Source organism: Leisingera sp. S232, assembly GCF_049800895.1.
GTDB lineage: Bacteria > Pseudomonadota > Alphaproteobacteria > Rhodobacterales > Rhodobacteraceae > Leisingera.
Genome location: NZ_JBNAFX010000004.1, coordinates 136,083 through 189,926, shown reverse-complemented (window position 1 = coordinate 189,926; position 53,844 = coordinate 136,083). Strand labels below are relative to the sequence as shown.

Here is a 53,844-nt window from a genome sequence, read left to right as displayed (position 1 = left end):
GCTGACCTTGCCGTCGCCATCCGCATCGACACCATGCTCCAGAATGTCGCCGGGCAGCATCTGCACCATACCGATTTCACCCGCCCAGGCACCGGTGGTGCGTTTGGGGTCGAAATTGCCCTGTTTGAACAACTCCAATGCCGAGAACACTTGCGGCCGGAACAGGTCGGGGCGGCGACAGTCATGGGCCAGCGTGACCAGCGCATCGCGGGTATTGAAATCGCCCTGATAGCCGCCGTAGTCAGTCTCAAACGCCCAGAATGCCAGCAGCACGCCGCGGTTGATGCCATAAGTGCTTTCGATGCGCTGGAAGGTGGCATCGTGTTTCTGTGCCATCTGGCGGCCGTGCTTCAGACGGTTCTGCGAGATCAAGTGGCGGGAAAAATCGATGAAGGGTTTTTGAAACACACCCTGGCCACGGTCGGCTTTGAGCACCCGGTCATCCTGTCGGGCACCGGCAAAGAAGGCGTTGACCGTAGCAGTGTCATAGCCGGCCTGGACCGCCTCGTCTTTCATCTGATTCACAAAATTCTGAAATCCGCCGCCGCATTGGGCACGTGCCGCCGCGGGCAGCAGGGCCGCTACGAGGACAAAGGGCAATAGGCGCATAGTTCTGGCGTTCCTTGGTCTTACCGCTCCCATAGGGGCTTATGTGCTAGATAATTACAGCAATAGCAACCGTCAGGGCCAGTGCAAGCCCCCAGGCCTGCCAAAGAACCGTAACGGAACGGGTGATGGTTCCGGCGCTAGCGCTTTTGCTGCCGGTGTCATGAACCCAAGGGAAGTCGCGCATCTGCCCGTCATAAGAACGCGGCCCCGCAAGCGATGTGTCCAGCGCCCGCGCCATTGCAGCTTCGGGCCAGCCTGCATTGGGAGAGCGGTGCTTGCGGGCATCTTTGACAATGGCGCGCCAGCGGGGCAGCTGGCCACTGGCAAGGGCGATCAGCAGCCCGGTCAGCCGGGCGGGGATCAGGTTCAGCAGGTCATCCAGCCGGGCGGCGGCCCAGCCGAAGTCCTGATAGCGCTCATTACGGTAGCCGATCATGCTGTCCGCCGTGTTGACCATCTTGTAAACGATCAGCCCAGGCAGCCCGGCAACCAAGAACCAGAAGGCCGGTGCAATGACGCCGTCGGACAGGTTTTCAGAGCCGCTCTCGATGGCGGAGCGGGCGGCCTGAGGGGCTGTCATACCGGCGGTGTCACGGCTGACGATCATTGCCACTGCCTTGCGGCCGTCTTCCAGGCCGCTGCACAGGCCATGGGCAACGGCGGCGACATGGTCTGTCAGCGACCGCTGGGCGATCAGAATGGCAGCAACCAGAATTTCAAACAAAGTGCCTGGCGCGGCCAGCAGTTTGCCTGCAATGATGCCGCACAGAACCAGAGCTGCGGCGGCCAGCGCCCCCTTGATGCGCCGTCCAGAGCCGGAGTTGAGCTTGCGGTCCAGAAAATCAACGACCTTGCCCATCACCACGGCGGGATGCGTCAAGCGCGACCACAGCCAGTCCGGTTCTCCAAAAACAGCATCCAGAAGCAGCGCAACTGTCAGCATTGCGGCAGTGGTCACAGGGCGGCCTCCAGCCGGTCCCAACCATCAGCGGGCGGCAGGCCCAGACGCAAAAAGGTGCGGGAATAGGGGAAGATGCGGCTCCAGATATGGCTACGGGCCAGATTTCGCTGCCAGGTGGCGGCATCGTCCACTTCGTAAAGCCGGAACAGACCGGTGCCGCCCGCCAGCTCGGCACCTTTTGCAAGCATCAGCTTGTCCAGGCGGGTGGCATCCTGATGCAGACGGTTGCGGGAGGCTTCTGCCCAGGTGTGATCCTGCAAAGCCCGCGCGCCGGTGCGCAGAGCCGGGCCGGACACCGCCCAAGGACCTTGCCAGGTGGACAGCTGGGCGATCAGGTTGGGGTCGCCAATGGCAAAACCCAGCCGCAGGCCGGCCAGCCCCCAGAATTTTCCAAAACTTTTCAGCATCACGACACCGGGGCGGGCCGCCATGTGGATCAGGCTTTGGTCCGGGCAGATGTCGCAAAAGCTTTCGTCGATGATGGTCAGGGGCGCAGAGAGCTTACCCTCTTCCCACAGGCGGCCATCCGGATTGTTCGGGTGCACCGCAACCTTGGCTTCGGCGGGGCCGTGCACCCTGACGATCCAGCCGCGGGCTTCGAAGGCGGCGGCGTGTTCGTTGTAGGTTGGCTTTGAGATCTGTACCCAGCGGGGTTCTGCCAGTGCAGGAATAGCGGCAATCAGGGCGGAGGCGCCGGGCGCGGCCAGAACGGCGGCCTCCTCTGGTATTTTCCAAAAGGCGCGTGCGGCCCGTTCCAGATCTTCCAGCGCGTCCGCATCCGGCAGGGCACCCCAGTCACTGGCGTCAAAGTCCGGTAACGGATAGGGCTGGGGGTTGATGCCGGTGGACAGGTCGATCCAGCCGCTGCGGGTGCCGCCGAACTCGGCCATGGCTGCGCTCAGGTTGCCGCCATGATCGCGGGGCTGGGGTGCAGGGTCGTGAGAGAGGTCATGCATCGCGGTCACCACCGGTGAAAGTTCGCTCCGGACTGCGCCGGACGCCATCTGAGGCAAGGCGCGTATTACCCTATGCTGAGCGGTGCGTGAACTCCCTATTTTTGGGGGGATGCCATTAGCCTCGCCGGTGCGGTTCCCGCCAGTTGATATCCGGATTGATGGGGGTGATCCGGTGCGGGTTGATGGTGACATGACTGTAGTAATAGTGGCGTACGATGTGCTGCATACCCACGGTTTCCGCCACGCCCGGCCATTGGTAAAGCTCGCGCACATAAGCCCAGAGGTTCGGGTATTCTACCAGCCGTTTCCGGTTGCACTTGAAATGCACATGATAGACCGGATCAAAACGCAACAGCGTGGTGAACAGCCGCCAGTCGGCCTCAGTGATGCGTGCTCCCAACAGGTAGCGGTGCTGCGACAGCAGATCCTCCAGCCAGTCCAGGCTTGCAAACAGCGGCTCTACTGCTGCGTCATAGGCCTCTTGCGTGGTGGCAAAGCCGCATTTGTAAACGCCATTGTTAACAGTGCTGTAGATGCGGGCATTCACGGCCTCGATCGGCTCGCGCAATTCTTCGGGCCAGTAGTCGTCCGTATTGCCGGTGATCCCGTCAAAGGCCGAATTGAACATGCGGATGATCTCGGAACTTTCGTTGGAAACGATGGTGTTCTGCTGTGTGTCCCACAGCACCGGTACCGTCACCCTGCCAGTATAACTGGCATCGGCGCGGGTATAGATCTGATGCATGCGGCTACTGCCGAACAGCGCATCCCCAGTAGCGCCGTGATCATCTGTCTCGAAGGTCCAGCCTTCCTCCATCATGTCCGGGTGTACCGTGGAGACGGAGATATGCGGCTCCAGCCCCTTCAGCTTGTGGAAGATCAGGGTGCGGTGGGCCCAGGGGCAGGCCCGCGAGACATATAGGTGATAACGCCCGCTTTCAGCCGCGAAACTGCCAGAGCCGCCGGGGCCGGTACTGCCATCGGCGGTGATCCAGTTTCGGAACTGCGATTCGCTGCGTTTGAAGGCGCCGCCAGTGGATTTGGTATCATACCACTTGTCGTGCCACTTGCCGTCGATCAAAAGGCCCATTGCCGGTGCTCCCGCTGCTGTGTTGAAATAAGCATAAGCAGGCCACCCCTCCGCGCCTATGCACTGATGCGCGCAGGGCTTCTGCGCCATTGCACAGCAGTAACAAAATTGCGCGCCCGTCAAATTTCCAAAAATGTTCACTTGATTTTATCCATTTGTGACGCACCGTTGAAAGAAGGACTGAGAAACGTCACGCATTTGGAAGGCCGCTGATATGAATACTTATGTACCCAAAGCCGTGCAGGAAGCGCTTGATACTGCCCGCCTGCAGGGGATGCGGCGCAAAAGCCGTTTGCGGGTGATGGCGGACAATGAGCTGTATCCGGTGCTGCGCCTGTGGAAGACCGGGTTCTCGGTCGAAACGGACACTGCGCCGATGCTGCGCGGGCTGGTCGATATCTATGATGGCGCCCGCCATGTCTCGCAATGCCTGATCGTCGCCGGTGAGGAAGAGGGCGGCGAGATGTGCTATGAATTCAAACGCGCGACGCCTGCTGCCGACAGGGCGCCGCTGGATTTCTACAAGTCCCCGGATTCACCTGCTGGGCTGATCCCCTTTGATCAGTCGCAGGGCAAGATCTGAAGCAGGGTCAGACAGGCTTAGGGGCGGATTTCCACTTCTGTCCCGAGCTGCGTCAGACGCCAGAGCGTTTCCATCTGTTCATTGCTGACAGCGATGCAGCCGGCGGTCCAATTGCCTGGCAGGGTGATCAAATTGCCCACTGAATTCGGCTGGCCATGAATGAAGATATCACCACCGGGACTGACACCTGCAGCCCGGGCCTGCGCCATGTCTGCAGGCTGTGGATAGTTGATGCCCAGCGACAGATGATAAGCGCTGTTCGGATTGCGCCGGTCGATCTGAAAGACCCCTTCTGGCGTTTTGCCGTCCCCTTCCTGAAACTTGTCCCCGCTGGGGTCAAACCCCAGTGCTATAGGAAATTCCAGCACGGTTTCGCCGCCGCGGCTGGCCGTCAGCCGCCTTGCGGATTTCTCGATCAGAATACGGTCGATCTGCTCCACTGCAGCGGCCTGTGGCGGCGGCAACGGGTGTGGGGCAAAGGCCTGCCATGCCATCCAGACGGCACCGGTCAGAATAACCAGCCCCAAAAGGCGCAGCAGGCGCTTCATTTTATTGCAGGTCCGAGAAAGCTGCCGTCAGGCGGCGACAGGCTTCTTCCACGCGCGACCGCTGGGTTGCCAGATTGAAGCGTTCCATAAACACGCCGCCAGCGCCGAAACCGTCGCCGGGCGAGGTCGCGATCTTGGCCTCTTCGCGCAGGCGCTTGACGAATTCTTCGCGGCTCATGCCGGTGCCAGAGAAATCTACCCAAGCCAGGTAGGTAGAGGCCAGCGGCAATGACTTCAGGCCGGGCAGTGCGTTTACGGTCTCATCAAACAGTTTTCTGTTGCCTTCCAGATGCGCAATCTGTGCATCTACCCATTCCGCGCCTTCGGGCGAATAGGCTGCAGTGATCATCGCCACGCCAAGAGAACTCGGGTCATAGTCCAGCGTGTTGAGACGGTTGCGCATCTTTGCCCGCAAGTCCGGGTCGGCGATGATCATGTTGCCAGTGCGCTGGCCTGCGATGTTGAAGGTTTTGGAGGCGGCGGTCAGGGTGATGGTCCAGGCACGCGCGTCAGGGGCAGCCACGTCCATCGGGACAAAGGTGTGGCCCGGGTAGACCAGATCGTGGTGGATTTCGTCTGATACCAGGATCAGCCCGTTGCGCTTGGCAAAATCGGCCACCGCGCGCAGTTCTTCCGGCGTCCAGACCCGGCCCGAAGGGTTCTGGGGCGAGCACCACAGCAGCAGTTTCTCAGACCCGTCCAGCCGCGACTGGGCGTCATCCAGATCGACGATATAGTCATCGCCGTCTCGCACCAGCGGGCATTCCACCACCTTGCGACCGGCCTTGTTCACCTTGTAGGCGAACTCATGGTACACAGGCGAGAAGATAACCGCGCCATCGCCGGGGGCGCTCAACACATCAAGGCAAAGCGCAATCGCGTTGCCCAGGCCCTGGGTGGTCAGGATCCAGTCGGTCTCGATCTCCCAGTTATGCCGGGTCTTCATCCACCACTGCACCGCCTGCAGGTATTCCGGGTGCTGCCAGGAGTAGCCAAAGACGCCATGTTCTGCGGCCTTTTTGACGGCTTCGATGACACAAGGCGCGGTTTCATAGTCCGAATCTGCTGTCCACATCGCCAGGCCGTCGTCGGAGGAGACGCCGAACAGCTGCTCCATCTTGTCCCATTTAGAGCTGTGGGTGCCGCAGCGGTCTGTGGGTTTGTCAAAATTCATGTGGTGAACTCCCATATGGTCGCAAGCGAAGCTAATCGCTGCAGCGCGGGGCGCAAGGGGGGCGTTGCGATACCTCTGCTGATCGCATAAATGAAAGCCATGAAAAGACCGATCCTGATCCATCCCGACCCCCGCCTGAAAAAGGTCTGCGTGCCTGTGCCGGACCTGAGCGATGATTTGCGCGTGCTGGCGGATGACATGCTGGAAACCATGTATGGCGCTCCCGGTATCGGCCTGGCAGCGCCGCAAATCGGTATCTTGCAGCGGCTGATCGTGCTGGATTGCGTCAAGGAAGACGACGATGAACCGCGTCCGCTGGTGATGTTCAATCCTGAGATCATTTCCTCTTCGGGTGAAACCAATGTCTATGAGGAAGGCTGCCTGTCGATCCCGGACCAATATGCAGAAGTGACCCGGCCCAAGGTGGTTGAGGTCGAATGGATGGACCGTGACGGCAAAGCACAGCGCGAAACCTTTGATGGGCTGTGGGCGACTTGCGTGCAGCATGAGATCGACCATTTGAACGGCAAGCTGTTCATTGATCATCTGAAGCCGCTGAAGCGCCAGATGATCACCCGCAAAATGCAGAAGCTAAAGCGCGAACGCGCCCGCGCCTGAGGGAATACCAGACATGACTGTCCGCACCTGCCTGCCCTGGCCTGACAAGCGCCTGCGTTCCAAGGCCGAAGAAGTGACTGAAATCACAGACGAGATCCGCGAAATCTGGAAGGACATGGTAGATACCATGGATGCGATGCCGGGTGTCGGCCTGGCGGGCAACCAGATCGGCGTGATGCTGCGACTGGCGGTGGTGGATGGCTCCTCTGAACGCGGCAGGGCGGTGAAGCTGGCGAATCCTGAAATCCTGCATTCCTCGATTGAACTGCGTGAACACGACGAGGCCAGCCCAAACCTGCCCGGGGTGTCTGCCAAAATCAAACGCCCGCGTGCAGTGACTGTCCGTTTCCTGAACGAGCAGGGCATGGTGGATCGCAAGGACTTTGTCGGGATAGAGGCGACCTCGGTGCAGCATCAGATCGATCATCTGAACGGCAAACTGTACTTTGATCACCTCAGCAAGGTGAAGCGCGACATGCTGATCCGCAAGGCAAAAAAACTGAACGGCTGATCCCCATTTCCGGATCACCTGCGATCCGGTTCGCGTCCACCCCCGCCCCCAGGGCGCGCGCGAACCTGTGCTGACACAGACAAACACCGCCAATCTTGCGGTATGGCAATGGGGCTGGGACGGGGAACTGCGATGCGCATTATCTTTATGGGAACGCCAGACTTCTCAGTGCCGGTGCTGGACGCGCTGGTCGAGGCCGGGCACGAGATTGCCGCCGTTTACAGCCAGCCTCCCCGGCCTGCAGGCCGCGGCAAGAAGGACCGCCCGACACCCGTCCACGCTCGCGCCGCGGCCTTGGGGCTGGAGGTGCGCCATCCGGTCTCGCTGAAAGGCGACGCCGAGCAGCAGGACTTTGCCGCGCTCAATGCGGATGTTGCCGTGGTTGTTGCCTATGGGCTGATCCTGCCGCAACCGGTGCTGGATGCGCCCGCGCAGGGCTGTCTGAACATTCACGCCAGCCTCCTGCCGCGCTGGCGTGGCGCGGCGCCGATTCACCGGGCAGTCATGGCAGGGGATGCAAAGACCGGCATCTGCATCATGCAGATGGAGGCGGGGCTGGACACGGGCCCGGTACTGCTGCGTGATGCCACTGCTATAGGAGCGGAAGAAACCACCGCGCAGCTGCATGACCGTCTGTCAGAAATGGGCGCGGGCCTGATCGTCGAAGCACTGACCCATCTGCCGGATCTGGTGCCAGAGGTTCAGCCGAACGAAGGCGTCATCTATGCCGAAAAAATCGACAAGGCAGAGGCGCAGATTGATTGGACCCGGCCCGCCGCAGACGTGGACCGAAAAATCCGCGGCCTGTCCCCTTTCCCGGGCGCCTGGTGCGAAATTGAGGGCCAGCGGGTGAAATTGCTGTTGTCGAAACTCGCTGAGGGCCAGGGCACACCCGGAGAAGTTCTGGATGATGCTTTGACCGTGGCTTGCGGTGCGGGCGCGGTGCAGCTGTTGCGCTTGCAACGGGCGGGCAAAAGCGCGCAGGATCCGGATGTATTCCTGCGTGGCTTCCCGGTTCAGAAGGGCAGCCGCCTGTAACTGGAGGGCCTGATGCCAATCCTAGCTCTGATCGTCATCGGTGCCGCCGCCGGTTTCCTGGCAACCCGGTTGATGAAGCTGGAAACCGATATCATCACCACGGTCTGCATCGGCATGGCCGGGGCGCTGGTGGGCGGCCTGGTGCTACGGGCACTGCTGGCAGTGATGGGGTTGATGGCGGGTTTCATTGGCGCAGTGCTGGGCGCCCTTGCACTGATATGGCTTTGGCAACGCTATGGCAGAAGGTGACTCCCGCTGAGGCATTCATGTCACAGCCTTAAGGGGAGCCGGAAATTCCTGATGCACCATTTTGTATTATCGTTAACATTTTATTAACCACGCCAAAAATGGCGGATACCGAGGCAGAGAGCGCTATTTAAGATGACACAGAACAGCGGCTGGGCAGGTTCGCCGAACGTGGTGGTCGTGACCTCCATGAAGGACGAGGGCCCTTACATTCTCGACTGGATTAGCCACTATAAATCCATTGGCGTCAGTGATTTCGTTGTTTTTACGAACGATTGCTCGGATCCGACCGACCACATCCTGCGCTGCCTGCACCGCATGGGGGTGATTGAGCACCGTTTCAGCCGTGTGATGCGCCGGGGGCCGCAAAAAAGCGCGCTGATGTGGGCAGAGTCCGAGCCCAAGGTCGCTGCAGCCGATTGGGTCATGGTGGTGGATGTCGATGAGTACCTGCTTGTCAACTCGGGCGATGGTTCGCTCACCGGACTGCTGGCAGAGCGGGCCGACGCGGAGGTGGACGCGGTTTCCTTTGTCTGGCGCATTTTTGGCAATGCCAACATTGGGCAGGCCGACCATCCGCCGGTTCCCCAGACTTTTGTCCGGGCTGAACCTGAAGAAGGGCGCCCGGATGAACACAGGTTTTTCAAGACTGCCTACCGCAACAACGGAAAGTTTAACCGAATTGGCGTACACCGTCCCTTTCTTGCTGCCGGGCCCGAGGGGATAAACTGGCAGTTGGCCGATGGCACCCCACTGAAGGAGGCTGACATTGAAGGGGCGTTATACGTCCGGGACAGCTATGGTTATTCTGCAGCGCAGCTCAACCATTATGCGCTGCGCTCGCGCGACGGTTTCCTGAACAAGAAGGCACGGGGAAGGGCCAACCATTTTCGGTCAACGATGGAGGCCGACTATTGGCAGAAATTCAACAAAAACGAGGTAGAAGATCGTCGGCTGGCGGATAATTTCACCGCAGCACTGCAAATCAAAGAGGAGCTGCTGCAGGACAGCAAGCTGCGCGAATACCATGAGGCTGCCCAGATTTGGCATCGCCGCCGTGGGCGCAAGGCCAGGCTGAGCGAGGAAGGCCGGGCGTTTCTTCAAACCGTGAAAGGCAACCGCATACCCGGATGAAACCCGACTTAGCTGCGCGGCGGGCGGCTTTTGTAGACCGGAAGGTGCCAGCCGAACAGGATCGACCCCGCGCGCAGGCTCCAGCAGACGCCGGCGCAGGCTATCAGCGAAAGCCCTAGTTCCAGCCCCAGCCAGATGCCCAGAACTGCTGTCATTGCGCCTGCCATCGCGCAGGAGATGTAAAGTTCGCCCTGTTTCAGGACCAACGGCACTTCGTTGCAGACCACATCACGCATCAGCCCGCCCATGGTGCCAGTGGCCATGCCCATCAGCACGGTGATCACTGGCGGGCTGTCCAGTGCGACAGCGGTGCCGGTGCCTGCAGAAACTGCGATGGCCAGCGCGAAACTGTCGAGCCAGACAACCCAGCGCAGGCGGCTTTCCAGCAGATGTGCAGTAAAAAATACTGCCACCGAAGCCAGGGCAGCCAACAGGATGTAGTTGGAATTGGCAATCCAGAACACCGGATTGCGGTCCAAAAGCAAGTCGCGCAGGGTGCCACCGCCGAGCGCAGTCAGGCAGGCGACAAAGGCAAAGCCGACGATGTCCAGCTGCGCCCGGCTGGCCACCAGCGCGCCGGAAAGGGAAAAGACCAGCACCGAAGCATAGTCCAGCAGTGCCAGAAAGGTCATCTGCACCCCTCGTGCATCAAGCGCTTTTCTTTTTCTTGAAAGGCGCCATGCCAGCCCGGGCCAGCTCATCCGCGCGTTCGTTTTCCGGGTGGCCTGCGTGTCCCTTGACCCATTCCCAGGTCACCTTGTGGCGGGCCTGCGCTGCGTCCAGTTGCTGCCACAGCTCAACGTTCTTCACCGGTTTCTTGCTGGAGGTTTTCCAACCGTTCCTCTTCCACCCGAAGATCCAGCCAGTGACGCCGTTTTTCACATAGGCAGAATCGGTGACTACGGTTATCGTCGATGGCCGCGCCAGGCTTTCCAGCGCGTTGATTGCCGCCAGGAGCTCCATTCGGTTGTTGGTGGTCTCCGCTTCGCCTCCCTGCAGTTCTTTTTCTTTGACGATGGTGTCACCGTCCATGGCGCGCAGCAGTACGCCCCAGCCGCCGGGGCCGGGGTTTCCAGAACAGGCGCCGTCGGTATAAGCAAATAAATCAGGCATGCGCCGTCAGTACTACGAAGTCTTCGCCGGTGCCAGCCAGTCCTTTGACATGGCCGTGGCGGCAGCCAAGAATTGTAAAACCAGCGGCTTTGAGTTTTCCCAGCAGCTCTTCTTCGCTGTAGTAGGCGTAGAACCGCCCCAGATCATCACGGCCTTCGCCCTGGCCCAGTTTCATCGACAGGCAGAAAGCTCCGCCGGGCTGCAGGGCCCGGTGCACAGAGGACAAGTGGATAGCAAGCTCCGCCCGCGGAACATGCAGCAGGCTGAAATAGGCCCAGATGCCGTCGAACACCGCCTCTGCATCCAAGGCCTCGAATCCGGCGGTAATGACTTCAATCCCGTAAGCCGCCCGGGCAGCTTCAGCCATTTCCGGCGAAGCATCAAGCGCGGCCACGCGAAAGCCTGCATCCCGGAGCCGCGCGGCCCAGTGACCAGGACCGCAGCCAAGGTCTAGAACGGTGCCATCTTTCGGAAGGCGGAACGTGAAGGCGTGGAAATCTGCTTCCTCTCCACTGTCCTTGCTGCTGGTGACCAGCTCAGCGTAGTCTGCCGCACGGTCATTGTAGACGCTGATGGTTCTGTCGTCACTCATCTGGCGACCTCCGGATAATTTGGTCAGGCGCGCTCCATTGCTAGCCGGGCGGCGAGGCCAGCAAAGACGGCAGCAAATCCGCGGTTCAGCCACGTCAGTACACGCTCACTGCTCAGAAGATAGCTGCGGGCCTGGGCGGCGAACAGCCCATAGAGCACAAAGATGGCAAAGGTCAGAGCCATGAAAACCAGCCCCAGTACTGACATTTCCAGTGTGGAACTGGATGGGTTGCCGCTCAAAAAAGGCGGCAGAAGCGCCAGGAAAAAGACGGACAGTTTGGGATTCAGGATATTGATCAGGGCGCCGCGCCAGGCGATTTTCCAGACGGGCTGGGTGGTGCGTTTGGACGTCACCGCCAGCGCGCCGCCGCTGCGCAGCGCCTGCCAGGCAAGGTAAAGAAGGTAGGCAACACCCGCGGCCTTGACGACCTGAAACAGCAGCGCCGAGCTGTGCAGCACAGCAGCCAACCCGAGCGTTGCGGCAGCAAGGTGCGGCACGATACCGATTGTACAGCCAAGGGCCGCCCATATTGAGGCCCGCCTGCCTTGGCCAAGACCCAGCGCGAGAGTGTAGATAACCCCCGTGCCAGGCGCGAGGACGACGATAAAAGCAGTGATCAAAAATTGAAATGTGATCATGGTAACGGCTCCAGAAAATCACCCGGGACCGACGCCTAGGCGCTAGTCCCGGCATCCGATGGATAGGGTCAGGATGAAACGATCTGGCTCTGATGTCCAGTTTCTGCAGATGTATCCGTAGGGGGGCAGTCCGATGGCTGTCGTCAAGCGACAAGCAAGCCTGTAGGCGTCCAGAAAGTCCGCGACGTGTATTCGAAGCTGCGCGTGGCTTGTGTAGCAAGACCGTTTGGCCGTGGCGTCCTTGATCGTGCAGTTCATCCTTTTAACCCGACCGTTGGCCCATGGGTGGTTCGGTATGGTCGGGGGATGTTCAATCCTATTGCCGTGACGGATCAGGTTGAACCGCATCAGCTGAGAAAAGATTGTGTTCCGGTTGCGCGGCTGCTCTGCGAACTGGATGGCGTAATCCGTCAGGATCTAGCTAGGCACGGCCTCAGGGAGGTCGTCAAGAAACTCCCAGGTGGTCTTGCGATTGGCTTTCTCTACCAGCTGGGCAACGGCTAACTTTCTGGTACGCTCGATAGCCACAAAGAGATGCTGTTTCCTCTCTTCAGTCCTGACCTCGACAATGTCGAAGGGATAAGACGCCAATCGAGGAGCACTTGAACTGCTGCCGTTTCGGCTTCCTCTTCTTTGCTGAAAATGGTTGAGCACGACTTCCGAGGCTCGGCTTTGCGATCTCTGTATTGTGGCTCTGACGGCGAGCCTGGTCGTGGTGGTGCCGTGACGAATTTTCCCAGAATGCTTCTTTCCATTCCAACAAATGGATCACACCATCAAACCATGGGATCAAACAGCAAGCTTTGACGATCCGTGTAGCCTGGTCCGATTGCGGCAAAGCTGACGTACATACTCGCCGCAGCATTCTGCAATTTGGGCTCAAAGCGCCCACTTCCTAACAAAAAACCCGGCCACTCGGACCGGGTTCTTTTAACTTGTCTGTGTCAGCCAATGCTTAGTGCAGCTTGGCGTCCACATCCGCGATGGCGGCGTCGATCAGCTTGTTGGCCTCAGCGGCGGTCATCTGCTTGGCGATCACCTGATCCGCAGCTGCAACAGCGATGGAGATCGCCTGGTCGCGAACTTCCTTCACAGCCGAAGCTTCTGCCGAAGCGATCTGCTCCTCAGCAGCCGCCAGACGGCGGGCGATGGAGGTTTGCAGATCAGCCTTGGCCTGTTCAGCTGCACGGGCAGCCTCGTCACGGGCAGCAGCCACGATCTGATCAGCCTGAGCCTGAACTTCCTGCTGCTTGCGCTCGTAGGACGCCAGAACGGTCTGGGCCTCTTCACGCAGAGCACGGGCTTCGTCCAGTTCCTTCTGGATGCCGTCGGCACGGTTGTCGAGCTGGCCAGCCAGCAGCGACGGCACCTTGGCGAACAAAAGAATGCCGATGAACAGAATGAACGCCAGCGCAACAACCAGATTGGTGTTGGACAGGTCCATGCCACCGCCGGCTGCGAATGCAGGTGAAGCCGCGCCAAGTGTCAGGGCAAGAGCGAGAATATTGCGCATGTCCTTATCCTTTCGTCCGCTCGGCAACTGCCGAAGCAATTGCGTCTGCATCTGCGGTTCCGCCCAGTGCAGTCACCAGCGCATCTGCGGTATCGGTGGCCACAGCCTTCACGCTTTCCAGCGCGCCGGCTTTGATCTCGGCGATTGCTTTTTCGGATTCAGCCGCCTTGGCAGAGATCTGTTCGTCTGCTTTGGCAATTGCCTCATCCAGCCCGGCCTGAATTTCTGCACGGGTCTCGGCAGCGATCCGCTGCGCTTCCGCACGGGCATCCGCCAGAGCTTTGTTATATGCGTTTTCGGCCTCGACAGCCTTGGCTTTCAAGTCTTCAGCCGCTGCCAGGTCGTTGGTGATGGTCCCCTGACGCTCGGCCAGCACGCTCGCAATGCGAGGCAGCGCGATGCGCGACAGGATGAGGTAGATCACAACCAGCGCGACCACGAGCCAGAAGATCTGGTTCCCGAAGGTCGAGAAGTCCAGCTGCGGCATTGCGGAACCGCCGCCGTGTGCTGCCTCTTGCGTATTTGATGCCATGTCGTCCTCCCAGGAACTTGCCGTTACACCGGGCAGCACAGGTTCTGCACTGCCCGGCCGTAAGGAAATAGGTTCCTAAGGTCTTAGACGGCGAACATCAGCAGCAGAGCGACCAGGAACGAGAAGATGCCCAGTGCTTCTGCAAACGCGATGCCGATGAACAGGGTTGCGGTCTGGCCGGCAGCTGCCGACGGGTTGCGCAGAGCGCCTGCCAGGAAGTTGCCAGCCACGTGGCCCACACCGATTGCGGCTGCGCCGGAACCGATTGCTGCCAGACCTGCGCCGACGAACTGACCGAGTTGTGCGATATCGCCTTCCATGATTTCTCTCCTTACGATGGAATGTGGTGATTTCTAGTTTGGGCAGGGCCTTGTGGGCGCCGCCCGGTAAGCTTTCAGATCCTGGCCTTAGTGGCTCGGGTGCAGTGCGTCCTTCAGGTACACGCAGGTCAGGATGGTGAAGACGTAGGCCTGGATGAAGGCCACCAGAACTTCGAGTGCGTAAACCGCGGTGATGGCAAAGATCGGCAGGAAGCTGAACATGCCCAGCGCTGCGGCAAAGCCTGCGAACACTTTCAGAACCGCGTGGCCAGCCATCACGTTGCCAGCCAGACGAATGCTGTGGCTGACCGGGCGCACGAAGTAGGAAATCAATTCGATGATGGCCAGGATCGGGCGGAGCGCCAACGGCGCGCTCGACACCCAGAACAGACCCAGGAAGCCAACGCCGTTCTTTACGAAACCAACGATGGTCACAGTGAAGAAGACCAGCGCCGCCAGAACCGCAGTCACAGCGATATGCGAGGTGGTGGTGAAGGAGCCGGGGATCAGGCCCAGGAAGTTGGCCATCACGATGAACATGAACAGGGTCATGATATAGGGGAAGAACTTGACGCCGTCCTTGCCGGCAACGTCTTCAACCATCTTGTAGATGAAGCCATAAGCCAGTTCCGCAACCGATTGGGCGCGGCCCGGCACGATGGCGCGGCGCGAAGACCCCAGAACCAGCAGCGCAAACACAGCAGCAACCGCCAGGGCCATCCACAGGGTCACATTGGTCGGAGTGTACCAGGAGATGTGATCGCCGAACAGCGCGCTCACCTGGAACTGGTCCATCGGGTGGATCGCCAGCTTTGCTTCCGCCGGAGCGAAAATCAGACCCGACACAACTACCAGTGCCAGAGCTGCGTAAAAGAAAATTTTGCCCATCGGTCCGCTTCTCCTGTCGCCAGAGCCTGATCCCGTCGGATCAGCCCCGGTCTTGCGTATTTTTTTCGGCCTCTTCGGCCAGTTTCTGTTCCTGGATCTCTTGCGCGGTGCGAAGCATCGTCTTCACTCCAGCCGCCAGGCCCAGCATTACAAACAGCACCATGAAGATAGGCAGGGTTCCAAACAGATGGTCCAGCCCGTATCCGATGCCAAAGCCGATCCCGAGACCAGCCACCAATTCAATCACCATCCGCCAGGCCTGATTGGCCAGGGAATAATGCTCATCCACGCGCGGCTTGGGCTCTTGGGCCTTACGCGCCGCTGCCAATTTCTCCTCCAGCTGCGCCATGCGCTGCTTTTGGTCGTCATCGGTCACGGGCGCCATCCTCACGCGAATTTCTATGCAGGGTGCTAAGGCCAAGGGGCTTAGGAGTCAATTACAAGGATTGAAGATTTAAATGCGACCTAAGACACTGTTATTCAATATAATAAAATCCAGCCCGGAGAGCCGCGCCGCTCTGCCGCAGCCGCTGTCGACGCAAAACGGGTCCGGAATCCATATTCAACCAAAAGGTTGATTTTGTCCGGAGGGCGTTTTTACCACCGCCAACGGACGATCCGCCCGTCGATCAGCAAAAGCCCCAGAAGGATCGCAGCCATGCCCCACAGATGCTCGCTTAGCAGCGGCTCTTTCAGCACATAGGTTCCCAGCAACAACGCTGAGACCGGCGCAATCAGGGTCGGCATAGTGATATTGGTCGGCCCCACTTTGGGCAGCACCCAGAAAAAGGCGATGAAAGCAGCAGAGGTTAGCACAAAGCCGATCACGAACAGGGACGCCCAGGTCTCCATCCGCGTGACATGCGGCAGCCCCTCGCTCCAGATGGCCAGCGGGGCAATCGCAACTGTAGCGCCGGTCAGTGCAATGGCCACCAGCACCACCGGATCCATATCCCGAAAGCTGCGCGCGAAATTGACCGAAAACGCATAGCACAGCGGCGCACAAAGGGTAATCAGCACAGCCCAGACTTCCGAGGATTGGCCACCCTGCAGCAGCGGCAGCGACAAGAGAACAATGCCCAGGAAGCCACAGATCACTCCCAGAGATTTCAGAGCCGAGGCCCGCTCACCGCTGGGCCAGAAATGCGAAACCACCACTGCCAGAGCCGGCGTGGTTGCGTTGACAATCCCCGCCACGCCACTGGCGATATGCTGCTGACCCAGCGCATAAAAGGCAAACGGCCCTGCATAGCTGAGCACCCCGAAGCCAAACAGCGCCAGCCAGCGTCCGGGCCGGCCAGGCACCTTTTTGCGCGCCGCCAGCACATAGACCCAGCAGCCCAGCGCACCGAAACCGACCCGCCCCATGGACACCGACAACGGCCCCAGCTCACGCAGCAGGATGGCGTTGAACATGAACGACATGCCCCAGCCGATGCCGAGAACGAAAATCACCGCCCAATAGCGCAAAGCCATATCCACCGCCCTCCAGCATGCCGCACGCTGATCCATCGCATGTTTTGCAGGATTGTCGACCCGGTTCTTGCCCTTTAGGACTGTCAGGCATGAGCGATCCACTCGACACCGTCTTTGCAGCGCTGGCTGACCCGACTCGCCGGGCAATCCTCACCATGCTCCTGGAGGATGACATGGCAGTCACAGATGTGGCGGAGCCTTTCGAGATGTCGCTCGCCGCCATCTCCAAACATCTGACCATCCTGACCCGCGCCGGACTAATCGCGCAGGAAAAACGCGGCCGGGTGAAATGGTGCAAGCTGCAGCCCGACGCAATGCAGGCTGCCTCTGTTTGGATGCAAGGGTTCGGTCAGTTCGAACCGGTCAATCTTGATGCCTTCGAGCGCTTTCTGGAAGCGGAGCTGGCAGACCGGGACGGCGGCTAGCAAGGGGCTTAGCGCACCACAAAAACCGACGCTTTCGAATGTCTCACGAGATACCCGGCATGTGACGAGAAGATATGATCCATCAGCCGTGGCGCGTGGCTTCCCGCCACCACAAGATCAGCGCCGATTTCCTCGACAGTTCGGGCAAGAATGGAATCCACTTCTGCCGCCACGTCGTTTGAACGCACTGAAATCCCCTCGACTTTCACCCCCTCCGAACGCTCGGCAATCTTCTCCTCAACCTGCCGTGCCAGCATGACAACTGCTTCCGCTGCGGTCTCGCCGTCCAGCGTTTCGCCGGTATGGCCGCCCGTCACATTGACCAGCGTCAACCGTGCGCCCTCTATACCGGCCAATTCCATTGCCACATTCATCGCCTTTGGCACTGGGTCCGGCAGGCGCAGATCAATCGGCACCACAATATGCTTGAACATTTCACGCTCCTAACTACCTGGGGCGCATTCCCTGCCCTGCACGGTAGCAGCCCAATACCAGTCTGCCTTGATGTCCATCAAGGCGAACGATCAGGCTCCGGCCCGCTGCGCCTTGGCAGCCCCTTCCAGCAGCATCACCAAGGCGATCACCGACATCGCCACACCGATCAGCACGAGACCCGGTGGCGCGGTGTGGCCCAGCGCAATCTCCCACAGGATCACCCAGCTTGGCGTCAGATAGGTATAGGCCATCACCTTGGCAGAAGGCAGCCGCAGGGTTGCGTACTGCAGCAGCACAAAAGTTGCGGAACTGGCGCAGACGGCAAGGTAGAACAGGCCGGTCCACACGATCCAAGGCAACGAAAGCCAGCTGGTCGCCATGATGTCACCCCAGCCAAAAACCAGCAAAACAGCCGCACCGGCAATCAGCATGCCAAAGGTGAACGGCAGCGCTGGTTCTCCCCGGTTCAGCCTGCGCACCAGCGGCGTGTAGACGGCGTGCAGAACACACCCCCAGAAATAGATGATTTCGCCTTTGCCGATCTCAAAGGTCATCAGAACATCGAAATCACCGCGCACGATCACCCAAACCGCACCGGCCGCACCGATGGACAGGGCCAGCGCCATCCATCCTGACGTGATCTGCCGCAGCAAAAGCCAGCCAAAGACAGCACTCATCACCGGAACCAGGGTAAAAACCGCTGCCGCGCTAACCGGTGCAGCAGACTGCAGCCCGTAAAACATCAAAACAAAGTAAGCCGCGAACAAACCGCCCAGAACGGCAAAACGCCAGGGCGCCTTGTAATCCTCGCGGCGAATGCCCCGTGTGGCCAGCACCGCCAAGCCGATGATGGCCGCGGCAATCAGGAACCGCGCAGCATTCAGGGCAGCCGGAGCGATTTCATTCGCCACCATCCCCCCCAGCGAGAACGAGCCGGCAACCAGAGCCGAAAAGGCCAGCATTGCCAGATGCCCGCGCAGCGCCTCGCTCACAGCTGCCATACCTTGGCCTGTTCCTTCAGGAACTTCAGGAAGGTCTGCACCTTGGTGGTGCGGTGCAGGTCTACATGGGTCACCAGCCACAGCGTGCCTTCCCAGTCTTCCTTTGGCGCCATCATTTCCACCAGGTTCGGATTCTGCCGCGCCTCCCAGGCCGCCATAAAGCCGATACCAGCGCCGCTGTGCACCGCATTCTGCATGGTGAACCCGTTGGAGCAACGGAACGAGATCGCCTCTGTCGGCGCATTGGCCCGCAGCCAGCGCGAAAACGGGGCGCGGCTGTTTTCATCGTCATTGCCAATGAAGCGGTGGTTCGCCATATCCTCCACGCCCTGCAGCACACCGTATTTTTCGGCATAGGCCTTGGAGGCATAAAGCCCCACCTGCTGCTTGATGAAGGGCTGCACCACATTGTCCGGCTGATCCGGCGCATTACCGGCCCGCACGGCCACATGCGCTTCGCCGTATTCCAGCCGGAACAGCCGATCGCCGGTCAGGTAGCGGATGATCAGCCCGGGATGCATGTCCTGAAATTCTTTCAACGCCGGCACCAGCATTGGCGCAAAAGAGGCAAGCGAGGTAATCACCAGTTCCCCGGAAACGTCTTCGCCCTGCCCCTTCAACCGCCCCACGAGCTGGCTGAACTGATCATCAGTCGCCTGCGCCACCCGCAACAGATCCTGGCCGGCTTCCGTCGGCGTATAACCGCGTGCGTGGCGCTGAAACAGCTTCACTCCAAGACGCGCCTCGATCGCATCGATATGCCGGATAACCGTTGCATGGTGCACGCCAAGCACCTCGGCGGCTCCGCTGACCGTGCCCATACGGGCCACCTGATAGGCGGTGCGCACCTCGTCCCAATTCTCCATGACTGCCTCCTTGACTCGCATGCCGCATCTGCGCGATTTCGCACATCATCCACCAAAATGGCAGTGTTGCGTTCAAAAATGCAATAGCCCAGATCTCTGTCAGCAACAAGGACAGGACCGTCGCCAAGGCACATACCATCCATCCTCCACATCACCTCTTTCGCCCGCCGCCTTTGGCCCGGCGACCCGCGGCCTCTCTGCACAGGTCATATCCCGTCTTGAGACAGCACAGGTGATCCGCCATGATCTCGCCGCCCTACTGACTCTTCAGGACAAGGTCAGGATTGGCGGCAATTTCACCCTAGCCGATCAGCGCATTGACAGGCAAAACCAGCGACCCGCACGCAGCAGCATGCTGCGGCACAGGCAGCAAAGAACGGCCAACAGCTTTCTGTTTGCAACCCCCGCCGCCGTTTAGGCGGCTGCGGTAGGGACATTAGAGGGGAAAGAGAGTGGCTAAACCCAGTGCACTTCAACGCCGATCTTCTCAAAAAACGCCATGACGTCTGCGCGCGTCATCGAGACCGTGCGGTCATTGACCAGCGGATGCATAAAGATCACATCCGCGTCCTGCGCGGCAGCATCCATATAGAATGTCACGCCTTTCTCTGCGCCAGTGATCATCGCCAGCGGGCTGACCGCACCGGGGCGAATGCCAAGGTTCTCCAGCAGCCGATCCGCTGAGCCGAAAGACAGGTTGCCGATGCCCAGCTCAGCACCCAGGCCCTTGAGGTCGATCTCCCGGTCCTGCTCCAGCGTGACCAGATAGTTCCGCTTCTTCTTGTCCCGCAGGTACAGGTTTTTCAGCCGCAGCGCGTTTTCGCCCGGCACCATGAACTGACCCTCGACATTTTTGGCGTCCTCAACGGTGCGCAGCGGCACATGGGTATGTAGGACATAGGGAATACCCCAGTCGTCCAACTGCGCCAACAGCGCGTCAGAGGAGACAGGCAGGCTGTCCTGATAAGCAGAAGAGGCGTCCATGATCTTGCTCCGCAAACCGTTGTCTGAATTGCCAAGCAGATCGCGCGGAACCGCAGGGAAATGCAAGGGGTCCAGCGCCCCTTGCAGGTTGTTTTGCGCCACACCGGGCCTCAGGCCTCAGCGAAATCAGCGCGGCGGGCTTCTTCATAATGGTCAAAACCGGTGCTGAACCAGCCAGTGCCGCGGGTATGGCTGGCCAGCGTGTTGCACAGCTCATCCTGCGCCGCCATCGGCAACAGGGTCTCGAACACATCCCAGCCCGCGACACCGTCTTCGGCTTCAAACCCCAGGATCTGCCCTTTCATGCCGCTGACCACCGGCACCAGCCCACCAGTGAACACCGAGGGCACATGGATCTGCACCCGCATGATCGGCTGCAGCAGCGTGGCGCCGGCCTCTGCCATGGCCTCCTTCACCGCGTTCTTGCCGGCTGTGCGAAATGCATAGTCGGAACTGTCGACTGAATGGTGCTTGCCATCCTTCAGCGTCACGCAGACATCCACCACCGGATGGCCGTTCAAGCCCTGCGCCAGCGCCTCGCGCGCGCCCGCCTCGACCGATGGGATATAGTTCTTCGGCACCGCGCCGCCCTTCACAGTTTCCTCAAACACAAAGCCACTGCCGCGCGGCAAGGGTTTCACCTCAACCACCACATCCGCAAACTGCCCGGCGCCGCCGGACTGCTTGCGGTGGCGGTGATGGATCTGCACCGGCTTGTTGATGGTCTCGCGCAAGGCGGGCGGCACCATCTCCTCTGCGACCTCAACCCCGAACTCTGCTTTCAGTGTGTGCTTGATGCGGCGCATATGCAGCGGCCCTTGCAGGCTCAGCAGCGCATGGCCGCTGGCCTCATCCTGGCCAACTTCCAACGCCGGGTCGATTTCCGCCAGCCGCTCCAAAGCGCCCGACAGCCGCGCGTCGTCACGCTCATGCATTGGGGTGATCACCCGCCGAAAGGTTGAGGGCCGCGGCTGCGCCCAGTCTGGCAAGGGCGCCGCACCGTCCGTCCCATAGGAAAATCCCAGGTTCAGATGGTCGGACTTGACGGCCTGCCCCATGTCCCCTGCCCCAAATGCGCCCTGCGCTGCCGCACCAATTGCCGTGAACGACCCCAGCGACGCGCCGCCAACCGCTGCGCCGTTGCCGACACCCGTGTCCATGGCCCGCACCATGATGGTCTTGCCCAGATGCTTGACCAGATCCGCCATGCAGCCGACCGCAATCACCTTGCCATCCTGCGACAGGCGCTCCAATGCAACTCCCACATCCGGCGCCTCATGGCGCAGCGATTTCATCAACCGCAGGATGCCGTTCTTGTGCTCTGCAGATCCCATCAACGCCGGTATCAGGTCATTGTGCTGCAAGACCTTGGTGGCCACCTCATAGACCTCCTCGGCCATCACCTTCTGATCCTCGATCAGCTCCTCCAGCAATGCATCGTCAAAATCTGCCAATGCCTCCAGCAACTCGGTGCGCGCCTCCTGTTCACGGGTATACATAGCCACCGGCAGCTCTATCAGCGCCGAAGGCTTGCCCTCCTGATACTGCCAGGCACGCTCCGAAATCAGATCCACAGCACCCACAACCTGACCCTTCTCGCGGATCGGCACCTGCCGCAGAATGATGTTGTGGTTGCAATAGGCCTGAAGTGCCGCGACGATTTCCGCCACCCGGTCGGCTGCCTGGTCCATACGGTTGACAAAAATAAAGGCGGGGATGCCCGCCTCTTCCAGTTTGCGCAAATATGGCGCACTAAGCACCGCAGCCTCGGCATCAGCTGGGACGCATAGCACTGCCGCATCGCTGGCTGCCAATGCAGGGCCCGCCTGCGAAAGATTGTCGGCCCCGCCTGCAATGTCGACTGCGGCCCAGTCCTCGCCCATGAATGAAAAAGGCTGTAAAGCGGCGACACCTGCAACCTCCTGCCGTTTGCCTGCGGCATCGTCCAGATTGGCCAGCGCCGAAGCCAGCGTTGATTTGCCGGACTGCGACGGCCCCAGAATAGTGAAAACGCGCATGTTCTCAGATCCTCCCTTAGCTGATGCGAATGCCCGCCAAGGACCGCAGCCGCCAAGGGCGTGCAGCTTGCCTGCGCCAAAGATCTGCCTCGATGCTTTTCTGAGCGCCCCGTACCCTTGAGTGCAGTACGAGGCCATTTTTAATGTTGGCCAAGCGCCCCGCCCCGTGTCAAGCGCACAGAGGACGTAGCGGCGGTGCCCCACACATATTATTTGACGCAAAGCCCGCCATTTTCCCCTGAACGAACACCTTCCCTAAGGTAAGCTTGCATCATGAAAATCACCCGCAACACGCCCGAGCAATTGATCCTGTCCGACACGCCCTGGCTGTTTGGAATCATGCTGGTTCTCTTCATCCTCGCCTTTGTGGGCGCCGGTTTCGGCCTTGCCAGCGCCGGCGGCGAAAACATTTTCTTCGGCCTCTTCTTTGCCCTCATGGGCGGTGGAATGGGCTTTGCCGGCTTATGCATTTTCGTGCGCCGGGTACAGGTGATCCTGGACCGGCCCGGCGGCAGCATTGTAATCCGCCGCCAGTCCATATTCGGCTACAGCAAAGTGGAACACCGCCTGGCCGACCTGTCCCACGCCGAAGTGGAAAGCACCACCAGCCGCAGCTCAGGCCGCACACGCATGCTTTACCGCCCCGTCCTGATCCTGGACGGCGGTATGAGCGCCGGCCGCCACCCGGTGGTCGAGGCCTATACCAACGGCCGCGGCCCGCAGCGGCTGAGTGATGCGATCAACGCATGGCTCCCGGCCGAAAGCCCGGCAAAGGTTGACTCGGGCGGTCATTCCGCGTAACGCCTGCCTGAACATCCGGAAGCACTGAGTCTTCCGGTCCCTGCCCGTGCCAGGGATCGCCCCCCACCAGCGTGTTACGCCCGTGGGGGCAAACTCGTTTGGTTTGCCCCCACGACTGACACCGGATCTCGGGGACATTTGCGCATGGACCGCATGTTCCCTACATACGGGGGCGCCATATAACGTAACCGGCATCAGGAGGCCGCAGGCATGTTTGAAAATCTATCCGAACGCCTTTCCGGCGTCTTTGACCGGCTTACCAAGCAAGGCGCCCTGAACGAGGAAGACGTCAAATCCGCCCTGCGCGAAGTCCGTGTTGCGCTTCTGGAAGCCGACGTCTCGCTGCCGGTTGCCCGCGACTTCGTCAAGAAAGTGCAGGAACAAGCCACCGGCCAGGCCGTCACCAAATCGGTGACCCCGGGTCAGCAGGTGGTGAAAATCGTTCATGACGCATTGGTCGACGTGCTGCGTGGCGATGAGGACCCCGGCAAGCTCAAGGTCGACAACCCGCCCGCACCCGTGCTGATGGTCGGCCTGCAAGGCTCCGGCAAGACCACCACCACCGGCAAGCTGGCGAAACGGCTGAAAGAGAAAGAGGGCAAGAAGGTCCTGATGGCCTCGCTCGACATCTACCGCCCGGCGGCAATGGACCAGCTGGCCGTCCTTGGCACCCAGATCGGCGTCGACACCCTGCCCATCGTGCCCGGCCAGAAACCGGTCGACATCGCCAAACGCGCCAAGCAGCAAGCAACGCTCGGCGGTTATGACGTCTATATGCTGGATACCGCCGGCCGCCTGCACATCGACGAGACCCTCATGCAGGAGGTCGAGGACGTCCGCAATGTGGTCTCCCCGCGCGAGACCCTGCTTGTGGTCGATGGCCTGACCGGCCAGGTCGCCGTCGAGGTGGCCGAGGAATTCGACGCCAAGATCGGCATCTCCGGCGTGGTGCTCACTCGGATGGACGGCGACGGCCGTGGCGGTGCTGCTCTGTCGATGCGCGCTGTCACCGGCAAGCCGATCCGCTTTGTCGGCCTGGGCGAGAAAATGGACGCCCTAGAAACCTTCGAGGCCGACCGGATCGCCGGTCGCATTCTGGGCATGGGCGACATCGTGGCGCTGGTCGAAAAGGCCCAGGAAACCATCGAGGCCGAACAGGCCGAGAAGATGATGAAGCGCATGATGAAAGGTCAGTTCAACATGAACGACCTGAAGATGCAGCTTGAACAGATGCTCCAGATGGGCGGCATGGAGGGCATGATGCAGATGATGCCCGGCATGGGCAAAATGGCCAAGCAGGTGCAGGACGCCGGCATGGACGACAAGGTGTTGAAACGCCAGATTGCCATGATCCAGTCGATGACCAAGAAAGAGCGCGCCAACCCCGCCCTGCTGCAGGCCTCCCGTAAAAAACGCATCGCAGCCGGTTCCGGTATGGAAGTCAGCGACCTCAACAAGCTTCTGAAGATGCATCGGCAGATGGCCGATATGATGAAGAAAATGGGCAAGATGGGCAAAGGCAAGATGCTGAAACAGGCCATGAAGGGCATGTTCGGCAAGGGCGGCGGCATGCCCGGCATGGAGGGCATGGACCCCAGCCAGATGGACCCCAAGGCGCTGGAAGCCGCGGCCAAAGCCATGGGCGGCAAAGGCGGCCTGCCCGGCGGACTTCCGGGTCTCGGCGGCGGCATGGGCCTGCCCGCAGGTCTCAGCGGTTTCGGCAAGAAGAAGTAATCAATGCAGCTCCCCGCCATCCCTCAGTTTGAAACCGAACGCCTGGTCCTGCGCGGACCGGAGGCGACGGATTTTGGGCCCGTGGCAGCATTCTTCGCAGACGAAGCACGCTCCTGGGGGTTTGGCGGCCCGCTGGACCGCAACGAAGCCTGGCGCTGGTTCACCATGTCGATAGGCCATTGGGCGATGCGCGGCTTCGGCTTCTGGACCATTACCTGCAAGACCAGCGGCGAAGTGCTTGGCATCACTGGCATCTGGCAGCCTGAGGGCTGGACAGAGCCAGAACTGGGCTGGGTTGCCTTCCCGGCCGGCGAAGGCCGCGGTGCCATGGCAGAGGCCGCACTGGCTGTGCGCACCTATGCCTGTCAGGTCATGGGCCTACCAGCGCTCAGCTCCAATATCTTCCCTGGCAATACCCGCTCGGTCGCTCTTGCCGAACGGCTGGGCGCCGTATTCGAAACAGAGATCGACAACCCCAAACATGGGCGTGAGCTGGTTTACCGCCATCCCGCCCCTGCCGCGCCCAGCGATGGCGGGATGGAGGCTTACGCATGAGCTTTCATCAAATTGACCCGATATTGGCCGTTCCGGCGGCTGCAGACGCGCTCCGTTTAACCGAAAATTACACCCTCCGCCCAATACTCCATCATTGGATGGGTGAAATTCATGCCGGGCGGTGCGCCGCCCGAGCAAAGGGGTGTAACATGAACAACGAGCGAAAGCCGTATCCACGGCTTGTTTCTGAAAGACTCTTGCTGGTGTCTCCGGCTGATCCGGAGTTTGACGCCAATGCGGCTTTTCTGAATCCGGGCGCGCCGCGTTTCATCGACGCGGCGGAAGATCCTGATTCTCTGTGGTGGTCGATTGCCACCATCATCGGCCATTGGCATCTGCACGGTTACGGTCTCTTTGCCGTGGTTGAACGCGGTACTGGCACGGCTGTTGGCCTTGTCGGCCCCTGGTTCCCTAAAGGCTGGCCGGAGCCGGAACTGTCCTGGCACCTGATGGAACCGGGACGCGGCAAGGGCTATGCCAGCGAAGCTGCGCAATGCGTGCTGGACTGGCTGTTCTCCGATGCAGGCTGGGAAACGATCGTTTCCTATGTTCCCGAAGAAAACGACGCCTCCATCGCTCTGGCCCGCCGGGTCGGCGCGCGACCGGAACGCCCCGTCTCCTTCCGCCTGCAGCCAGCGCCCAATATCCGTGCCTGGCGCCACATGCCGCCACCGCGCGTCTCCGGACCGCAGGCTGCACAGGGGTTCCTGCACTGATGTGCCGTCGCGGGATCATATCCCGGCCAAGTCGCGCCCTTCTGCCGGAAGGAGCGCGCTGATGCCGTTTGACATCCCGGTGACGGAAACCTCCCGCATGGCCGACGGCCAGCAGCCCGCAGCCTGGCCCGAACAAAGGATCGCCTGGATCATCCGGCCCTGCACCGCAGGCAGGGGGAATGCCCTGGAGGCTTCGCGCGCCGCACGCGGACATTTTTATTCAAATCCGGGCTGGACGGCTGCTCGCAACTATATCGACCTCAAGAAACTTGATGCGTTTCGCCCTGGTGCCGAAAAAGATCACGAGGCAGCCGCAATCGACGGCAATGATGCGGTCTCCTGCCCCCCGTCGCCTGACCTGCGCCCCACACCCGCTACGCTGCGCGGCGGCGCTGCACAGATGGTGCACGCGCGCTGCACGCATGACACCCCCTTGATGACACCCCGGCCTGCTGCATTGCGGAGAACCCGATGACAACAGATACACATGACCCCGTTGCCCGCGCAGCCGAACTGCTCAAGGGCCACCGCGAAAGCATCGACCGCCTGGATGCGATCCTCGTCTACACATTGGGCGAGCGTTTCAAGCACACCCAGGCCGTCGGCCAGCTCAAGGCCGAACACGACCTTCCCCCGTCCGATCCGACCCGCGAAGCGGCACAGATTGCACGGCTTGAAGACCTGGCGGATCAGGCCGATCTGGATCCTGAATTCGCCAAGGCATTTTTGAACTTCATCATCGGTGAAGTCATCCGCCACCACAAAAAACACCAAGAATAACAACGACAACAGGAACAACCGGGGCATACCCCGGAAAACGCCATCAAAGGAGATGTACCCATGGCAATGAAAATTCGTTTGGCCCGCGGCGGCTCGAAAAAACGTCCCTTCTACCGCATCGTGGCTGCTGACAGCCGCATGCCGCGCGACGGCCGCTTCATCGAGAAGCTGGGCACCTACAACCCGCTGCTGCCGAAAGATTCGGAAGAGCGCGTGAAAATGGACATGGAGCGCGTGCAGCACTGGCTGGACCAGGGCGCGCAGCCGACCGACCGTATCGCCCGTATGCTGGAAGCCGCAGGCGTCCGTGCCAAGGCCGAGCGCAGCAACCCGAAAAAAGGCACCCCGGGCAAGAAAGCCCAGGAACGCGCAGAAGAGAAAGCTGCAAAGGCTGCTGAAGCCGCCGAAGCAGCTGCAGACGCGGAATAATTCCGTGGAGCTGCGGGGTGCTTTTCCCGAAGAGTTCCGCAGCCAGCTTAATCTGCTGATGCGGCTCCGGCGCGACGTGCGCCGGTTCCGCAGCGATCCGGTGGAAGAGGCAGTGCTGATGCGCTGCCTCTCTGCCTTTCACTTCGCCCCTTCCGTGGGCCTGAGCGAACCCTGGCGCGTTCTGCGGGTGCAAAGCGACACCGCCCGGGCCGCCGCCCTGAAGAATTTCGAAGCTGCCAATGCGGAAGCGCTTGCTGGATACTCTGGCGATCGCGCCGAAATGTATGCCGGGCTCAAGCTTTCCGGCATGCGCGACGCCCCGGTGCAGCTGGCAGTCTACTGTGACGACGAGACTGCACAGGGCCATGGCCTTGGCGCCGCAACCATGCCGGAGATGCGCCGCTATTCGGTGGTCACCGCCATCACCCTATTCTGGCTTGCTTTGCGGGCCGAAGGGCTGGGCCTGGGCTGGGTTTCGGTGCTGGACCCGGAGCAGCTGAATCGCGACCTGAACGCGCCTGAAGGCTGGCAGCTGATCGGTTACTTTTGCATCGGCTATCCGGAACGGCTGTCGGAGATCCCCGAACTGGAACAAACCGGCTGGGAAAGCCGGATGGCGGATCTGCCGCTTGAAACCCGCTGAGACCGCCAATGGGACGGTTGATAAGGCTTGTGTTTTTTGTTGCAGTGGCCTTTACCGCAGGCATCCTCTTTGAACGAAACCACCAAGGCGAACTCTGCGAACAATCCGGCGGCCAATGGCTGCGCGCGGGGTTCTGTGCAAAGGACTGACACCATGAGCAATCTGATCTGCGTAGGCGCTATTGCCGGGTCCTTTGGGGTGCGCGGCGAAGTGCGGCTCAAGAGTTTCTGCGCCGTTCCGGAAGAGATTGAGGACTACTCGCCGCTCAGCAATGAGGACGGCAGCCAGAGCTATTCCCTGACCATTACCCGTTCGATCAAGAACGGCTTTGCGGCGCTGCTGGGTGGCGTCGAAACCAAGGAAGACGCCGATGCCCTTAAGGGCCTGCGCCTGTTTGCCCGCCGCGACCAGCTGCCGCAGCTGCCGGACGACGAGTACTACCACACGGACCTGATGGAGCTGGAGGTCTACGACACCGGTGGTACGCTGCTGGGCACGGTAAAGTCGGTGCAGAACCACGGCGCCTCTGACTTGCTGGAAATCCACGGCCCTGGGTTGCAATCCACAGTGCTGCTGCCGTTTACCCTGGAGGCAGTGCCGACCGTGGACCTGAGCCAGGGCCGCATCATCGCCGACCCGCCCGACGGGCTATTCTAGCAGGGTAAACACGTCTCAGTCAGGCTCTTGCTCCAAAAACTGGTTGAGCACCTGCACGAGAAGCTCGCGCTGCCTTTGGCCTTTGTCTCCTTCGGCAAGGCCAGACGCCGAGTATCTGATCCAAGACTCCCAAAGCCGCAGGGCAAAGCAGAATTGAAACAACGGTTCACGGGTAAGCTGCCGTCCATACCCTGCTTCGAACGCATCCCAATCCGCCTTCGAAACCCCGCCAAACCCGGCATATCTACTCGAAGCTGCCAAATGGTCCAGGCCATTTGCGAGCCACAGATTGGCGATATCGTGTTCGGCAATTGGGAAACGCTGACTGGAGAAATCAACGAAGGAAACCAGTTCTTCTGATATCAGGATATTCCGGAAATGAAGATCACCGTGAACAAAGCCAGGCTGAAACCTAACACCTCTAGCACGCCTTCCGGCACGATGGAGGTAAGCACAAAGTCCCAGAAACCGCTTCGGTTTCAAAATTGTCAATTCTCCGCCCCGAACTGAACTAGCGATCCTTGATACTTTTTCCAGCTGCCGCTTCGGCCAGAAGTCCTGTTCTTCCGCGGTAGAGCAACAGTGCAATGCAGCAATGGCAGCTCCGATCCGCGTCAACAGCTGACTGCGGTTGCCAAGCCCAAACCCAGCCAGATTCAAAGCCTGAAAAGCTGTCTCACCAGGAGCGAGTTCCATTAGCATGAATTTGCGCTGGGAATCATGCCAAAGGACTTGTGGAACTGAAGCACCTGCTGTTCGTTTCAGGGTCTCAGCTGCAATTTGATGACGTTTTAAATTTACCTGATACTGACCAAGATAGCTCTCCGAAAAGTCGGCGCGCAAAACGAACTCCCTGCCGTCCAGCAAGGAAACCCGCAAGACACAGCTTTGCCCCTCTCTTTTGCGGTTAACTTGCATCCTTCTAAATTTTGCACCAGCAGCCGGGAAACCAAGGTCCGAAGCAATGCCGGGCCACAAGGCTTCAGTCCGGCGCTGCGCAACCTCAAACCCGCTCTGTTGCTCATTGTGATCAGACAGAAATGTGCGGTTCGACTTCATCCAAACACCAAAGCTTTCTATTGCGTGAAATTCTGACTGATCTAAACAGCATCATTATGACAGCACCAAGCAAATCTCATGGCCGCAAGGCTATCCGACCGTCTCTGAAGCCGCGCGAGCTGATGACCCCGACGCCGGATCTGACCGGTGTGTGGAAGGCCAAGATCATCACGCTGTTCCCCGATGCCTTCCCGGGTGTGCTGGGTGAAAGCCTGACTGGCAAGGCGCTGCAGGAGGGATTGTGGCAGCTGGAAACAACAGATCTGCGCGCGTTCGGTGTTGGCAAGCACCGGAATGTCGATGACACGCCCGCCGGCGGCGGGGCCGGCATGGTGCTGCGCGCCGATGTGCTTGGCGATGCGATTGAGCACACAATGGCGGGCATCCGCGGCAACTGGCCCCTGATCTACCTGTCCCCTCGCGGCCGCCGGATGGATCAGCAGATGATGCAGGGGCTTGCGCAATGCGACGGCATCACCCTGCTGTGCGGTCGCTTCGAGGGCGTCGACGAACGGGTGTTGGAACACTATGGCATTCAAGAGGTCTCGCTCGGGGATTTCGTGATGACCGGCGGTGAGCTGGCAGCACAGGCCTTGATCGATGCCACAGTGCGGCTGATCCCCGGCGTGCTGGGCAATCAGGCCTCAACCGAAGAGGAAAGCTTTTCCTCGGGCCTATTAGAGCATCCACAGTACACCCGCCCGGCCGAATGGAACGGACGGGAAATCCCCAAGGTGCTGATGTCGGGCCACCACGGCAAAATAGCTGAGTGGCGGCAACAGGTGAGCGAAGATATCACGAAGGCCCGTCGCCCCGATCTGTGGGACGCCTACAGCTGCGCCAAAGAGCGCAAGTAACCCTCTTTTCCGGGGTAAGTGATGCGCCAGCACCGCATTTCCCCTTCGAGAAGCCGTTGCCGCATTGGCAAAGCCGTGTTTAACTCCTCCTGCATAAATTAACTGACAGGAGTGAACAGGGTGGCTGGGAAATTTGAACTCTATGAGGATAAAGCGGGTGAATTCCGCTTCCGCCTAAAAGCGGGCAATGGCGAGAATATCCTTGCCAGCGAAGGCTACAAGCAGAAGGCCAGCGCAGAAAACGGCATCGCGTCTGTCAAGAAAAACGCAGAGGATGACGGCCGGTATGAGCGCAAGGAAACCTCGGCCGGCAAGCATATGTTCAACCTGAAAGCCGCCAATGGCCAAGTCATCGGCACCTCGCAGAGCTATGCCAGCGCTTCGGGCCGCGACAATGGCATTGAATCCGTCAAGAAGAACGCGCCCGACGCTGCAGTGGACGATCAAACGTCTTGAACCGCGTTCACAAGGCAAGGCCGGTTCAGGCGGCCTTGCCTGAACCGGCGCTTGTATCTGTCGGCAAATGTGCGGCCACGATCAGGGGATCTTGTTGTTCTTCCGCACAGTCAAATCCGCGCCTTTCTTGAATGTCACATCACCGACACTCTGGTTGCGCTCGGTTTCCCAGCCCATATCGCTGTCTTTGAGCCTGTCGTCCGGGAAATGGGTTTTGAGCTTCCAATCGCCGCTGGTTGAAGACCGGGTTAGCACCACCCGGTAGTGCGTTACCATCTTGACGCCGTCGCCGCCCGCCTTCTCGATCATCTTTACATTCAGGGCTTTGAACGTCTGATCCAGAGTCTTCGTGCCATTCTCGAACTCGCTAAGCGCCTTTTTGATGTCGACAAGATCCACCGCGTCCCCGTCGCGCTTGAATGCATAGCCCCACCCCGGCGCCGAGGCCGGTTTGCCCAGTTTTAGTGTCAGGTCTTTGAATTCCTGATCCACATTGCTGGCATCGGATTCATTGCCACCCGTCCAATGCGTGAAATCCTTGAATTTGGCCGCGATCTGCATTGCCCTGTCAAAGGCCTCTTTTTCAAGCACCGGGGTCGCCCACATAGACGTGTTGCCGCCGCTGAATTGCTTTCGGCTGAACACGTTCTTCACCTTTTCCAGCGTTTCATTCTTGCTGTCGATGACCCGCTTTCCGTCTTCTTCGGTATAGGTGATTTGGACCTTGTTCCATTCCTCGGTGACTTTGGCCGTGCCGGCCACATTGCCTGGCTGGTCTGGTGTCACACCTTTCTTGGAGGAGGCCCGCATTGCCTGCCGTTCCATGCCAGTCTGCGCCCCATGGCGGCCGGTGCCATGACCTTCGCCGCCCTCTTCCTTCTGCAGCCGTTCTTCCTGCCACTGCTGTGCCTCAGCCTGCTTGCCTATCAGTTCCGCGATCTGGCTGCGGGCCTGATCCACCGGCACACTGTCCAGCATTTCGTCCAATGCGGTAATGCGGGATTTGATATTGCCCAGTGCGGTGACAAATGCCTTTTCCTTTTCCAGCTTTTCAGCCTTCATCTCCTCAACATTCCTCAGCAACTGCCCCCGCGACTGATCCAGAACCTGCTTGGCCTTCTCCAGCCGGTCGGCGCTGGCATCGACCTGCTGCTTCTTCTTGTCTATGTCTTTGGCTTTGGTCAGCCCTGACAATGTGTCTTGCAAGCCCTTCAGCACCTCGGCTTCGCGGGTCACCGCCGCCTCCAGTTTGCCCAGCCGCGCAGTCTCTTCCTTGATCCGGCTGGCCAGCACTTTTGCCGCGTTGCCTGAGTCTGACTTTGCAAATTCCTGACTGCGCTTTTCCGCGTCCTGCTCGTCCGACGCCAATGCCGCCTTCACATACCCGATCATTTCCTTGTCGAGCACTTCCATCCGGGCATAGGCCTGCGTCCATTCACCTTTCTCGAAATGTTCTGCCACGGCGCCGAAATGCTGGCGCAATGCCTTGCGCTCATCATCCATGATCTTGCCCTTGACCTTATCGAACCGGGCGGTCGTGGCCTTCAGCCGGGTCTTGGCATTGGTTTCCTCCTTAGAGGCTTCCTTGCCGCCGCCGATCAGCTTGATCAATTCCTCCATCCGGGTATTGAGGGCGATCAGGGTCTTTGCTGCGGCTGCCTGATCGGTGTCTTTCTGCTCTTCAATCCGCCCAAACAGGATGCGCAGTTCCTTACGCTCATCATCAGTGATCCGGCCCTTGATCTTGTCAAACCGGCCTTCGACGGCCTGAAGCCGTTTCAAAAAGCGCTTGTCCGGATCTTTCTCGCCGCCAGCGTCAAGGTCTATGGCCACTAGATCGTAATCGAACTGGGTGCCTTTCATCAGCGGCTTCAGCTTCTTTTCGGGCATCCTGCCCTTCACCAGGCTGAGCTTCAGAGTACCATCCTTGACAGAACACTGGCCCACTGCCTGCTGCTTGGCCTTGGTCTTCAGCTCCTTCAGCAAAGGCGCCGTCACTTCGCCGACGATCAGGATGGACTGGGCTGCGCCGTTCAGCGTGACTTCGTCGTAGAAGTAAAAATCGCTTGGGGTGTCATCCAGCTTCTTGAGCTCTTTCTTCAGCTCGGCCTTGTAGCTCTGCTCACTGTTGAAAACATCGATCTTCTTAAATGGCATTCTGGCTCCCTCCCCGTTCTGAGGCACACGAAATTGACTGCCTGTCTTTTCACGAGGTAAATTTCTGAAATCTAACGGTAGCCGCAGATGCGCGGCCAATCAAAACAAAAGACCGGCGGCAATACGCCAGGCCAGCAGAATTCCCTTGAAACATTGATGCAACAGGCCTAAAAGCCGCTCGTCTGGCGCCGGGAATCGGCTCCGGGCCGCTGGTTGTTGGATCATGCACCTGAAACCTTCTTCGGTTCACTCAAGGGATCCATCCTCCGGCAACAAGGAACAGACGGTGTGATCTCTGGCGGGCGCAGACGCGGACCCGGTGAAGACCAGGAGCTCTCATGACGGCACAAACCTCTGTGGAAAAACCACAGGCAAATTAGGAGAGTTGCGATGGACCTGATCGCACAGCTGGAGGCGGAACAGATCGCCGCCCTGGGGAAAGAGATCCCCGACTTCAAAGCCGGTGACACCATCCGTGTCGGCTACAAGGTGACCGAAGGTTCGCGTTCGCGCGTCCAGAACTACGAAGGCGTCTGCATCAGCCGTAAAAACGGTTCGGGCATTGCCGGTTCGTTCACCGTCCGCAAGATTTCGTTCGGCGAAGGCGTGGAGCGTGTGTTCCCGCTGTTCTCGACAAACATCGACAGCATCACCGTTGTGCGCCGCGGCCGCGTCCGCCGCGCCAAGCTGTACTACCTGCGCTCGCGTCGCGGCAAATCGGCCCGTATCGCTGAAGACGCACACTACAAGCCCAAAAAAGCCTGAGGAGCGGTATCATGAAAAAAGACACCCATCCCGATTACCACTTCATCGACGTCAAGATGACCGACGGCACCATCTTCAAGATGCGCTCCACCTGGGGCTCCGAGGGTGACCAGCTGGCTCTGGACATTGACCCGACTGTGCACCCGGCATGGACCGGCGGCACCTCGCGCCTGCTGGATGCCGGCGGCCGCGTGTCGAAGTTCAAGAAGAAATACGAAGGCCTGGGCTTCTAAGCCGCCTGACGCATTTCGGCAAAATCCCGAAGGCTGCCCAGGACGGGCAGCCTTCTTTCTTTTTCTTCTGACGCTGGGCAGCTGCCCGTGCGGGAAAGACAGTTCTCCTCGTGAAACAAGCCCTGACAGACGCGCTGCAAGAACGCGGTTATGAAACCCTCACCCAAGTGCAGGAGGCCGTGACGCAACCGGACGTGAACGGCCGCGACCTGCTGGTTTCTGCGCAGACCGGATCGGGCAAGACTGTCGGTTTCGGCCTGGCGCTGGCCCAGGACCTGCTCGGCGAGGATGAAACTTTCGGCGACGCAGCGGCGCCGCTGGCGCTGATCATCGCTCCGACACGCGAACTGGCGCTGCAGGTAAAACACGAGCTGAGCTGGCTGTACCGCGGGGCCGGGGCAGTGATTGCCTCCTGCGTTGGCGGCATGGACATGCGCGACGAGCGCCGGACACTGGCTCGCGGCGCCCATATCGTGGCGGCGACTCCGGGGCGGCTGCGCGACCACATTGCACGCGGCTCCATCGATCTAAGCCAGGTTCGCGGCGTCGTCCTGGATGAGGCCGACGAGATGCTGGACCTGGGCTTTCGGGAGGATCTGGAATTCATTCTGGGCGAAGCCCCCGAAGACCGCCGCACCCTTCTGTTCTCCGCCACTGTGCCGCCAGCGATTGCCAGCATGGCCGAGACGTTTCAGCAGGATGCCTTGCGGATCAAGACCGCAGGTGAAACCAAGCAGCACGCGGATATCGAATATCGGTTGATGAGCGTGGCGCAAGCCGATGCGGAAAACGCGATCATCAATGCGCTGCGCTACTACGAGGCGCCCAGCTCCATCGTATTTGCCAACACCCGTGCCGCCGTGAACCGTCTGGCAGCGCGGCTGACCAACCGCGGGCTGCCGGTGGTGACCCTGTCGGGCGAGCTGTCCCAGACCGAACGCAGCCACGCGCTGCAGGCGATGCGTGATGGGCGTGCACGGGTCTGCGTAGCCACCGATGTGGCGGCGCGCGGCATCGACTTGCCAGGCCTGGAACTGGTGATCCACGCAGAACTGCCCTCGAACCATGAAACCCTGCTGCACCGTTCTGGCCGCACCGGTCGGGCCGGCCGCAAGGGTGTCAGCGCGCTGATCGCAACGCCCAAGACCCGCAGCAAGGCGCTGCGCCTTTTGAAATGGGCCAAGCTGACGGCCGAGCATTGCGAAGCCCCCTCTGCTGATGACGTGCTGGCTCGCGACGAAGAGCGCATGCTGGCTGATCCGGTCTGGCAGGAGCCCATTGCCGAGATCGAACAGGCAGGTGTTCAGACATTGCTGGACACGTTCACTCCCGAGCAGATCGCCGCCACCTATCTGCGCCTGTTCCGCAGCCGCCACTCGGCCCCTGAGGAGCTGCGCCCGGCGGATGCCCCGGAACCGCGCAAGGAGCGCAAAGAACGCAAAGCCTTTGGCCCCTCGGTCTGGTTTTCGCTGTCTGGCGGCCGCGACGCCGGTGCCGATCCACGCAAGGTGCTGCCAATGCTGTGCAAGGCGGGCAATATTGACCGCGATGCCATCGGGGCGATCCGCGTGCAAGACAATGAAACTTTTGCAGAGATCAGCGCAGATGCCGTTGATGGCTTCCTGAAATCACTGGACGGTAAAACCGAGCTGGAGCCCGGTGCCGTGCTAACGCAATTGGCGGAAGCCCCGCAGCTGGCCCCGGCCCCGCGCCGCGGGCCCGGTGGGCCGAAAGGCGGATTCAAAGGCGACCGCAAGCCGCACCGCAGCAAGGATGACGGCCCAAAGCCTTACCGGTCCAAAGAGGATAGCCCGAAGCCCTATCGCGCCAAAAGCGACCGCTTTGACGACAGCCGCCCACCGCGCAAGGAGTGGAAGGACAAGCCGCAGCGGGACGAACGCCCCAAGCCGCGTAGTGAGGAGCGTCCTCGCAAGCCTGATCCGGCGGTGATCGCCAAGCCCAGAGGCGCCTCAGACCCGTCCAAACGGATGGTCAAACCCGGCGCGCCTGCGGACAAGCCGTTCAAGTCCAAAGGCCCCAAGCCGCCTGCCGGCAAACCGACCAGCAAGAAGAACAAGGCACGTGCAACAACTGGCTTCTCAGCGAAGGGTGGCAAAGGCGGCGACCTCCGCCCGAAACGCAAACCAGCGGGTCCTTCCAAACACAGGTAAGACACTAAGTTTACCAGCCTGCGCACGCCACTTTTCTTAGCCGGAACCAGAGCCTATACAGGGGCTCAAAGCGAAAGACGTGCGCACAAGCACGAAAAAAGGGACCGGTACATGGCGCATATCATTGTCGTCGGCAACGAGAAGGGCGGCGCAGGCAAATCCACTGTCTCCATGCATGTCGCAACCACCCTGGCCCGGCTGGGCCACAAGGTGGCGGCGCTGGATTTGGACCTGAGGCAGCGTTCGATGGGGCGTTACCTGGAAAACCGCAAGGATTTCTGCGCCAAGTCCGGACTGGATCTGCCTATGGTTGGCATGCACGAACTGCCGGAGATCGACCCGGCCAGCCTGCAGCCGGGCGAGAACATCTATGACCACCGGCTGTCGGCAGCTGTGGCAGCGCTGGAGCCTGGCCACGATTTTATCCTGATCGACTGCCCCGGATCGCACACACGTCTCAGCCAAGTGGCGCATTCGCTGGCTGATACGCTGATCACACCGCTGAATGACAGCTTTGTCGATTTCGATCTGCTGGCGCATGTGGACCACAAAGGTGAAAGCATCACCGGGCCGTCGGTCTATTCAGAAATGGTCTGGAATGCCCGCCAGCTGCGGGCACAGGCGGGCCTTAAGCCGATTGATTGGATCGTGATCCGCAATCGCGTCGGCACCCAGCGCATGGTCAACAAGGAAAAGATGGAACGCGCCATCAAAATGCTGTCCAAACGTATCGGTTTCCGGGTTGCTCCGGGATTTTCCGAGCGGGTGATTTTCCGCGAATTGTTTCCCCGAGGCCTGACGCTGCTGGATCTCAAGGACATTGGCGTCAAGCAGTTGAACATTTCCAATGTCGCCGCGCGGCAGGAACTGCGCGACATGATGAAAGAACTGAACCTGCCCGGGGTCGAGATCAGCATCTGATCCCGCCCTTTAGCCAAGCAGCGGTCTCAGCCGCAACTGCCGCGGTAGATGGTGTATAGCTCGATCGGATCGGCGACACCGCGCAGCATATAGCGGCCGAGCGACACCAGATCATGCTCGGTGCCCCTGGCGGCCTTCATCACCTCTTCGGACATGATGATGTTCTGTCCGACCGAACGGTGCATCCCTGCAATCCGGGCAGTCTGGTTCACGGTCTGGCCAATCACGGTAAAGTCCAACCGGTTTTGGGCACCAATATTGCCATAGAGAATATCGCCGGCATGCAAGGCAAGGGTAAACCCGGCCGTAGGCAGCCCTTCAGCCTCGCGTTCGGCGTTGAACGCACGGATTTTGCCGCAGAGCTCGTTCGCGGCAGCAAGGGCCGCATGGGCATCTTCCTCGATGCTGCCAAGGTTGAACATGGTCAGCATGCCATCGCCCATGAATTTGAGGATATTGCCGCCATGGGACTGAATGGTTGCAACAGCCAGACCAAAGTATCCATTGAGCATATCAATCAGATTTCCGCTTGGCAGCCGTTCAGCCAGCTCGGTGAAGCCCTTTAGGTCGAACAGGCAGATCACAGCATCAATTTCTTGTGAAGATCCCCGCCGGATTTCACCTGACAGCACCCGGCGGCCCGCGTCGCGTCCCAGGTAAATCTGCAGGAGATCACTGGCAATCTGCCGGTTGGACGACGACTTTAGCGCCAGCCCCAGATGCGGCAGCGTGGTGCGGATCAGATCCAGTTCGCGACTGGAGAAGCCACCTGTGCGGTCGGTTGTCCAGGAAACCAGGATACCTTCACCTGGACGGGTCGGATCCGTCGGTTTTTCCTCCAGCGAATGGAACCGCAGCCCGGCAGTGAAATAGTCGGTCGCACCGGCCTCATAGAGTTCATACAGGATCGGAAACTCGAACGGCGGGCCGCCTTCCAGTTGCACACGAATATCCGGCAAGCCCTGCTCCAGCATCCGGAAGAAAGGGCTGTTCAGCCATTCCTCCCCCGGGACATCCTGATACTCATAATGCTGGCTGGTGATGCTCTCGCCACGGGTCCAGCGGATGCCGATACCACCGAACTCCGGATGATACGCACGCTGAGCCAGGTGAAAACGCATCAATGGCACACCGGCTTCGGTCAGTCGCCGGCAATAGCCATCCAGCAACTGCTGCTGGCTGCTGCCTTGCAGGCCTTGTTCCATAAGCCAGGCAATCAGCGGTCCGGAATTGACATCAATCTGCATCATGTATTCACCTTTTGTCCCGCTGCCTTATCTGGGTATTCCACCCTTGGATGTCTATGGGTCGATCTCTGCTAAATTGCGCAGCATACAGCGCAAAATTGCAACCTCGCCAGAGCTGAAGCGAGCACACATCTTTGCGTCAAACGCCAGGGCATGTTCCCGCAGGTCTTTGTATGCTGCTTCTCCCGCTGCAGTGAGTGCAAGATGTTCGGCACGGCGGTCGTTTTCATCGCGTGTGCGGGTCACAAAACGCTTTTCAGACAGCTTGGCCACCGCCCGGCTGATCTTGGTCTTGTGGATCTTGGCCCGGTTGCCGATCTCCTTGGCTGTCATCTGACCATAATTGCCCAGATGGAACAGCACCCGCCATTCGGTGCGTAGCATCCCGTAGCGGTTCTTGTAATGCGTCTGGAACCCCAGCGAACTTTCCTCCGCTGCACGGTTCAGCAGGTAGGGCAGAAAATCCTGCAAGGCAAAATCATCTTTTTCGTTCATTTTCGTCCCCTCTCCCTTGTTGGTTACAAAAACAACTAATATCCCGCAAGCAGCAAGAGGAGAAACACGCGATGAATCGGCCCGCCGATCCACATGATATGATCCAGGCGCCCTCGATCACGGCGCTGCACGAGGGCTATATGCCCGGGTTTGCAAACGACTTTGAGACTGAGGCTTTGCCCGGGGCGCTGCCGCAGGGCATGAACAGCCCGCAGAAATGCACCTATGGCCTTTACGGCGAACAGCTGAGCGGCACCGCCTTCACTGCGGACCAGCCAGAGCGGACCTGGTGCTACCGCATCCGCCCGTCGGTCAAACATTCGCACCGTTATGAGAAAATCGACCTGCCGCATTGGAAGTCGGCGCCCTGCGTCGATCCGGATGTGATCTCTCTGGGCCAGTACCGCTGGGATCCGGTACCGCATTCGGAAAAGGGGCTGACCTGGCTCACCGGTATGCGCACGATGACCACTGCCGGCGATGTAAACACCCAGGTCGGCATGGCCAGCCATATCTATCTGGTAACCGAGTCGATGGTGGACAGCTACTTCTTCTCGGCCGACTCCGAACTGCTGGTGGTCCCGCAGGAGGGCCGTCTGCGTTTCGCAACCGAGCTGGGCATCATTGACCTGGCGCCGCAGGAAATCGCCATAATTCCGCGCGGGCTGGTCTACCGTGTCGAGGTACTAGAAGGCCCCTGTCGCGGTTTTGTCTGCGAGAACTACGGCCAGAAATTCGAGCTTCCGGGCCGTGGCCCGATCGGTGCCAATTGCATGGCCAACCCGCGCGATTTTAAGGCGCCGGTGGCAGCATTCGAAGACCACGAGGTGCCTTCGACCGTGACCATCAAGTGGTGCGGCCAGTTCCATGAGACCAAGATCGGCCACTCGCCGCTGGATGTGGTCGCCTGGCACGGCAATTACGCACCTTACAAATACGACCTGACCACCTATTGCCCGGTCGGCGCGATCCTGTTCGACCACCCGGATCCGTCGATATTTACCGTGCTGACCGCGCCATCGGGCGTGCCGGGCACAGCCAATATCGACTTTGTGCTGTTCCGAGAGCGCTGGATGGTGGCCGAAAACACCTTCCGCCCGCCGTGGTACCACAAGAACATCATGTCGGAGTTGATGGGCAATATCTACGGCCAGTATGATGCCAAGCCACAGGGTTTTGTGCCGGGTGGCATGTCCCTGCATAACATGATGCTGCCGCATGGGCCGGACAAAAATGCGTTCGAGGGCGCATCGAACTCCAACCTGGGCCCGCAGAAGCTGGAGAACACCATGTCCTTCATGTTCGAGACCCGCTTTCCGCAGCATCTGACAGCCTTTGCCGCCAAGGAGGCACCGCTGCAGGATGACTACATCGACTGCTGGAGCGATATCGAGAAGAAGTTCGACGGCACGCCCGGCCTGAAATGAAATGGTGAGGGGGCGCTGCCCCCTCTGGGCCGGACCGGCCCATTCACCCCCGGAGTATTTCCGGAAAGATGAAAAGGGTCTGCGGATCCGGAAACTGGAGACACGATGCCTCTGCTGAAATCCTGGGTGGCCTCGGCCAATGATGCGGCCCACCCGTTCCCGCTGAACAACCTGCCTTATGGCGTCTTTTCCATTGATGGCGACGACCCGCGCTGCGGCGTGGCTATCGGCGACATGATCCTGGACATGCGAGCCGCCGAAGAAGCCGGTTTGGTCCGGCTGGGCGATGCGCCGCTATTCGACGTGCCCTATTGGAACGACCTGATGGAGGAAGGGCCGGCAGTCTGGGCCGCATTGCGCAACCGTTTGACGGCATTGCTGTCCCAGGGCGCAGCTGAGCAGGAGAAACTGGAACCTCTGCTGATTGCTGCCGAGGATGCCGAACTGCACATGCCCTTTGCGGTCAGTGAATACACCGACTTTTACGCCGGCAAGAACCACGCCTTTAACGTCGGCACCATGTTCCGCGGGCCGGAAAACGCACTGCCGCCGAACTGGCTGCATATCCCGATCGGCTACAACGGGCGGGCGTCATCCGTTGTCGTCTCCGGCACTGATGTGCGCCGCCCCTGGGGGCAATTGAAAGGCCCGAATGATGACCAGCCTAGGTGGGCGCCCTGTGCCCGGTTTGATATCGAGCTGGAGGTTGGCGCAATCGTCGGCACGCCCTCCGATGGACCCATCACAGTGCAGGAAGCCGATGACAACATCTTTGGCTATGTACTGCTGAACGACTGGTCGGCACGCGACATCCAGGCCTGGGAATACCAGCCGCTGGGTCCCTTCCAGGCCAAAGCCACCGCCACTTCGATCAGCCCCTGGATCGTCACCAAACTGGCGCTGGCGCCTTTCCGCTGTGCCACGCCGGAGCGCGAAGTGGAACTGCTAGAGCATCTGCGGGATTGCGGGCCGATGCTCTATGACATCGACCTCGAAGTCACCATGGCGCCGGATGGCAAGGACGCGACCACAATCGCGCGGACGAACTACAAGGAAATGTACTACTCCGCAGCGCAGCAGCTGGCGCATCACGCGACCTCAGGCTGCCCGATGAATGCGGGCGACCTGCTGGGTTCCGGCACCATTTCCGGCTCCGTGAAGGAAAGCCGCGGCTCGCTCTTGGAACTCAGCTGGGGCGGCAAAGAGCCGCTGACGCTGGCAACCGGCGAAGAACGCTCTTTCATCGCCGACGGCGACACACTGACCCTGAAAGGCGCGGCCAAGGGCGATGGCTATATCATCGGATTTGGTGATTGCACCGGCACCGTCCGCCCCGCGCTGGACGACCCGTTCAAGAGATAAGCTCCGCTTTTCATCTTACCCAAAATACTCCCGCCGGAGGCTCCCATACCCTCCTCCGGCGCACCGCTGAAAGGACAGGCACATGGCCAAAGCATTCGCGTCCCAAGGGGACTTGACGGAAAAGAAGACCACCTTCGACGAGATCGGCGAGGGACTTTTTGCGTTCACCGCCGAGGGCGATCCGAACTCCGGCGTCATCATCGGCGATGACTCTGTGATGATTGTCGAAGCGCAGGCCACCCCACGGCTGGCGAATAAGGTGATCGAATGCGTGCGGTCGGTGACAGACAAGCCGATCACTCATGTGGTGTTGACCCACTATCACGCGGTACGGGTTCTGGGCGCCAGTGCGTTCGGCGCGCAGCAGGTGATCATGTCGAATGCCGCCTACAACATGGTGCTGGAGCGCGGACAGGAAGACTGGGACAGCGAATTCCAGCGTTTCCCGCGGCTGTTTGAAGGCCATGAAAGCATTCCCGGCCTCACCTATCCCACCACAACTTTCACCGATCAGATGACCGTTTTCCTGGGCAGCCGCCGGGTTGACATCAAGCAGATCGGCCGCGCCCATACTGCGGGCGATGCGGTGATCCATGTGCCCGACCAGAACGTTATGTTCACCGGTGACATCGTCGAATACCACTCGGCCTGCTATTGCGGAGACGGCCATTTCGCCGATTGGGGCCAGACCCTCGACAACATCAAGGCCTATGACGTGGACGCGATTGCACCTGGCCGCGGCGATGCGCTGGTGGGCAAGGAGATGGTCAATGCCGCCATTGAAAACACCCGAGACTTCGTCGAGAGCAGCTACCGCCCGGTTCAGCGCATCGCCGCGCGCGGCGGCTCGCTGAAAGAGGCCTGGGACGCGGTACGCGCGGAATGCGACCCCAAATTTGCGGACTACGCAATCTACGAACACTGCCTGCCTTTCAATGTCGCCCGCGCCTATGACGAAGCACGCGGCATAGCACACCCCCGCATCTGGACTGCCCAGCGCGATCTGGAGATGTGGGACGCCCTGCAGGGCTGAGGCCCGTCTTGGGAACTGTCCGGGGAACAGTTTCAGAGCCGAAAGGGCGGAGCCTTGGCAAATTTGCATCCGGGGCGGTTTGATCCAGATCGTGTCGCCCCAGCAGAACCTGTGAGACGCTAGACCATCCTCTCGGCGCGCCCATGCCGGGAAATGGTGAAGCTGTGCCTGCGGGCACCCGGAATTTGGGAGGAGACCTGATGAACAAGATCTTTGAAGTCCCGTTGTACCCCTATGCACGCCATGCGGATCAGGATGCCGCGGCGCCTGTGCGCCGCAAGGTGGTGGTGATCGGAGCCGGTCCCATCGGTCTGGCGGCTGCTATCGACCTGGCGAGCCAAGGCACCGAAGTGGTGGTACTGGACGACAATGACAAGGTGAGCTTTGGCTCCCGTGCGATCTGCTTTGCCAAGCGCCCCTTGGAAATCCTCGACCGGCTCGGCTGCTGCCAGCCGATGGTGGACAAAGGTGTGCAGTGGAACGTTGGCAAGGTCTTCTTTGACGACCGTCAGGTCTATGACTTCAACCTGCTGTCCGAAGACGGCCACAAACGCCCCGCATTTATCAATCTGCAACAGTATTATTTTGAAGAGTATCTTGTGAACCGGGTCCGCGAGTTGCAGGAGCAGGGCGCACCGATCGAAATCCGTGGCCGTAACAAGGTCTCGGCCATCGGCACCCATCCCGGCCATGTGACGCTGGAAGTTGACACGCCCGAAGGCTCCTACAATCTGGAAGCCGACTGGCTGATTGCCTGTGACGGTGCCGGCTCCCCCACCCGGCAGATGCTGGGGCTGGATTTCGTCGGCCGGGTGTTTGAAGACAACTTCCTGATCGCTGACGTGGTCATGGAGGCGGATTTCCCGACTGAACGCTGGTTCTGGTTCGATCCGCCGTTCAACAAGGGCCAGTCGGCACTGCTGCACAAACAGCCCGATGGGGTTTGGCGTATTGACCTGCAGCTGGGCTGGGACATCGACAAAGAGCGCGAGAAGCGGCCCGAAAACGTGATCCCGCGGCTGCAGGCGATGTTGGGCGAGGATGTGAAGTTCGAGCTGGAATGGGTCTCGATCTATACCTTCCAATGCCGCCGGATGGAGCAGTTCCGCCATGGCCGGGTACTGTTTGCAGGCGACGCAGCGCATCAGGTTTCGCCCTTCGGCGCCCGTGGTGCAAACTCCGGCGTGCAGGACACCGACAATCTCTGCTGGAAGCTGCAGCTGGTGATCGACGGCAAGGCACCGGAAAGCCTGCTCGACAGCTACAATGCGGAGCGTATTCACGGCGCCGATGAGAACATTCTGAATTCTTCCCGCTCCACCGATTTCATCACGCCCAAGTCGGAAATGAGCCGGGTTCTGCGCGATGCGGTTCTGGACTTGTCCGAACAGTATGAATTCGCCCGCCCCCTGGTGAACTCCGGTCGGCTGTCAGTGCCTTGCACCTATGATGGATCTCCACTGAACTCAGCTGATGCTTTGGACGGGCCAGAACGGACCCGCCCCGGGTCTTCCTGCCCTGATGCACCGCTGGGCGATGGGTTCCTGTTGGACCGGTTGGGCGGCAAGTTCGTGCTGCTGACCATCGACGCCGACGCGCCCGATGAAATCGAGGAAGCCGGCATCAAAGTCACCCGTCTGGCATTGTCGGTAAAGGACGACAAGACCTTGGCGCTGAAGGAACGTTACCTGGGCAAGCATGAAAGCGGCGTCTACCTGATCCGCCCGGACCAGCATGTCGCGGCCCGACGCCCCAGCTTTGACGAAAACCAGTTCCGGCAGGCAATCCGCCGGACCATCGGCAAGGAGTGATCAAGATGACCAAAGACCAGCTGATCCTGACCCCGAACATCAATGGCGCCGATGATTTCTACGCCGATCTTCTGGCCGCACATGAAGGTCTTAGCAAAGCTGAAAGTGATGCGCTGAACGCACGCCTTGTGCTGGTACTGGCCAACCACATCGGAAAACGCGCGGTCCTGAAACAGGCGCTGGCCGCAGCCGCGCTGAAACCTGGGGAGGATACCGCTTGAAGATAGAACAGATCCACCACGTCGCCTACCGCTGCAAGGACGCCAAAGAGACAGTCGAGTGGTACAACAAGATGCTGAAGATGGACTTTGTCCTGGCAATTGCCGAGGATCAGGTGCCGTCGACACATGAACCTGATCCCTACATGCATATCTTTTTGGACGCAGGGAATGGCAACGTGCTGGCATTTTTTGAGCTGCCGACCAAACCGGAGATGGATCGTGACCGCAATACACCTGTTTGGGTGCAGCACATTGCTTTCAAAGTGAAGGACCGCGAGACCCTGATCCAGTTCAAAGAGCATCTAGAGGCCAATGGCGTCGAGGTGCTGGGTGTCACCGACCATTCGATCTTCCACTCGATCTACTTCTTCGACCCGAACGGCCACCGGGTGGAACTGGCCTGCCCCGACCCAAAGGAAGAGGCGTTGCTGCAAAAGCTGGACACGGTGAAATGGGAAATGCTGGAAGAATGGTCCAGGACCAAGAAGGCTCCAAAACATGCCGATTGGCTGCACGCCAAGGAGTTGAAAAAGGCCTGATTGCTTCAGGCGTCAGGGCAGCCCGGCGGGCTGCCTTCTCAGCACGGGAGAATACTGATGGGCCGCACAATTCTTTATGACTATTGGCGTTCATCGGCCAGCTACCGCCTGCGCATCGCGCTGAACCTGGCCGGGATCGCATATATTTCGGTCCCGGTTGATCTGGTCATGGGCGAACACAAGACCCCGGCGCATCTGGCCCGGAACCCGCAAGGCCTTGTTCCAGTGTTGGAAATCGACGGCCTGCGCCTGACCCAGTCGCTGGCCATTCTGGATTACCTGAACGAAACCAGACACCTTGGCTTCCTTCCCGAAGATCCGTCCAAGCGCGCCATGGCGCGCGCTTTGGCACAGTCGGTGGCGGTGGACGTGCATCCGGTCTGCAATCTCCAGGTCGCCAAACACGCCACCTCCCTGAGCGGCGGCGCGAAAGACATGCCACAAGCCTGGATGCAGCATTTCATCCGCCCTGGTCTGGAAGCCTTCGAGGCGCTTCTCGAGAACGTCCCCCAAGCCCCCTTTTGCACTGGCAGCACGCCGGGCCTCGCCGACATCTGCCTGATGCCGCAGCTTTACAATGCCCGCCGCTGGGAGGCCGATTTCTCTGACTTGCCCAGAATCTGCGCAGTCGAAACGGCTTGCGCCGCCCTCCCGGCTTTCGCCTCCGCCTTTCCAGAGCAACCCAGCTGACCGGACGCCTGTGGCTGCCATATCAGCAAGATGTTTTTCCCTGCCTAGAAACAGGCGGGAGAAACACCGGCAGCCCTGCCATATTCTGAATATGCTGCTCTTCCCTCCTTGAGGGTCCGAGCAAAACAATGCGGGATCTCTTCCCGTTTCCAGGCCCAAACAGCCCAGCAGCGGGTCTGACGATTTGGGTACAGCAGGACATCGCTTGTGAACCGCCCGTCCAGTCAACCACGGAAATCCGCAGGGCTCTCAGCGGTCCAAGAGACGCCTTGCTCGCACACACTGCCCGCCTCACAGAACGATGCGCCGACCTCTTGGAAACACAAGAATTCCGATTGGCACGCATCAAGGATGTTTGCGCACTCGATAACTTCGGGCTGAAAAGCCCGCCTTCCTTGGCGGGCCTTCCTCTTTCTTTGGCACTTAGTGCACGACCTTTGGCATTTAGTGCACGACTGCGTCGTCGGGCTTGGGCCGGTCTGACGTGCCAAGCCGCTCACCAATGATCAGCCCATCGCTGCCGCCCGAGACCGGAACGGTGTCGCCATCCTTGATCTCACCGCCCAGCAGGGCTTCCGCGAGAGGGTTCTGCAAGGCGCGTTGGATCACCCGCTTCAACGGGCGGGCCCCGAACACCGGGTCATAACCTTCATCCGCAAGCCAGGTCTTAGCTGTCTCATCCAGCTCCAACGCAATCTTACGCCCCGCCAGCCGTTTCAGCAGCCGCGCCAGCTGGATCTCGACGATACCGTCCATGTCAGCGCGCGCCAGACGGTCAAAGATGATGGTCTCATCCAGACGGTTCAGGAATTCAGGCCGGAAATGCGCCTTGACCGCATCCATCACATCACGCCGCGCATCCGCGGCATCGGCGCCTTCGGGCAGCTGGCTCAGAGCCTGAGCGCCAAGGTTCGAGGTCAGAATGATCAGCGTCTGCTTGAAATCCACAGTGCGGCCCTGGCCATCGGTCAGCATGCCGTCGTCCAGAACCTGCAACAGGACGTTGAACACATCCGGGTGTGCCTTTTCGACCTCGTCGAACAGCACCACCTGATAGGGCCTGCGGCGCACGGCCTCGGTCAGCACCCCGCCCTCATCATAACCGACATAGCCCGGCGGCGCACCGATCAGCCGGGCGACCGAATGCTTCTCCATGAACTCTGACATATCAATGCGCACCATCGCGTGCTCATCATCGAACAGGAAGCCCGCGACCGCCTTGGTGAGTTCGGTTTTGCCCACACCAGTCGGCCCCAGAAACAGAAAGGAGCCCAGCGGCCGGTTCTCGTCATTCAGACCCGCACGTGCCCGGCGCACCGCATTGGCCACAGCGGTAACGGCCGCATTCTGACCGATCACCCGGCGGTGCAACTCATCTTCCATCCGCAAGAGCTTCTCGCGTTCGCCCTCCAGCATCTTGGTGGTTGGGATACCGGTCCAGCGCTCCACCACCTCAGCGATCTGCGCAGGGCGCACGGCCTCTTCCACCATCAGACCCTTTTCCTCGCGGCCTTCGGCATCCACCAGCTGCTTCTCCAGATCGGGGATCACGCCATAAGACAGCTCCCCTGCGCGGGCCAGGTTGCCTTCACGCTTGGCGATCTCCAGATCAGCACGGGCGCGGTCCAGCTGTTCCTTCAGGTCGCGAGCCGAAGCCAGCTTGTCCCGTTCCGACTGCCACTGAGCGGTCATCTCTGCAGACTGTTCCTGCAGATCCGACAGTTCCTTTTGCAGCTTTTCCAGCCGGTCCTTGGACGCCGTGTCATCCTCCAGCTTCAGCGCCTCTTCCTCGATCTGCATCTGCAGGATCTGCCGGTCCAGCGCATCCAGCGTCTCCGGTTTGCTGTCCACCTGCATCCGCAATCGGCTGGCGGCCTCGTCCATCAGGTCGATCGCCTTGTCCGGCAGGAACCGGTCGGTGATATAGCGGTTCGACAATGTCGCCGCCGAAACCAGTGCAGCGTCAGCAATCCGCACCCCGTGGTGCAGCTCGTATTTCTCCTTGATGCCACGCAGGATCGAAACCGTGTCCTCAACTGTCGGTTCGGTCACCATCACAGGCTGAAACCGGCGCGCAAGAGCGGCGTCCTTCTCCACATACTTGCGGTATTCATCCAGCGTGGTGGCCCCGACGCAATGCAGCTCACCGCGCGCCAGCGCCGGTTTTATCAGATTGGCCGCGTCCATCGCACCATCAGACTTACCGGCTCCCACCAGCGTGTGCATCTCGTCAATGAACAGAATGATTTCGCCCGCAGCCTCTGTGACCTCTGTGAGAACCGCCTTGAGCCGTTCTTCGAACTCGCCACGGTACTTCGCACCGGCAATCAGCGCGCCCATGTCCAGCGACAACAGCTGCTTATCGCGCAAAGACTCTGGCACATCGCCATTGAGAATGCGCAGTGCCATACCCTCGGCAATCGCGGTCTTACCGACCCCCGGCTCGCCGATCAGAACCGGGTTGTTCTTGGTCCGGCGGCTCAGCACCTGCATTGAGCGGCGGATTTCCTCATCCCGGCCGATGATCGGGTCAATCTTGCCTTCACGCGCCGCCTCGGTCAGATCCCGGGCGTATTTCTTCAACGCATCATAGCCTTCTTCAGCGGTCGCGGAATCAGCTGTGCGCCCCTTGCGAATGTCATTGATGGCTTCATTCAGCTTCTGCGCCGTGACGGCGCCAGCCTCCAACGCATCCTTCGCCTTGGATTTCACCATGCACAGTGCCATCAGAAGCCGCTCAACCGGCACAAAGCTGTCGCCTGCCTTTGTGGCAATCTTGGCGGCCTCATCCATGACCTTGGCGGTCTGACCGTCCAGATAGATCTGGGCTGCATCGCCGCTGACCTTCGGCTGTTTGGCAACTGCCGCTTCAACACTCTCAACCACACGCGCAGGCACACCACCCGCACGTGTGATCAGGTTGCTCGCCAGCCCCTGGTCGTCATCCATCAATGCCTTCAGAATATGTTCCGGCACCAGTCGCTGGTGCCCCTCGCGCATCGCAATGGTTTGCGCCGCCTGCACGAATCCCCGTGCACGCTCCGTGAACTTGTTCAAGTCCATCTTGCTCTCCTTTTTCAAGCGCCCCTTGGTTTGGCAGCGCCCGCTTGGCGGCACGCCCCGGTCCGGGCCTCACATCTCAATGTGGGAAGCAAAGCCTCCGCTTCAAGATCATTGAACACCAAAAAGATGAGCATTTCACTGACTTGCGTCAACTTGGCCTAACAGCAGCTTCAAACGCAGCCGCGCCGCGCGCCCGCGCGGCGCCGGGCCCAAAATCTGCAATCGGCCCGGCAGGGCCTCTTCAGATGCGGGAGCCTTTCTCTTGCCGCACCTTGCCGAACCGGCCAACCCTGCGTATGAAACGCCAGTTTCATATCACCCCCGCCACAAGGACCACGCCATGACCCAAGCCACGCGCGCCGACGACCGTCTGATTGTTGCCATGGATGTTCCCAATGCGCTCGCAGGCCTCAAGCTTGCTGAGCAGCTGGGCGATGCGGTGTCCTTTTACAAGATCGGTCTGGGTATGCTGACCGGCGGCGGGCTTGCCCTGGCCAATGAGCTCAAGCAGGAGCACGGCAAGCGCATCTTCCTGGACATGAAGCTCTTTGACATCGGCGCGACCGTGGAAAACGCAGTGCGCGGGCTGGCGCAGTTCGACCTCGATTTTCTGACCGTGCACGGCGACCCTTACGTGGTACGCGCCGCCAAGGAAGGGGCCGCAGGCAAAGACCTCAAGATCCTCGCCGTCACCATTCTCACCTCACTCGACCGCCAGGACCTGGACGGCGCACTGGTCAAGGCGGGTGCAGTGCAGGATCTGGTTCTGGAACGTGCGGGCAATGCTTTCGCTGCTGGGGCCGACGGTGTCATCGCCAGCCCACAGGAGGCCGCATTGATCCGCGCTCTGCCCGAGGCCGAAGGCAAGCTGATCGTCACCCCCGGCGTGCGTCCGGCCGGTGCCGAGCTTGGCGATCAAAAGCGTGTTGCGACCCCGGCCAGTGCCATCTCGGACGGCGCCGACCACATCGTTGTGGGCCGACCGATCTGGAAGGCGGACAGTCCCCGCGCCGCGGCAGAAGCCATCCTGGCTGAGCTCGCAAGCGTAAAAACGTAACGATCCTGCGCACTGACCCAACCTGCCGTTTCAGTCTGCACACCCCAGTTCACCAGCTGCCCAAATCAGATTGCCCAAAAATTAGGCAGAAAATTGGAACGCGGCAAATGCATCATTTGTCGCTCTTTTCTGTCACATTAACGAAATGACGCAACGTCAAGCCACTCTTTTCGCTTACGAAACCGCTTTTGCACTGCGCTTCTGCGCCAAAATGTCCTGTGCCACAAAAAGCACACAGGATCAGGACACCGCTCCACTTGGAACTGCACTCTTTGCGAAACAGCTATCCATGCGCGATTCTATGTTCGAGACACTCCCCTGACGGGCTTTTCTTCCTGAGACCCGTCACCTTCCCCCGCATTCCAGCGGGGGATCTTTCTTTTCAGCCCTGCCGAACACTCTGATCAGGTCCGCTTTGCGGCCAAATACTCCACCAGCTGTTGCGCAAAATGTGGCACCGCCAAAGGATGTGCGCAATAGGCGTCTGGCGCCATCAAAGCCCAGCCCTGCCCTTCATTGCCGAACCGGATGCAGCCAGATGCCGCAGCGGGCAGATGCGCGGCAAAAAACCAGACCCGCCCATGCGGCAGCTGATAGGCCCGCGACCAGATCAGCAGCTCCTGCGGCAGCACCAGACCCACTTCTTCCCGGGTTTCCCGCAACGCGCAGGCCACCGGGCTTTCGCCTGCCTCACGGCCGCCGCCAGGCAGATCCCAATGCCCGGGATAGGGAATATCCGGCTTGTCATCCCGCTGGATGACAAGCAAATCCTGCCCCAGGAATACAGCCAGCTTCGCGCCAGCGAAATCTTCATCTGTTGATGTCATACACTGTCACTTGGCCAGTAACCGCGCTAAAGACAAGATCTCAGCCGCAAGCTAAGCTTGCTCAGCCAGCAAAACCGAACCCGCCGCATATGCATGCCCTCTGCCGAGATTGCCTGAGCCAAATTCCCGCCGCCCGGCGCTGCCCCAATTGCGGCAGCCCGCGGATCAAGGCGCATGAAGAGCTGTTCTCACTCACTATCGCTCATATGGATTGCGATGCCTTCTATGCCAGTGTCGAGAAACGCGACAATCCGGAATTGGCCAGCAAACCGGTGATCATCGGCGGCGGCAAACGCGGGGTGGTGTCTACTGCCTGCTATATTGCCCGAATTCGCGGGGTACGATCCGCCATGCCAATGTTCCAGGCGCTGAAATTGTGCCCGGACGCAGTGGTGATCAAGCCCAGGATGAATGTCTACGTCGAAGTCAGCCGGGAAATCCGCAAGATGATGAACCAGCTGACCCCGGAAGTGGAACCGCTGTCTCTGGACGAAGCCTTTATGGACCTCAGCGGCACCGAAAAACTGCATGGTGCTCCGCCTGCTGTCATGCTGGCGCGATTGGTCAGACGGATGAAGGATGAGCTGGGCGTCACCGGTTCCATAGGCCTTTCGCACAACAAGTTTTTGGCAAAAGTCGCGTCCGACCTCGACAAGCCGCGCGGATTTTCAGTCATTGGCAAGGCCGAAACAGCGAATTTCCTGCAAGACAAGCCTGTACGGCTGATCTGGGGCATCGGCCCTGCAGCCCAGGTCAGCCTCGACAAGGCCGGCATCCGCACGTTCTCGGACCTTCTGCGTTGGGACCGCGAGGCCCTGCACAGCCGTTTCGGTTCCATGGGCGACCGGCTTTGGCATCTCGCCCGCGGCCAGGACCGCCGCCGGGTTTCGGCAAATGCCCCGATCAAGTCCATCTCCAATGAAACCACCTTTTTCGAAGATACCGCCAGCGAGGACGTGCTGGATGGCCATCTGTGGAGATTGGCGGAAAAGGTTTCTGACCGGGCAAAAGCGCGGGAACTGGCTGGCCGGGTGGTTACTCTTAAACTGAAACGCGCCGACCATTCGGCCTTGACCCGGCGTGTCACCCTGCACAGCCCCACCCAGATCGCAGATCGTATATACCGCACAGCGCGCGGCCTGCTGGATCAGGTTGGCGGCGAAGGCCCCTACCGGCTTCTGGGCTGCGGGATTTCGGACTTGGTGCCCGAATCGCAGGCCGATGACGGCGGCGACCTGCTGGACCCACAAGCCGGCAAACGGGCAGAGGCTGAACGCGCCACTGACGCCATCCGCAAAAGATTCGGAGATGGCGCGATTCTAAAAGGCCGTGCTTTGCGCTGAATCTCTGGGGTCGCCAGTTACTCTGCCGCCAGCGGCAGCTCCTCCCAGCCGATCGCCGCGATCTCCGCGATCACTTGGCGCAACAGCTGCTGAACCGCACTGAAATCCGCATTGGGCCGGATGTTTTCTTCATCCATGTAAAGTGCTCGGTCAATCTCGATCTGAACCGCATGCTGGTTCCGCGACGGACGGCCATAGGTTTGCGCTATATAGGCTCCTGCAAAGGGCGCGTTGCGCACGACATTCAGACCGGCCGCGGCAAAAGCCGCCTCGATACGGTCCACCACGGTGCTGCCTGCAGACGCCCCGAACCGGTCCCCCAGAACGACCTCCGGTTTTTTACCTTCCCGTGATGCCATCGAAGCGACCGCCTCATGTGGCATTGAGTGGCAATCCACCAGAATCGCCTGCCCGAATTGCCGGTGCGCCTGATCCAACAACCCCCTTAGCGCTTGATGATAGGGCTGCCAGCAAGCTCTGATTCTCCGTTCCGCCTCTTGCAAAGGCAGCTTACCGCTGTAAATCGCCCGGCCATTGGCCACCACCCGCGGAATCACCCCAAGCCCCGACGCCACCCGTGGATTCTGTCCACGTTTCTGCACCCCTTCGATCACGGCCGGGTCCAGCTCGTCAGGAGAACGGTTGAGGTCCAGATAGGCCCTTGGCTTCACTGCTTTCAGCAGCGGCGCACCAAATTCCGGTGCCGCCTGAAACAGCTGATCGACAAACGCATCTTCAGAGCTGCGGATCTCCTGCTGCCCCAGAATCGATTGCGCCAAAAAGGAAACGGAATAATCCGTGCCGCTGTGCGGTGAGGCAAAAACCACGGCCGAGGCCAGTTTCTGCGGCGAAATCACGGAAAACGCTGTATCAGGCATCCTTGCTCCGGTTCTTATGGTGCAAGAAACAGCATATCGCGGAAATTTCTGCGGTCAAAAGCTCTTGCACCCTCGGACGACTCTATTTATAGACCCCCTCACCGGCGCGGCACCCCGCCCTCTTTCACTTCTAAGGGGCAGGACGCAGCGCAGGCCAGAGTGGGCGATTAGCTCAGCGGTAGAGCACTTCGTTGACATCGAAGGGGTCACAAGTTCGATCCTTGTATCGCCCACCATTCATTCACTGCTTCGGCTTCGGCCTAAGCACCCGCTAACCCAGGCGCTGGTTCGCGCCGCAGACAAGGAGAGAGACCATGAAGGTCAAGAACTCGCTCCGTTCGCTGAAGAACCGGCACCGTGATTGCCGGGTCGTGCGCCGCAAAGGCCGCGTGTATGTGATCAACAAGACCCAGCGCAAGTTCAAAGCGCGTCAGGGCTAAGATCCACTACAGCGACATGCAGAAAACCGCATCATCCGATGCGGTTTTTTTGCGTTTGGAGATATGTTTGGCCGAGCGGCAGGAAGGCGAGGCACTCCCGCGCCCGCGGTATCTCGCGATACCTGGCGGCCTTGGGCGTGGGGCCCCCCCCCGGGCGGGGGCCCCCCCCCACCGAGGGGGGGGGTGACCAAAGAAAGGCCCCGGGGGG

Annotated in this window: 62 protein-coding genes and 1 tRNA gene (1 of these 63 cut by a window edge); 34 read left to right on the top strand and 29 right to left on the bottom strand. The window is 60.1% G+C overall.

Annotation, left to right across the window (positions count from 1 at the left end; all coding sequences use genetic code 11):
- The 4 genes from ACP151_RS05175 to ACP151_RS05160 form a co-directional block, all read right to left on the bottom strand.
- Window positions 1-609: the 5' portion of a lytic murein transglycosylase gene (locus tag ACP151_RS05175; RefSeq protein WP_424977792.1), read on the bottom strand. 561 nt of this gene lie to the left of the window's left edge; only the first 609 of its 1,170 coding nucleotides appear in the window; the start codon lies at window positions 607-609; its stop codon lies off the left edge, out of view.
- A 46-nt stretch (window positions 610-655) separates the two neighbouring features.
- Window positions 656-1,567: an adenosylcobinamide-phosphate synthase CbiB gene (cbiB, locus tag ACP151_RS05170; RefSeq protein ID WP_424977791.1), complete on the bottom strand. Its 912-nt coding sequence runs from the start codon at window positions 1,565-1,567 to the stop codon at window positions 656-658.
- Entirely contained in the window at window positions 1,564-2,526 is a 963-nt protein-coding gene (locus ACP151_RS05165) for a threonine-phosphate decarboxylase (protein ID WP_424977839.1), read from the bottom strand. The genes cbiB and ACP151_RS05165 overlap by 4 nt, the downstream gene beginning before the upstream one ends.
- Window positions 2,527-2,641: 115 nt before the next feature.
- Window positions 2,642-3,616 (bottom strand): glutathione S-transferase family protein, encoded by a 975-nt coding sequence (locus ACP151_RS05160; protein WP_424977790.1) that lies wholly within the window; start codon window positions 3,614-3,616, stop codon window positions 2,642-2,644.
- Window positions 3,617-3,830: 214 nt separating this feature from the next.
- Here ACP151_RS05160 and ACP151_RS05155 point away from each other — a divergent pair, with 214 nt between their 5' ends.
- Window positions 3,831-4,199: a hypothetical protein gene (locus tag ACP151_RS05155; protein ID WP_424977789.1), complete on the top strand. Its 369-nt coding sequence runs from the start codon at window positions 3,831-3,833 to the stop codon at window positions 4,197-4,199.
- Between the two features lie 17 nt (window positions 4,200-4,216).
- Here ACP151_RS05155 and ACP151_RS05150 read toward each other — a convergent pair whose 3' ends face one another.
- Window positions 4,217-4,747: a L,D-transpeptidase family protein gene (locus tag ACP151_RS05150; protein WP_424977788.1), complete on the bottom strand. Its 531-nt coding sequence runs from the start codon at window positions 4,745-4,747 to the stop codon at window positions 4,217-4,219.
- A 1-nt stretch (window position 4,748) separates the two neighbouring features.
- Window positions 4,749-5,921 carry a MalY/PatB family protein gene (locus tag ACP151_RS05145; RefSeq protein ID WP_424977787.1) on the bottom strand — a complete coding sequence of 391 codons (1,173 nt, stop codon included), beginning with the start codon at window positions 5,919-5,921 and terminating at the stop codon, window positions 4,749-4,751.
- Between the two features lie 99 nt (window positions 5,922-6,020).
- Here ACP151_RS05145 and def (ACP151_RS05140) point away from each other — a divergent pair, with 99 nt between their 5' ends.
- The 5 genes from def (ACP151_RS05140) (at window position 6,021) to ACP151_RS05120 (ending at window position 9,468) form a co-directional block, all read left to right on the top strand.
- A complete protein-coding gene (gene def / locus ACP151_RS05140) occupies window positions 6,021-6,539 on the top strand; it encodes a peptide deformylase (protein ID WP_424977786.1) in 519 nt (172 codons plus the stop codon).
- A gap of 13 nt (window positions 6,540-6,552) precedes the next feature.
- Complete coding sequence (gene def / locus ACP151_RS05135) at window positions 6,553-7,050, top strand: peptide deformylase (RefSeq protein ID WP_424977785.1); 498 nt, start codon at window positions 6,553-6,555, stop codon at window positions 7,048-7,050.
- 132 nt (window positions 7,051-7,182) lie between these two features.
- On the top strand, window positions 7,183-8,088 hold the full coding sequence (gene fmt, locus ACP151_RS05130) for a methionyl-tRNA formyltransferase (RefSeq protein WP_424977784.1): 906 nt from the start codon (window positions 7,183-7,185) through the stop codon (window positions 8,086-8,088).
- Between the two features lie 12 nt (window positions 8,089-8,100).
- A complete protein-coding gene (locus tag ACP151_RS05125; protein WP_424977783.1) occupies window positions 8,101-8,337 on the top strand; it encodes a GlsB/YeaQ/YmgE family stress response membrane protein in 237 nt (78 codons plus the stop codon).
- A gap of 168 nt (window positions 8,338-8,505) precedes the next feature.
- The gene (locus ACP151_RS05120) at window positions 8,506-9,468 is read left to right on the top strand and encodes a glycosyltransferase family 2 protein (RefSeq protein ID WP_424977782.1); all 963 of its coding nucleotides are present in this window, start codon (window positions 8,506-8,508) and stop codon (window positions 9,466-9,468) included.
- Between the two features lie 8 nt (window positions 9,469-9,476).
- Here ACP151_RS05120 and ACP151_RS05115 read toward each other — a convergent pair whose 3' ends face one another.
- From ACP151_RS05115 to ACP151_RS05065, 11 genes are all read right to left on the bottom strand, one after another.
- Entirely contained in the window at window positions 9,477-10,100 is a 624-nt protein-coding gene (locus tag ACP151_RS05115; protein ID WP_424977781.1) for a trimeric intracellular cation channel family protein, read from the bottom strand.
- A gap of 16 nt (window positions 10,101-10,116) precedes the next feature.
- Entirely contained in the window at window positions 10,117-10,581 is a 465-nt protein-coding gene (gene rnhA, locus ACP151_RS05110) for a ribonuclease HI (RefSeq protein WP_424977780.1), read from the bottom strand.
- Window positions 10,574-11,173: a class I SAM-dependent DNA methyltransferase gene (locus tag ACP151_RS05105; RefSeq protein WP_424977779.1), complete on the bottom strand. Its 600-nt coding sequence runs from the start codon at window positions 11,171-11,173 to the stop codon at window positions 10,574-10,576. Before ACP151_RS05105 ends, rnhA begins: the two co-directional genes overlap by 8 nt.
- Window positions 11,174-11,196: 23 nt before the next feature.
- On the bottom strand, window positions 11,197-11,811 hold the full coding sequence (locus ACP151_RS05100) for a LysE family translocator (protein ID WP_424977778.1): 615 nt from the start codon (window positions 11,809-11,811) through the stop codon (window positions 11,197-11,199).
- A gap of 42 nt (window positions 11,812-11,853) precedes the next feature.
- Entirely contained in the window at window positions 11,854-12,069 is a 216-nt protein-coding gene (locus ACP151_RS05095) for a hypothetical protein (RefSeq protein ID WP_424977777.1), read from the bottom strand.
- Window positions 12,070-12,766: 697 nt separating this feature from the next.
- Window positions 12,767-13,324 (bottom strand): F0F1 ATP synthase subunit B, encoded by a 558-nt coding sequence (locus ACP151_RS05090; RefSeq protein ID WP_424977776.1) that lies wholly within the window; start codon window positions 13,322-13,324, stop codon window positions 12,767-12,769.
- A 4-nt stretch (window positions 13,325-13,328) separates the two neighbouring features.
- The gene (locus tag ACP151_RS05085; protein WP_424977775.1) at window positions 13,329-13,856 is read right to left on the bottom strand and encodes a F0F1 ATP synthase subunit B'; all 528 of its coding nucleotides are present in this window, start codon (window positions 13,854-13,856) and stop codon (window positions 13,329-13,331) included.
- 83 nt (window positions 13,857-13,939) lie between these two features.
- Window positions 13,940-14,176 (bottom strand): F0F1 ATP synthase subunit C, encoded by a 237-nt coding sequence (locus ACP151_RS05080; protein ID WP_008553903.1) that lies wholly within the window; start codon window positions 14,174-14,176, stop codon window positions 13,940-13,942.
- An 87-nt stretch (window positions 14,177-14,263) separates the two neighbouring features.
- The gene (locus ACP151_RS05075) at window positions 14,264-15,064 is read right to left on the bottom strand and encodes a F0F1 ATP synthase subunit A (RefSeq protein WP_424977774.1); all 801 of its coding nucleotides are present in this window, start codon (window positions 15,062-15,064) and stop codon (window positions 14,264-14,266) included.
- A gap of 40 nt (window positions 15,065-15,104) precedes the next feature.
- Entirely contained in the window at window positions 15,105-15,440 is a 336-nt protein-coding gene (locus ACP151_RS05070; RefSeq protein ID WP_424977773.1) for an AtpZ/AtpI family protein, read from the bottom strand.
- 221 nt (window positions 15,441-15,661) lie between these two features.
- Window positions 15,662-16,540 carry a DMT family transporter gene (locus tag ACP151_RS05065; RefSeq protein ID WP_424977772.1) on the bottom strand — a complete coding sequence of 293 codons (879 nt, stop codon included), beginning with the start codon at window positions 16,538-16,540 and terminating at the stop codon, window positions 15,662-15,664.
- A gap of 89 nt (window positions 16,541-16,629) precedes the next feature.
- On the opposite strand from ACP151_RS05065, the gene ACP151_RS05060 reads away from it, so the two are divergent.
- Complete coding sequence (locus ACP151_RS05060; RefSeq protein ID WP_424977771.1) at window positions 16,630-16,965, top strand: ArsR/SmtB family transcription factor; 336 nt, start codon at window positions 16,630-16,632, stop codon at window positions 16,963-16,965.
- An 8-nt stretch (window positions 16,966-16,973) separates the two neighbouring features.
- On the opposite strand, the gene ACP151_RS05055 is transcribed toward ACP151_RS05060, so the two are convergent.
- From ACP151_RS05055 to ACP151_RS05045, 3 genes are all read right to left on the bottom strand, one after another.
- The gene (locus tag ACP151_RS05055) at window positions 16,974-17,399 is read right to left on the bottom strand and encodes a universal stress protein (protein ID WP_424977770.1); all 426 of its coding nucleotides are present in this window, start codon (window positions 17,397-17,399) and stop codon (window positions 16,974-16,976) included.
- A gap of 90 nt (window positions 17,400-17,489) precedes the next feature.
- Window positions 17,490-18,401, bottom strand: a complete 912-nt coding sequence (locus ACP151_RS05050; protein ID WP_424977769.1) for a DMT family transporter — start codon at window positions 18,399-18,401, stop codon at window positions 17,490-17,492.
- Entirely contained in the window at window positions 18,389-19,267 is an 879-nt protein-coding gene (locus ACP151_RS05045; protein ID WP_424977768.1) for a LysR family transcriptional regulator, read from the bottom strand. The genes ACP151_RS05050 and ACP151_RS05045 overlap by 13 nt, the downstream gene beginning before the upstream one ends.
- 19 nt (window positions 19,268-19,286) lie before the next feature.
- On the opposite strand from ACP151_RS05045, the gene ACP151_RS05040 reads away from it, so the two are divergent.
- Window positions 19,287-19,685 carry a hypothetical protein gene (locus ACP151_RS05040; protein ID WP_424977767.1) on the top strand — a complete coding sequence of 133 codons (399 nt, stop codon included), beginning with the start codon at window positions 19,287-19,289 and terminating at the stop codon, window positions 19,683-19,685.
- A 38-nt stretch (window positions 19,686-19,723) separates the two neighbouring features.
- On the opposite strand, the gene ACP151_RS05035 is transcribed toward ACP151_RS05040, so the two are convergent.
- Complete coding sequence (locus ACP151_RS05035) at window positions 19,724-20,251, bottom strand: prolyl-tRNA synthetase associated domain-containing protein (RefSeq protein ID WP_424977766.1); 528 nt, start codon at window positions 20,249-20,251, stop codon at window positions 19,724-19,726.
- A gap of 110 nt (window positions 20,252-20,361) precedes the next feature.
- Window positions 20,362-22,269, bottom strand: coding sequence for an elongation factor G (locus ACP151_RS05030; protein WP_424977765.1), 1,908 nt, complete (start codon window positions 22,267-22,269; stop codon window positions 20,362-20,364).
- Between the two features lie 273 nt (window positions 22,270-22,542).
- On the opposite strand from ACP151_RS05030, the gene ACP151_RS05025 reads away from it, so the two are divergent.
- From ACP151_RS05025 to rimM, 9 genes are all read left to right on the top strand, one after another.
- Window positions 22,543-23,070 (top strand): hypothetical protein, encoded by a 528-nt coding sequence (locus ACP151_RS05025; RefSeq protein WP_424977764.1) that lies wholly within the window; start codon window positions 22,543-22,545, stop codon window positions 23,068-23,070.
- A gap of 210 nt (window positions 23,071-23,280) precedes the next feature.
- Window positions 23,281-24,804: a signal recognition particle protein gene (ffh, locus tag ACP151_RS05020; RefSeq protein WP_424977763.1), complete on the top strand. Its 1,524-nt coding sequence runs from the start codon at window positions 23,281-23,283 to the stop codon at window positions 24,802-24,804.
- A 3-nt stretch (window positions 24,805-24,807) separates the two neighbouring features.
- On the top strand, window positions 24,808-25,359 hold the full coding sequence (locus ACP151_RS05015; RefSeq protein ID WP_424977762.1) for a GNAT family N-acetyltransferase: 552 nt from the start codon (window positions 24,808-24,810) through the stop codon (window positions 25,357-25,359).
- A gap of 149 nt (window positions 25,360-25,508) precedes the next feature.
- Complete coding sequence (locus tag ACP151_RS05010; protein WP_424977761.1) at window positions 25,509-26,075, top strand: GNAT family N-acetyltransferase; 567 nt, start codon at window positions 25,509-25,511, stop codon at window positions 26,073-26,075.
- 61 nt (window positions 26,076-26,136) lie between these two features.
- On the top strand, window positions 26,137-26,550 hold the full coding sequence (locus ACP151_RS05005) for a hypothetical protein (protein WP_424977760.1): 414 nt from the start codon (window positions 26,137-26,139) through the stop codon (window positions 26,548-26,550).
- On the top strand, window positions 26,547-26,855 hold the full coding sequence (locus ACP151_RS05000) for a chorismate mutase (RefSeq protein ID WP_424977759.1): 309 nt from the start codon (window positions 26,547-26,549) through the stop codon (window positions 26,853-26,855). The genes ACP151_RS05005 and ACP151_RS05000 overlap by 4 nt, the downstream gene beginning before the upstream one ends.
- Window positions 26,856-26,915: 60 nt before the next feature.
- Window positions 26,916-27,284 carry a 30S ribosomal protein S16 gene (gene rpsP / locus ACP151_RS04995; protein ID WP_424977758.1) on the top strand — a complete coding sequence of 123 codons (369 nt, stop codon included), beginning with the start codon at window positions 26,916-26,918 and terminating at the stop codon, window positions 27,282-27,284.
- A gap of 4 nt (window positions 27,285-27,288) precedes the next feature.
- Window positions 27,289-27,927 carry a 5,6-dimethylbenzimidazole synthase gene (gene bluB, locus ACP151_RS04990; protein WP_424977757.1) on the top strand — a complete coding sequence of 213 codons (639 nt, stop codon included), beginning with the start codon at window positions 27,289-27,291 and terminating at the stop codon, window positions 27,925-27,927.
- A gap of 153 nt (window positions 27,928-28,080) precedes the next feature.
- Window positions 28,081-28,584 carry a ribosome maturation factor RimM gene (rimM, locus tag ACP151_RS04985; RefSeq protein WP_424977756.1) on the top strand — a complete coding sequence of 168 codons (504 nt, stop codon included), beginning with the start codon at window positions 28,081-28,083 and terminating at the stop codon, window positions 28,582-28,584.
- 15 nt (window positions 28,585-28,599) lie between these two features.
- Here rimM and ACP151_RS04980 read toward each other — a convergent pair whose 3' ends face one another.
- Window positions 28,600-29,643, bottom strand: coding sequence for a phosphotransferase family protein (locus ACP151_RS04980; RefSeq protein WP_424977755.1), 1,044 nt, complete (start codon window positions 29,641-29,643; stop codon window positions 28,600-28,602).
- Between the two features lie 56 nt (window positions 29,644-29,699).
- Between ACP151_RS04980 and trmD the strand changes: the two genes are divergently transcribed.
- Window positions 29,700-30,500 carry a tRNA (guanosine(37)-N1)-methyltransferase TrmD gene (gene trmD, locus ACP151_RS04975; protein WP_424977754.1) on the top strand — a complete coding sequence of 267 codons (801 nt, stop codon included), beginning with the start codon at window positions 29,700-29,702 and terminating at the stop codon, window positions 30,498-30,500.
- A gap of 120 nt (window positions 30,501-30,620) precedes the next feature.
- Window positions 30,621-30,956: a YegP family protein gene (locus ACP151_RS04970; RefSeq protein ID WP_424977753.1), complete on the top strand. Its 336-nt coding sequence runs from the start codon at window positions 30,621-30,623 to the stop codon at window positions 30,954-30,956.
- Window positions 30,957-31,037: 81 nt separating this feature from the next.
- On the opposite strand, the gene ACP151_RS04965 is transcribed toward ACP151_RS04970, so the two are convergent.
- Entirely contained in the window at window positions 31,038-33,113 is a 2,076-nt protein-coding gene (locus ACP151_RS04965) for a hypothetical protein (RefSeq protein WP_424977752.1), read from the bottom strand.
- Window positions 33,114-33,503: 390 nt separating this feature from the next.
- Here ACP151_RS04965 and rplS point away from each other — a divergent pair, with 390 nt between their 5' ends.
- The 4 genes from rplS (at window position 33,504) to ACP151_RS04945 (ending at window position 37,203) form a co-directional block, all read left to right on the top strand.
- On the top strand, window positions 33,504-33,878 hold the full coding sequence (gene rplS / locus ACP151_RS04960) for a 50S ribosomal protein L19 (RefSeq protein WP_424977751.1): 375 nt from the start codon (window positions 33,504-33,506) through the stop codon (window positions 33,876-33,878).
- A gap of 11 nt (window positions 33,879-33,889) precedes the next feature.
- On the top strand, window positions 33,890-34,111 hold the full coding sequence (rpmE, locus tag ACP151_RS04955; protein ID WP_424977750.1) for a 50S ribosomal protein L31: 222 nt from the start codon (window positions 33,890-33,892) through the stop codon (window positions 34,109-34,111).
- A gap of 110 nt (window positions 34,112-34,221) precedes the next feature.
- A complete protein-coding gene (locus ACP151_RS04950; RefSeq protein WP_424977749.1) occupies window positions 34,222-36,282 on the top strand; it encodes a DEAD/DEAH box helicase in 2,061 nt (686 codons plus the stop codon).
- Between the two features lie 111 nt (window positions 36,283-36,393).
- On the top strand, window positions 36,394-37,203 hold the full coding sequence (locus ACP151_RS04945; protein ID WP_424977748.1) for a division plane positioning ATPase MipZ: 810 nt from the start codon (window positions 36,394-36,396) through the stop codon (window positions 37,201-37,203).
- A gap of 26 nt (window positions 37,204-37,229) precedes the next feature.
- On the opposite strand, the gene ACP151_RS04940 is transcribed toward ACP151_RS04945, so the two are convergent.
- Complete coding sequence (locus ACP151_RS04940; protein WP_424977747.1) at window positions 37,230-38,453, bottom strand: adenylate/guanylate cyclase domain-containing protein; 1,224 nt, start codon at window positions 38,451-38,453, stop codon at window positions 37,230-37,232.
- A 51-nt stretch (window positions 38,454-38,504) separates the two neighbouring features.
- A complete protein-coding gene (locus ACP151_RS04935; RefSeq protein WP_424977746.1) occupies window positions 38,505-38,945 on the bottom strand; it encodes a MarR family winged helix-turn-helix transcriptional regulator in 441 nt (146 codons plus the stop codon).
- Window positions 38,946-39,016: 71 nt separating this feature from the next.
- Between ACP151_RS04935 and hmgA the strand changes: the two genes are divergently transcribed.
- The 7 genes from hmgA (at window position 39,017) to maiA (ending at window position 46,028) form a co-directional block, all read left to right on the top strand.
- Window positions 39,017-40,372, top strand: coding sequence for a homogentisate 1,2-dioxygenase (hmgA, locus tag ACP151_RS04930; RefSeq protein WP_424977745.1), 1,356 nt, complete (start codon window positions 39,017-39,019; stop codon window positions 40,370-40,372).
- 105 nt (window positions 40,373-40,477) lie between these two features.
- The gene (gene fahA, locus ACP151_RS04925) at window positions 40,478-41,734 is read left to right on the top strand and encodes a fumarylacetoacetase (RefSeq protein WP_424977744.1); all 1,257 of its coding nucleotides are present in this window, start codon (window positions 40,478-40,480) and stop codon (window positions 41,732-41,734) included.
- Window positions 41,735-41,816: 82 nt separating this feature from the next.
- A complete protein-coding gene (locus ACP151_RS04920; RefSeq protein ID WP_424977743.1) occupies window positions 41,817-42,767 on the top strand; it encodes an MBL fold metallo-hydrolase in 951 nt (316 codons plus the stop codon).
- Window positions 42,768-42,967: 200 nt separating this feature from the next.
- Entirely contained in the window at window positions 42,968-44,578 is a 1,611-nt protein-coding gene (locus ACP151_RS04915) for an FAD-dependent oxidoreductase (RefSeq protein ID WP_424977742.1), read from the top strand.
- Between the two features lie 5 nt (window positions 44,579-44,583).
- Entirely contained in the window at window positions 44,584-44,799 is a 216-nt protein-coding gene (locus tag ACP151_RS04910) for a DUF2783 domain-containing protein (protein WP_424977741.1), read from the top strand.
- Window positions 44,796-45,338: a VOC family protein gene (locus ACP151_RS04905; RefSeq protein ID WP_424977740.1), complete on the top strand. Its 543-nt coding sequence runs from the start codon at window positions 44,796-44,798 to the stop codon at window positions 45,336-45,338. The genes ACP151_RS04910 and ACP151_RS04905 overlap by 4 nt, the downstream gene beginning before the upstream one ends.
- 57 nt (window positions 45,339-45,395) lie before the next feature.
- Window positions 45,396-46,028: a maleylacetoacetate isomerase gene (gene maiA / locus ACP151_RS04900; protein WP_424977739.1), complete on the top strand. Its 633-nt coding sequence runs from the start codon at window positions 45,396-45,398 to the stop codon at window positions 46,026-46,028.
- 444 nt (window positions 46,029-46,472) lie between these two features.
- Here the strand turns inward: maiA and clpB are convergent, their stop codons facing one another.
- Window positions 46,473-49,091, bottom strand: a complete 2,619-nt coding sequence (gene clpB, locus ACP151_RS04895; protein ID WP_424977738.1) for an ATP-dependent chaperone ClpB — start codon at window positions 49,089-49,091, stop codon at window positions 46,473-46,475.
- Between the two features lie 340 nt (window positions 49,092-49,431).
- Here clpB and pyrF point away from each other — a divergent pair, with 340 nt between their 5' ends.
- A complete protein-coding gene (pyrF, locus tag ACP151_RS04890; RefSeq protein WP_424977737.1) occupies window positions 49,432-50,148 on the top strand; it encodes an orotidine-5'-phosphate decarboxylase in 717 nt (238 codons plus the stop codon).
- Window positions 50,149-50,552: 404 nt separating this feature from the next.
- On the opposite strand, the gene ACP151_RS04885 is transcribed toward pyrF, so the two are convergent.
- Complete coding sequence (locus ACP151_RS04885; RefSeq protein WP_424977736.1) at window positions 50,553-50,975, bottom strand: NUDIX hydrolase; 423 nt, start codon at window positions 50,973-50,975, stop codon at window positions 50,553-50,555.
- An 89-nt stretch (window positions 50,976-51,064) separates the two neighbouring features.
- Between ACP151_RS04885 and ACP151_RS04880 the strand changes: the two genes are divergently transcribed.
- The gene (locus tag ACP151_RS04880; protein WP_424977735.1) at window positions 51,065-52,318 is read left to right on the top strand and encodes a DNA polymerase IV; all 1,254 of its coding nucleotides are present in this window, start codon (window positions 51,065-51,067) and stop codon (window positions 52,316-52,318) included.
- A gap of 17 nt (window positions 52,319-52,335) precedes the next feature.
- Here ACP151_RS04880 and ACP151_RS04875 read toward each other — a convergent pair whose 3' ends face one another.
- Window positions 52,336-53,196, bottom strand: coding sequence for an N-formylglutamate amidohydrolase (locus ACP151_RS04875; protein WP_424977734.1), 861 nt, complete (start codon window positions 53,194-53,196; stop codon window positions 52,336-52,338).
- A 161-nt stretch (window positions 53,197-53,357) separates the two neighbouring features.
- Here ACP151_RS04875 and ACP151_RS04870 point away from each other — a divergent pair.
- Both ACP151_RS04870 and ykgO read left to right on the top strand, forming a co-directional pair.
- Window positions 53,358-53,432 (top strand) — tRNA-Val (locus ACP151_RS04870).
- Between the two features lie 78 nt (window positions 53,433-53,510).
- Window positions 53,511-53,636 (top strand): type B 50S ribosomal protein L36, encoded by a 126-nt coding sequence (gene ykgO, locus ACP151_RS04865; RefSeq protein ID WP_005648635.1) that lies wholly within the window; start codon window positions 53,511-53,513, stop codon window positions 53,634-53,636.
- Window positions 53,637-53,844 lie beyond the last annotated feature (208 nt).

What these genes read in the sequence shown, in the direction of transcription:
- ACP151_RS05165 (WP_424977839.1), bottom strand. Translation starts at nt 2,526, where the DNA reads ATGCATGACCTCTCTCACGACCCTGCACCCCAGCCCCGCGATCATGGC.
- ACP151_RS05160 (WP_424977790.1), bottom strand. Translation starts at nt 3,616, where the DNA reads ATGGGCCTTTTGATCGACGGCAAGTGGCACGACAAGTGGTATGATACC.
- ACP151_RS05155 (WP_424977789.1), top strand. Translation starts at nt 3,831, where the DNA reads ATGAATACTTATGTACCCAAAGCCGTGCAGGAAGCGCTTGATACTGCC.
- ACP151_RS05150 (WP_424977788.1), bottom strand. Translation starts at nt 4,747, where the DNA reads ATGAAGCGCCTGCTGCGCCTTTTGGGGCTGGTTATTCTGACCGGTGCC.
- ACP151_RS05145 (WP_424977787.1), bottom strand. Translation starts at nt 5,921, where the DNA reads ATGAATTTTGACAAACCCACAGACCGCTGCGGCACCCACAGCTCTAAA.
- def (WP_424977786.1), top strand. Translation starts at nt 6,021, where the DNA reads ATGAAAAGACCGATCCTGATCCATCCCGACCCCCGCCTGAAAAAGGTC.
- def (WP_424977785.1), top strand. Translation starts at nt 6,553, where the DNA reads ATGACTGTCCGCACCTGCCTGCCCTGGCCTGACAAGCGCCTGCGTTCC.
- fmt (WP_424977784.1), top strand. Translation starts at nt 7,183, where the DNA reads ATGCGCATTATCTTTATGGGAACGCCAGACTTCTCAGTGCCGGTGCTG.
- ACP151_RS05125 (WP_424977783.1), top strand. Translation starts at nt 8,101, where the DNA reads ATGCCAATCCTAGCTCTGATCGTCATCGGTGCCGCCGCCGGTTTCCTG.
- ACP151_RS05115 (WP_424977781.1), bottom strand. Translation starts at nt 10,100, where the DNA reads ATGACCTTTCTGGCACTGCTGGACTATGCTTCGGTGCTGGTCTTTTCC.
- rnhA (WP_424977780.1), bottom strand. Translation starts at nt 10,581, where the DNA reads ATGCCTGATTTATTTGCTTATACCGACGGCGCCTGTTCTGGAAACCCC.
- ACP151_RS05105 (WP_424977779.1), bottom strand. Translation starts at nt 11,173, where the DNA reads ATGAGTGACGACAGAACCATCAGCGTCTACAATGACCGTGCGGCAGAC.
- ACP151_RS05100 (WP_424977778.1), bottom strand. Translation starts at nt 11,811, where the DNA reads ATGATCACATTTCAATTTTTGATCACTGCTTTTATCGTCGTCCTCGCG.
- ACP151_RS05095 (WP_424977777.1), bottom strand. Translation starts at nt 12,069, where the DNA reads ATGAACTGCACGATCAAGGACGCCACGGCCAAACGGTCTTGCTACACA.
- ACP151_RS05090 (WP_424977776.1), bottom strand. Translation starts at nt 13,324, where the DNA reads ATGCGCAATATTCTCGCTCTTGCCCTGACACTTGGCGCGGCTTCACCT.
- ACP151_RS05085 (WP_424977775.1), bottom strand. Translation starts at nt 13,856, where the DNA reads ATGGCATCAAATACGCAAGAGGCAGCACACGGCGGCGGTTCCGCAATG.
- ACP151_RS05080 (WP_008553903.1), bottom strand. Translation starts at nt 14,176, where the DNA reads ATGGAAGGCGATATCGCACAACTCGGTCAGTTCGTCGGCGCAGGTCTG.
- ACP151_RS05075 (WP_424977774.1), bottom strand. Translation starts at nt 15,064, where the DNA reads ATGGGCAAAATTTTCTTTTACGCAGCTCTGGCACTGGTAGTTGTGTCG.
- ACP151_RS05065 (WP_424977772.1), bottom strand. Translation starts at nt 16,540, where the DNA reads ATGGCTTTGCGCTATTGGGCGGTGATTTTCGTTCTCGGCATCGGCTGG.
- ACP151_RS05060 (WP_424977771.1), top strand. Translation starts at nt 16,630, where the DNA reads ATGAGCGATCCACTCGACACCGTCTTTGCAGCGCTGGCTGACCCGACT.
- ACP151_RS05055 (WP_424977770.1), bottom strand. Translation starts at nt 17,399, where the DNA reads ATGTTCAAGCATATTGTGGTGCCGATTGATCTGCGCCTGCCGGACCCA.
- ACP151_RS05050 (WP_424977769.1), bottom strand. Translation starts at nt 18,401, where the DNA reads ATGGCAGCTGTGAGCGAGGCGCTGCGCGGGCATCTGGCAATGCTGGCC.
- ACP151_RS05045 (WP_424977768.1), bottom strand. Translation starts at nt 19,267, where the DNA reads ATGGAGAATTGGGACGAGGTGCGCACCGCCTATCAGGTGGCCCGTATG.
- ACP151_RS05040 (WP_424977767.1), top strand. Translation starts at nt 19,287, where the DNA reads ATGCCGCATCTGCGCGATTTCGCACATCATCCACCAAAATGGCAGTGT.
- ACP151_RS05035 (WP_424977766.1), bottom strand. Translation starts at nt 20,251, where the DNA reads ATGGACGCCTCTTCTGCTTATCAGGACAGCCTGCCTGTCTCCTCTGAC.
- ACP151_RS05030 (WP_424977765.1), bottom strand. Translation starts at nt 22,269, where the DNA reads ATGCGCGTTTTCACTATTCTGGGGCCGTCGCAGTCCGGCAAATCAACG.
- ACP151_RS05025 (WP_424977764.1), top strand. Translation starts at nt 22,543, where the DNA reads ATGAAAATCACCCGCAACACGCCCGAGCAATTGATCCTGTCCGACACG.
- ffh (WP_424977763.1), top strand. Translation starts at nt 23,281, where the DNA reads ATGTTTGAAAATCTATCCGAACGCCTTTCCGGCGTCTTTGACCGGCTT.
- ACP151_RS05015 (WP_424977762.1), top strand. Translation starts at nt 24,808, where the DNA reads ATGCAGCTCCCCGCCATCCCTCAGTTTGAAACCGAACGCCTGGTCCTG.
- ACP151_RS05010 (WP_424977761.1), top strand. Translation starts at nt 25,509, where the DNA reads ATGAACAACGAGCGAAAGCCGTATCCACGGCTTGTTTCTGAAAGACTC.
- ACP151_RS05005 (WP_424977760.1), top strand. Translation starts at nt 26,137, where the DNA reads ATGCCGTTTGACATCCCGGTGACGGAAACCTCCCGCATGGCCGACGGC.
- ACP151_RS05000 (WP_424977759.1), top strand. Translation starts at nt 26,547, where the DNA reads ATGACAACAGATACACATGACCCCGTTGCCCGCGCAGCCGAACTGCTC.
- rpsP (WP_424977758.1), top strand. Translation starts at nt 26,916, where the DNA reads ATGGCAATGAAAATTCGTTTGGCCCGCGGCGGCTCGAAAAAACGTCCC.
- rimM (WP_424977756.1), top strand. Translation starts at nt 28,081, where the DNA reads ATGAGCAATCTGATCTGCGTAGGCGCTATTGCCGGGTCCTTTGGGGTG.
- ACP151_RS04980 (WP_424977755.1), bottom strand. Translation starts at nt 29,643, where the DNA reads ATGAAGTCGAACCGCACATTTCTGTCTGATCACAATGAGCAACAGAGC.
- trmD (WP_424977754.1), top strand. Translation starts at nt 29,700, where the DNA reads ATGACAGCACCAAGCAAATCTCATGGCCGCAAGGCTATCCGACCGTCT.
- ACP151_RS04965 (WP_424977752.1), bottom strand. Translation starts at nt 33,113, where the DNA reads ATGCCATTTAAGAAGATCGATGTTTTCAACAGTGAGCAGAGCTACAAG.
- rplS (WP_424977751.1), top strand. Translation starts at nt 33,504, where the DNA reads ATGGACCTGATCGCACAGCTGGAGGCGGAACAGATCGCCGCCCTGGGG.
- rpmE (WP_424977750.1), top strand. Translation starts at nt 33,890, where the DNA reads ATGAAAAAAGACACCCATCCCGATTACCACTTCATCGACGTCAAGATG.
- ACP151_RS04945 (WP_424977748.1), top strand. Translation starts at nt 36,394, where the DNA reads ATGGCGCATATCATTGTCGTCGGCAACGAGAAGGGCGGCGCAGGCAAA.
- ACP151_RS04940 (WP_424977747.1), bottom strand. Translation starts at nt 38,453, where the DNA reads ATGATGCAGATTGATGTCAATTCCGGACCGCTGATTGCCTGGCTTATG.
- ACP151_RS04935 (WP_424977746.1), bottom strand. Translation starts at nt 38,945, where the DNA reads ATGAACGAAAAAGATGATTTTGCCTTGCAGGATTTTCTGCCCTACCTG.
- hmgA (WP_424977745.1), top strand. Translation starts at nt 39,017, where the DNA reads ATGAATCGGCCCGCCGATCCACATGATATGATCCAGGCGCCCTCGATC.
- fahA (WP_424977744.1), top strand. Translation starts at nt 40,478, where the DNA reads ATGCCTCTGCTGAAATCCTGGGTGGCCTCGGCCAATGATGCGGCCCAC.
- ACP151_RS04920 (WP_424977743.1), top strand. Translation starts at nt 41,817, where the DNA reads ATGGCCAAAGCATTCGCGTCCCAAGGGGACTTGACGGAAAAGAAGACC.
- ACP151_RS04915 (WP_424977742.1), top strand. Translation starts at nt 42,968, where the DNA reads ATGAACAAGATCTTTGAAGTCCCGTTGTACCCCTATGCACGCCATGCG.
- ACP151_RS04910 (WP_424977741.1), top strand. Translation starts at nt 44,584, where the DNA reads ATGACCAAAGACCAGCTGATCCTGACCCCGAACATCAATGGCGCCGAT.
- maiA (WP_424977739.1), top strand. Translation starts at nt 45,396, where the DNA reads ATGGGCCGCACAATTCTTTATGACTATTGGCGTTCATCGGCCAGCTAC.
- clpB (WP_424977738.1), bottom strand. Translation starts at nt 49,091, where the DNA reads ATGGACTTGAACAAGTTCACGGAGCGTGCACGGGGATTCGTGCAGGCG.
- pyrF (WP_424977737.1), top strand. Translation starts at nt 49,432, where the DNA reads ATGACCCAAGCCACGCGCGCCGACGACCGTCTGATTGTTGCCATGGAT.
- ACP151_RS04885 (WP_424977736.1), bottom strand. Translation starts at nt 50,975, where the DNA reads ATGACATCAACAGATGAAGATTTCGCTGGCGCGAAGCTGGCTGTATTC.
- ACP151_RS04880 (WP_424977735.1), top strand. Translation starts at nt 51,065, where the DNA reads ATGCATGCCCTCTGCCGAGATTGCCTGAGCCAAATTCCCGCCGCCCGG.
- ACP151_RS04875 (WP_424977734.1), bottom strand. Translation starts at nt 53,196, where the DNA reads ATGCCTGATACAGCGTTTTCCGTGATTTCGCCGCAGAAACTGGCCTCG.
- ykgO (WP_005648635.1), top strand. Translation starts at nt 53,511, where the DNA reads ATGAAGGTCAAGAACTCGCTCCGTTCGCTGAAGAACCGGCACCGTGAT.